The organism is Mesorhizobium sp. B2-4-3 (genome assembly GCF_006442815.1).
Taxonomy (GTDB): domain Bacteria; phylum Pseudomonadota; class Alphaproteobacteria; order Rhizobiales; family Rhizobiaceae; genus Mesorhizobium.
Genome location: NZ_VFVL01000019.1, coordinates 55,039 through 112,381, shown reverse-complemented (window position 1 = coordinate 112,381; position 57,343 = coordinate 55,039). Strand labels below are relative to the sequence as shown.

Genomic DNA, 57,343 nt, shown 5'->3' with positions numbered 1-57,343 from the left:
GTCAACCCGTTGCGGCCCTTTGCCGTCAACCCGTTGCGGCCCTTTGCCGTCAACCCGTTGCGGCCCTTTGCCGTCAACCCGTTGCGGCCCTTTGCCGTCAATGATGGGACCAACTAGCCTTGCCTCGGCGGCGCCCGGCGTTAAGTTCGGCCCGACCCGAACAAGGATGGAAATCATGACCAGCGACGCCCAGATCCAGACCGCCCTGCCCGCCTTCGCCTCCGGCAATGTCGCCGTCGTCACCGGCGGCGCCAGCGGCATCGGCCTTGCCGCGGCAAAACGGTTCGTGGCAATGGGCATGAAGGTGGTGCTTGCCGACATCGGTGGCATGCGCCTCGACCAGGCAAGAGAGGCGGTCGCGGCGATCGCCGGCGACGACGCCGTGCTCCCAATCCCCACCGACGTCTCCAGGGCGGAGGAGGTAGACCGGTTGGCGGACCTCGCCAACGGCGCCTTCGGTGCGGTGTCGGTGCTGATGAACAATGCCGGCGTCGGCAACAATCCGGGCAAGCCCTGGGAGAACCGCGACGCCTGGAAGCGGCTGCTCGACATCAATTTCTGGGGTGTCGTGCATGGCGTCGAGGCCTTCGCGCCGCGCATGCTCGCGGTGGGCAAGCCGGGCACGATCATCAACACCGGTTCCAAGCAAGGTATCACCACGCCGCCAGGCAACCTCGCCTACAATGTCTCCAAGGCCGGCGTGAAGACTTTTACCGAAGGACTGGCGCACGCGCTGCGCAACGAGCCGGGAGCCAAGGTGTCGGCGCATCTGTTGATCCCCGGCTTCACCTATACCGGCCTGACCGAAGGCGCGACGGAAAAACCCGCCGGCGCCTGGACCGGCGAACAGGTGATCGACTTCATGCTGACATCGCTGATGGACGACGACTTCTACATCCTGTGCCCCGACAACGAGGTGGCGAGGCCGACGGATGAAAAGCGCATGGCCTGGGCGATCGGCGACATCATCGAAAACCGCCCTGCCCTGTCGCGCTGGCATCCCAATCACAAGGACGCGTTCGCGGCCTTCATGAACCGCTGACGGTCCGATCACGCGGCGGCTTTCTTCTTGGAGCCGCTCTTGCCCGCGACGGCTTTCTTTGCAGCCGTCTGGGCGACCTTGCGATTGTCCTTGGTGCCGTTCTTTTCGGCCACGGCCTTGTTGGCCGCCGCTTCGGCGATTTTGCGGTCGTGCCGTTTTGCCGCCGCCTCGCATTTGGCGCGTATTTCCTCGACCTCGGTCTCCGTCAGGTGCTCGATGCCGATGAAATGATTGTGGGCGCGGCTGACGCGGATCAGCTCGTCGAGCTTAGCCTGGATCGCGGCGCCGTCGCGGTTCTGCGTGTTCTGGATCAGGAACACCATCAGGAAAGTGACAATGGTAGTACCGGTGTTGATGAAGAGTTGCCAGGTGTCCGAAAAGCCGAAGAGCGGGCCGGTTACCGCCCAGACCACCACGATCAACACGCAGACGGCGAAAGTCGGCGGCATGCCGGCGAGATGTGCCACCCAATTGGCAACCCTGGTGAATAGTTTCTCTATCATCTGGATCCCATAACAGGCGCGCATCGGCGCGGCGCGCACAGGAAAACAGACAGCCGCGGCTTCCGGTTCCAAGTCGTTGGATTTTCTCGCATGCGCGCGCCCACAATCGGCTACACGCAGAAAGCGCAGGAGCGTGAAAAAACACCTTATCCGTTTGTTTGCGATAGTGCCGGTGCAGGTCGAAAGCCTGTTCCTTCCGCTTCACGGCGGTTTACCTCCAGCCCCTTCCGCTGCGCCACCCCCGCATGGCGGAAGGGGCACTAAATATCAGAGCGCGGAGCATGACCACCGAAAAGCCCCGTCCTGTCACGCGCTACTTCTCCTCCAGATTGCTTGGCGGTGCCGCCTGTCTTGGTGCTCTGCTGACGTGCGCCCCGGCAAGCGCCGATCCCGCTACGGATCCGACGATCACCGGCAGCGTCGAACAGCACCGGACCACCAACGCGCTGGACAGCGATCGCGCCGTCACCGACTGGTACACGCTGCTGCGCGGCTCGATCGACCAGCAATGGGGCGATGCCGACGCCAACGCCAGGCTCCATGCCGATTTCGAGGCATCGCGCTACAACAGGGCCTCGATCGAGGACGACCGCTCGCTGGCGCTGTCGGCGCAGGCTTTCCGGCGCCTCGAGTCAGGGCTCGAGCTGCGCGGCACGCTCGGCTATCGCGTGCTCAGCACCGGCGACGATCTCGAGATCGGCCCGCTCATCATCGGCACCCGTGAACTGAAGCAGATCCTCAGCGCGCAGGGGCAGCTCGGCATCGATCTCGGCAACGCGACCTCGCTCACCATCGAGGCCACGGAAAGCATCGAGAGGGTCGGCGACACCCATTTCCAGGACGATCTCATCTCGCCGACCAAGCTGCACGCCGACCGCGTCCTTTCCCAAGTGGCGGCAAGGTTGACGCGGACCGTCGGCGAATACGCTTTCGGCGGATCGACATCGGCCCTGCTCGCCTCGGTCGAGCGCGTCGGCTTCCCGCCGATCCAGCTCTCCTTTTTCCAATACACCGCACAGGCGGAAGCGGCCTTCAAGGGCGAGGACGGTTCGAGTTTCGGCCTGGCGCTCGGCGCGCAATACCTGCGCGGCGCGGACGGCATCTACGAGCAGGTGTTGCCGGCGTGGCAGGCGAATTTCGTCAAGCCGCTGCCGAAGGGCTTCGAGTTGCGAGGTACCTGCTTCGGCCGCTACGAGACATCCGATACCGACGATCCGCTCGCCTCATGGCTGCGCCGCGCCGAGCTCGAGCTTGGCGTGAAGCTGCGTGAAAATCTCGCCGTCGGCACCGGCGTCTTTGCTCAGCTGAAGGACAATCTGCTGCTCGAGAATGTCGAGCGCAGCAAGGGCGTCTATGCCGAGGCGACCTGGAGCGCGACCAAGTCGCTGAACATCGTGTTCCGTGTCGATTACTCGCAGAAGGTGAAGACCATTCTCGACGAGCATGAAAGCACGGTCGACGCTTTCGTCGGCGTGCGCACGAACATTTAGATCTTCAGCAAAATTATTGCCGACCAGAAACCGTCCCGTGGTGCTCTGAAACGGCAGGCAGGAGGGTGTGCGAGACCCTCCTGCCCTTTGCGGATGCTAGCTGCTCGCGCTTCGGCTCAGTGCTTCTTCAGCGAGTAGTTGTTGCTGCCGACATTGACGCCGATCCCGCTGAGGATACCGGAAACGACATTGGTCTTGTTACCGTTCAGAATGCCCGAAACGACGTTGCCGTTGAGGATGTTGTTGCCGTTGAGCACACCATTCAGCGCGCCGAGATTGACGTTCGGCGACACGTTGATGAGGCTGCCCGAGCTACCGCCCCAGCCACCGGCATAGGCGCCGGCGGACGAGAAGGAAACAACAACAGCTGCGGTGAGTGCAAATACGAACTTCTTCATGACTACTCTCCTTTGTTGCTTGCGGTGTTTCCTTCAACTTCACCCCGATACTACCTCCGATCTGACTTGTACATTTTGTGGAAATACTTGCAACCGCAGAGTGGTGAATTTAATATATACACGTCGTTTTCCAATTTTTAACGCTAATGTTTTACGTTAAAAACCTTGGTTACGGACAATGGTAAATAGATCAGCGGACGAATAGATCAGGGAGCATCGTCTTCCCAACGATCGAGAAAGGCCTCGATCGGCATGGCCTGCATGTCGGGGATTGCGCCCGCCAGTTTCTCGGGCGGCCAGTCCCACCAGGCGAGGGCCTCGATGCGCGCTGCCACGGCGGCCGGGAACCGCCGGCGCAGCGGCTTGGCCGGAACGCCGGCGACGATCGTGTAAGGCGCGACGTCATGCGTCACCACGGCATTGGCGCCGATGACGGCGCCGTTGCCGATCGCGACGCCCGGCATGATGACCGCGCCGTGGCCGATCCAGACATCATGGCCGATGCTGACCGATTTTGCCTGGCGCCGCGCGCGGAATTCGGTGTCGACGCCTAGCCAGCGGAAATACTCGTTCGGCCGGTAGCTGACCTTGTGCTGCGTCAGCCGCTCGATCGGATGCTCGAGCGCGTTGATGCGGCTGTTCGCGGCGATCGAGCAGAACTTGCCGATCGTCGTGTAGATCGCCTCGCAATGGCGTTCGAAATAGGAAAAGTCGCCGACGCTCACTTCGCGCAGGATCACCCGCTCGCCGATCGAGGCATAGCGGCCGAGCTTGCACGCCTTCAGCTCCGCGGTCGGATGGATGCGCGGCTCGGGGTCCTTGAGAACGAGGTTTGCAGGGCGGTCCATGAAGCCGCTTTACGCCGGCGGGGACGGTCCCGCAAGCGCGGCCTGTCCCCGCTGGGGCGGTCGGGAAGCTATTGCGGCTTGCCCTTGGTCCAGACCACGTTCTGGCCGTAAAGCGGCACCGTCGTGACCGACATCTTCGCCGAGCCGTTCTGCACCTGGCGCGAATGCGACAGGTAAACCAGCGTCTCGTTCTTCTTGTCGTAGATGCGGTTCACCACCTGCTTCTTCCAGATCAGGCTGAGGCCCTGCTTGAACACCTCCTCGCCGCCCTCGCTCATGTCGATGTCGCCGATGGTGATCGGCCCGGTCTGGCGGCAGGAGATCGAGGAATCGGACGGATCCTCGAACCAGTTGCCCTTATGCAGCCGGTCGATGATGCTGCGGTCGAAATAGGCGACATGGCAGGTCACGCCGTCGACCTTCGGGTCCTTGATCGCGTCGATCATGATGTCGTTGCCGACCCAGTCGACACCGACTTTACCCACTTCGTCAGCCACGGCCGCGCCGGCGCTCAGGGCAAGACACGCGGCGAATAAGCCGATCAATTTTCGCAAGGAAGCCTCCTGGTTCCGGTTTGCCGATGTCAGGTGGGACAGCACCATGGATTTTGCAAGCTAGCCGGTCATGCTTTGCGCAAGGCCAGCATCTGCCGCAACACATTTGATTTTAAGACAAAGTGCTGGACGAGCGCGCCGGCGATGTGCAGCAGCACCGCATAAAGCAGCACATTCTTGCCGACGACATGCACGAGGCCCGCGCCGGGCACTTGCAGGAACCATGCCGCGGCGCCGGAAAGCGGCACGATGAAGATGAGCGCATAGATCACCAGATGCGTTGTCCTCGCAAGCAGCCGCAGCGCCGGATGCTCCGTGCCCGACACCGGCGGGACGCCGCGCGTCGAGCGCAGCCATAGCCGCCAGGCGGCAAGCACCAGCACAGCGAGGCCGAGCACGACATGCATATAGGCCAACGGCCAGTCGCCGGCGGCGGCTTCCTGGCCGCGGCGCAGCGCGCGCCACACATGCTCCATGCCGTCATGGGCGACGAACTGGACCAGGATGAGCGCCGCGATGCTCCAATGCAGCCATATCTGGGTCTTCGAATAGGACGATATCGGCGCACCGGCCATCGATTGCTCCATCACCAAAGTCTTGTGGAAGATAGTTGGTGGGCAAAGCCGTTCAAATTAAGGATCGGTAAGGCGCAGCACCCCGACCGGCCTGTCCGGCCGCTTGCGGCAACGCGACATCTTTGCGTGCCGGTCGCCGACCCGCTAAGACTGTCGCCGAACTTGGCTTCCAGCCAAAGCAATGGCGACGGACATTCACTGATGATGCGTTCAATCCTGGTCGGCATTCTCGTCCTGATGGCGGCGGGTATCGGCTGGCTGACATTCGACTGGTACCGGGGCCATTATGGCGGCGAGCCCTTCGGCGCGCCGTTCACGCTGGTCGACCAGAAAGGCGCGCCGATCACCGAAGCGGCGTTCAGGGGGCACCCGAGCGCCGTGTTCTTCGGCTTCACCCATTGCCCGGAAGTCTGCCCGACGACCCTGTTCGAGCTGGCCGGTTGGCTGAAGACGATGGGCGACAGCGGCAAGAACCTCAACGCCTATTTCGTCACCGTCGATCCGGAGCGCGACACGCCGGAGACGATGAACACCTATGTCAGCAACTTCTCCGACCGCATCACCGGCATCACCGGCGATCCGGACAAGGTGCATGCCATGGCCAAGGCCTTCGGCATCTACTGGAAGAAGGTCGACACCGGCGATGGCGACTACACGATGGACCACACGGCCTCGGTGCTGCTGCTCAATGCCAAGGGCGATTTCGCCGGCACCATCGCCTATGGCGAGAGCGCCGACACCGCTGTCGCCAAGCTGAAGCGGCTGGCAGCGGGTGGACAAACATGATCCCGAAAAGTGGGAACCGGTTTTCGGAAAAGATCATGTTCAAACAAGAGTCTTTCTGATGGGCCAGACCCGGCTCCATCTCACCGCCAACAAGGTCGAGGCCGACCGCATCTTCGCGGCGCTGGACATAGCGTTCGAGGACGACGGCCTGCCGATCGCCGTGCTGGAGCTTGACGAGGACAACGACGTCCACGAGGTGTCGCTCTATGCCGATGGCGACGTCGATCCCGTCGAGGCGCGTGTCAGGGATATCCTCGCCAGTCTCGGCCTGCCGGAGGCGATCGAGCGCGAGGTCCTTCCTGACGTGGACTGGGTGTCGCGCTCGCTGGAAGGCTTGAAGCCGGTCCGCGCCGGACGCTTCTTCGTCCACGGCTCGCACGATCGCGCCAAGCGCCGCAGCGGCGATCTCGCCATCGAGATCGAGGCCGGCCTTGCCTTCGGCACCGGCCACCACGGCACGACCGCCGGCTGCCTCGAAGTGCTGGAGCAGGTGGTGCTGCGCGAGCGGCCGCACAATGCGCTCGACCTCGGCACCGGCAGCGCCGTGCTCGCCATCGCGCTGGCCAAGCTCGCGCATATCCCGGTGCTGGCGACCGACATCGATCCGGTCGCCGTCCGCGTCGCCGCCGCCAATGCCCGCCTCAACCATGTCAAGGCGCTGGTCGAGACGGTGACGGCGCCCGGCTTCCACAATCCGATCTTCGCCAGGCGCGCGCCTTTCGACCTCATCGTCGCTAACATCCTGGCGCGGCCGCTGATGCGGCTTGCGCCCGAAATGGCCAGGCACATTAGGCTCGGCGGTTCGCTGGTGCTCTCCGGCATCCTCGACCGGCAGCGCGACGCTGTGATCTCGGCCTATGTCGGCCAGAGTTTCCGCCACGTGCGTACCTTGCATCGCGAAGGCTGGGTTACCATCCACCTCAAGCGCTAAGGCGGGCAAGATCCGTCCGATCTGGCCCTGCCGAAATCGATTCCGGTTTGCAGGGGCATGCGCTACGGTCGCGATAAGCCGTTTCGAGGGAGATGCCCACAATGTTCCAGACCTTTGATTCCGCTGGTGATCCGGCCGTCGGCAAGCCGCGCGTGGCGCTGCTGCGGCAATGGCTGGCCAAGAATGGCCTGGATGGCTTCCTTGTCCCCCGCGCGGATGAGCATCAGGGCGAATATGTCGCCGACCGCTCGGCCCGGCTGAAATGGCTGACCGGCTTTTCCGGTTCGGCCGGCGTCGCGATCGTGCTGCGCGACCGCGCCTTCATCTTCGTCGACGGCCGCTACACGCTGCAGGTGCGCAACGAGGTGAACCTTTCGATCTTCACCGTCGAAAGCCTCATCGACAATCCGCCGCCCAGCTGGATCAAGGACAATCTCGGCAAGGGCGCCAGGCTCGGCTTCGACCCCTGGCTGCATACGATCGGCGAGATCAAGGCGCTCAAGGCATCGGCCGAGCAGTCCGGCGCGACTTTGGTGCCGCTCGACATCAACCCCATCGACATCATCTGGAAAGACCAGCCGGAACCGCCGCGCGCACCCGTCGAGATCCACCCGCAGAACCTCGCCGGCGAGCTCGCCAAGGACAAGCTCAAGCGGCTGGCAGGCGCGATCGAAAAGGACGACGCCACCCATGCGGTGCTGACCGATCCTTCCTCGATCGCCTGGGCCTTCAACATCCGCGGCGGCGACGTGCCGCATACGCCGCTCGCCCTCGGCTTCGCCATCCTGGCTGCCGACGGCAAGCATCAGATCTTCATGGATCAGCGCAAATTCCCGCGGCAGGTCGCGGCCTATCTTACGCAGCTGGCCGACCTGCACGACCCGGGCGAGTTCGAAGCCGCAATCGCAGAGTTGGCCAAGGGCGGCGCAAAAATCGCGCTCGATCCTGTGCTGGCGGCGGACAAGCTGAGGATGCTGGTCGAGGACAATGGCGGCACCGTTGTCCTGGCCGCCGATCCCGCCCGCATTCCGCGTGCGACGAAAAACCAGGCCGAGATCGCCGGCAGCCGCGCCGCGCATCGCCGCGACGGCGCCGCGGTCGCCAGGCTGCTGTGCTGGCTCGACCGCCAGAAGCCCGGCACGCTGGACGAGATCTCCGTCGTCACCAAGCTCGAGGAGGTGCGCCGCCAGACCGGCGAGGAAACGCAGATGCCGCTGCGCGACGTCTCCTTCGACACGATTTCCGGCGCCGGCCCGAACGGCGCCATCATGCATTACCGCGTCTCGCGCGCCACCAGCCGCAAGCTTGAGGGCGGCGAGCTGTTCCTGCTCGATTCCGGCGGCCAGTATCAGGACGGCACCACCGACATCACCCGCACCGTGCCGATCGGCCAGCCGACCGAGGAGATGCGCGACCGCTTCACTCTCGTGCTGAAGGGCATGATCGGCATCTCGACGCTGCGTTTCCCCGCCGGCACGCGCGGCTCCGAAATCGACGCCGTTGCCCGCGTGGCGCTGTGGAAGCATGGCTGCGACTTCGCCCATGGAACCGGCCACGGCGTCGGTTCCTACCTTGCCGTGCATGAAGGACCGCAACGCATTGCCCGCACCGGCACCGAAAAGCTGCTGGCCGGCATGATGCTGTCCAACGAGCCGGGCTATTACAAGGAAGGCGCCTACGGCATCCGCATCGAGAACCTGATCCTGGTCACGCCGGCGGAGCAGATCGAAGGCGGCGACATCGCCATGCACGGCTTCGAGACGCTGACCCTGGCGCCGATCGACAAGCGGCTCATCCGCACCGACCTGCTGCACCGGGACGAATTGCAGTGGCTCGACCGCTATCATGCCCGGGTGCTGGCCGAGATCGGCCCGATGGTCGACGGCGAAACGCTGGCGTGGCTGGAGAAAGCCACCGCGCCGCTGCCGCACGACGCGAAGATTTGAGGCAAGCTTCTTTCTCCCCGTTCTACGGGGAGAAATGCCCGGCAGGGCAATGAGGGGCAGCGCCAACCAATGAGGATGGAAAGCTAACCCATAAACTGGCGCGCGATAATCAGCACCGCCGCGCCGGCCAAAAACATCGCCATCAGCCCGCAGCGCAGCGATACCAGCACGGTGACGATCAAAGCCGCCCATTCCGCCGGTCCGGCATGCAGCAGTTCCGGCGCGACGAGCGTCGTCAGCACCGCCGCCGGCACGGCGTTGAGCCCAGCCTCGACACGCGGATGGATGGTCTCGAAGCGCGAGATGACGAGATGGCCGCCGACACGCGTGAGATAGGTGGCGACGGCGCCTGCGAGGATGATCCAGAAGGTCGTGCTCATGGCCGTTTGCCCACGCCGCTATGGTGCGGCGGCAGGATCACCGCCAGGAGGACGCCGGCGACCGCGCCGATCGAGACATGCCAGGGCGAGCCGACGGTTCTGTAGGCGATGATCGAGGCGACGGCGCTGGCGGCGACGACGGGCGCCCAAAGCGGCCGCTTGCGGAAGCCGAGCACCAGGCCGAGGAAATAGATCGGCAGCAGGAAATCGATGCCCAGCGCATGCGTATCCGGGATCATCTTGCCGAACACCGCGCCCAATCCGCTTTCGATCACCCAAAACACATAGACCGGCAGGCCGAGCCCCAGATACCAGACGAAGCCGACGGGACGGCCGGACTCCGCCCTTGCCTCTGCGATGGCGAATTGCGGGTCGGTCAGGATGAAATAGCCGAGCGCCTGCTGCAGCAGCGGCCAATGCGCGATGCGCCTGCCGATGCCGGCCGAATAGAGCACGTGGCGGAAATTCACCGCGAAAATCGACAGCACGATCAGCCATGGCGCGACGTGCTGGCCGAACAGCTCGATGCCGACCATCTGGCTGGCGCCGCCATAGATCATCGCACTCATCAGGAAGGCTTCGAGCACGGAAAAACCATTGTCGACCGCCAGCGTGCCGAACAGCACCGCGAACGGCGCCGACGCGACGACCACCGGCATCGAAAGCCGCACGCCGTCCCAGAAATCGCTTCCAGTCCTGCTCTCAGAGATTGCTTCCGCTGCCATGCGCCGCTCCTAATGCATGTCGCCCAGACGTGTTCAGCGGTTCTGGGACAACGACATGCATCAACAAAAAGACTTAAAGCGCGTCGCCTGGATTCGTTCAGCGCGACGGGCTTTAAGAGCGGCCTCATTTAGGGAGCGTCGCCTCCAATGTCACACCAATTCGCTTGACCCAGCGATCAGCCGAACTGATCACCGGGTTGCGAAGCGTCGAAAGTCTAGCAGCTCAGCTGACGAAATAGCGCTGCCATTCGAAGTCGGTGATGTGCGAGGCTTGCCAGGCATCGAAGGCCGCCTGCTCGGCGCGGCGGCTTTCGGCGTAATTGTCGCGGAAAGCCTCGCCGAAAGCTTCGGCGCAAAAATCGGATGCGGCGAAGACTTCGATAGAAGCGTTCAGCGTGCGCGGCAGCTTCGGTTTGTCGAGATTGGCCAGATTGGATGTAACCGGCGCCTCGAGCGGCAGGTCCTTTTCGATGCCTTCGCAACCCGCCGCCAGGATCGCGGCGATCGACAGGTAAGGATTGACGTCGGCGCCAGGCGCCCGGTGCTCCAGCCGGCAGGCTGCGTCGTTCGGCGTGGTGATGGCGCGGATCGGCGCGGTGCGGTTTTCGAAACCCCAGGCGACGTCTTCCGGCGACCACGCGCCGCGGTCGAAGCGGCGATAGGAATTGACCGTCGGCCGGAAGAAAATATGCGTCTCCTGCATGCGGTTGAGCACCCCGGCGAGGAATTTTTCCGCGACCGGAGTCAGGCGGTTGGGGCCAGCCGCGAAGGCCGGCTTGCCGTCCCGCCACAGGCTGACATGGTGGTGCGCGCCGCAGGCGCTTTCCTTGCCCGGCGGCTGGAAGCGCGTCATGAAAGTCGCGACCAGCCCGCGCTCGGCGCAAAGCTCCCGCAGATGCAGCTTGGCCCGCATCGCGGCATCCGCCGCTTCCAGCGCGCTCTTCGGCGTCAGCGCATATTCATACATGCCGTAGCCATATTCGGTGACCAGCGAAGCGACGCCGATGCCGATGCTTTTCATGCGCGTGATGAACTCGGCGGCGAAATCCTGGTAGTCGCCGCTGCGCACCAGATCGTAGTTGATCAGCGAATGGCCCCACGGCTTCAGCTCGCGGTAGCGGCCGGTGCGCATCAGGTCGTGGTCGGCGTGGAAAATGCCGAACTCATATTCGAGCGCGAATTTCGGCTCGTAGCCGAGGGCTCTGGCGCGCTTCTCGACGCGCGCCAGCACACCGCGCGGATCATATGGACAGACCGAGCCGTCCAGCATGTAGGAGCGCGTGATGGCCGAGGCGAATTTCGCCTTCCAGCCATGCTGCACCACCGTGTCCGGATCGATGAGCCCCTTGATGTTTGGATAGCCGTTGTCCTCATTGGCGCTCGGCGAAGCGAAAGCGACGTCGCCCATCGGCTGGCCGTCGCCATGTGTGACGCAATAGAGGATGGCGTTGATCGATTCGCCATGGGTGGAGAGCTTCAGCGGCGCGATCTTGGAGCGCACGACGCCTGACGTGTCGACAGTATGCACCTCGACGAACTCGACGCCGCGCGATGCGAGCTCGGCCTGCAGCGCTTCGAGCTTCGGCGCATACTCCGCCACCCTGTCCTCAAATTCCACGTTCAACCCTCCACCAGGAAATAACGACGCTATCTGGCACTGTGCCGGAAAAGAAGCGACAGCAGCTCGTCAAGCTCGTGCCGTCCGCTGATGCCGCTCGGCCGGAACGCCATGCAGAGCACGATGACCACGCCGAGCGCCACGCCCGACAAGCCGAGCAGTTGCGGCATTTGGATGCCCGCGACGGTCACGCCGGATTCGATGCTGCGGATGAATTCCAGCCCGACCGAAAGCACGATGACGCCGGTCACCGCGCCCGTCACGGTCGCCATGCCGCCAAGGATCAGCATTGCCAGCGTGTTGAAGATCATCTGGAAATAGAACAGCTTCGGGCTGATCGTGCCGGCGAAATAGGCATAGAGCACGCCGGCGAGCCCGCAGATCAGCGCCGACAGCACCCATGACATGAGCCGCAGTTTTTTCGCGTCGATGCCGAGTGCCGCCGCTGCCTGCGGGCTTTGCGCGCTGGCTCGCAACTGCAGGCCCCAGCGACTGTCCTTGAAGAGCCGCGCCGCCACGATCGCCAGCACCGCGAAGACCAGCATCCAGGGCAGGCCGACGACTTTCGGAATGCCGAAGAAAGCCTGGTTGCCCTTGAACAGATCGGTCCAGTTGAGGAACACCGAGTGGACGATGATCAGCAGCGCCAGGCTGACAATGGTCGCAGCGACTCCCGACAGCCGGCTGATCACCTTGCCGCTGACCAGCGCCACGATGCCGACGACGACGAGCGCGATGAGCGCCGACGAAACCGGATCGAGCTCCAGCGTCGCAAAGCCGAAAGGCGCGTTGGGGATCGACAGCTTCTTCATGGCGAGCGGCGTCGACAGAATCGCCACCCCATAAGCGCCGAGCCCGACAAAGGCGCTGTGGCCGAGATTGGCGATGTTGGAATTGCCCATGAACACTTGCAGCCCGACCACCACGATCAGGTTCACGAAGGCGCCGAGCGCCAGGAAGGTGTAGTAGGTCGGCGCAAAATTCAGCACCAGGAGCCCGATCGCCAGCACCGGCAGTGCCGTCACCAGCCCGCCGATCAGCGAGCGGAGGACCGCGTTGCCGGGCTGCGCGGCGGCGGCCGGCGCCGCCATCTGTTCGACTGCCTGCGAGAGTTCGGAGCCCGTCACGTCAGATCTCCTTATCGCCGAGTTCGATGCGCTGTCCGAGCAGGCCCTCCGGCCGATAGACGAGCAACGCGACGATGATGGCGTAGGTGAGCGCATCCCTGAAGCCCGCATATTCCTGCGGCAGGGCAACGAGCAGGCCGACTTCGATGAAGCCGAGCAGCATGCCGCCCACCGCCGCGCCCGGCAGCGAGCCGAAGCCGCCGATCACGCAGGCGACGAACGCCTTCAGCACCAGGCCGAAGCCGAGATCGGGCGAGACGCTGCCGCGCCGCGCCAGGATGAAGACGGCGGCGATACCCGCCAGCGCGCCTGAAATCGCGAACGCCGTGGCGATCACCCTGTTTGCCTTGATCCCCATCAGCCGCACCGTGGCGAAGTCGCGCGAGGCGGCGCGGATGGCGAGGCCGAGCGTCGAGCGGTTGAGGAAGAGCACCAGGGCAAGGATGGTCAGGCCCGAGACGATCAGTTCCATCACTTGCAGCGACGACACGGCGAACGGGCCGAAGAACCACATCTGGTTCAAGCCGTTGAGGATCGAGACCGACTGCGGCTTGGGCGAGATCAAAAGCATGAAAAGGTTCTGCACCACGATCGACACGCCGAAGGCGGTGAGCAACCCGGTCGTGGTCGGCGCGTAGCGCACCGGACGGAAGGCGACGCGCTCGAACACGACCGCCGCGAGCGCCGCGATGCCGACGGCAAGCAGCACCGCCACGAAGGGCGAGGTCAGCCCGAGCGCGGCGGCCAGGAACACGCTGTAGGCCGAGACGCCGATGATCTCGCCATGGGCGAAATTCACCAGGCCCATGATCGAGAAGACGACAGCCAACCCGAGCGCCACCAGCGAATATTCCGCCCCGAAAGCGAGCGCGTTCAGAAGCTGCTGCAGAGCGTAGTCCATGTCGCCGCCTACCCACCGATATAGAGGTTGAACAGGTCGTGCTCGTCGGCGAACCTAGCCGGCGGTCCGTCATAGCGCAGCGTGCCCGCGCTCACGACATAGACTCGGTCGGCGAAGCGCAGCGCCTGCCTCGCGTTCTGTTCGACCACCAGCAGCGTCAGCCCTTGCGCCTTGAGCTCGCCGATGAAATCGAAGATGCGCACCACGATCTTCGGCGCCAGCCCCAGCGACGGCTCGTCGAGCAGCAAAAGCTTCGGCCGCGACATCAGCGACCGGGCGATCGCCAGCATCTGCTGCTCGCCGCCCGAAAGCGTGCCGGCCGCCTGGCCGTAGCGTTCGGAAAGCACCGGGAACAGCGCCAGGAACCGCTCGATGTCCTGGCGCACGCCGGCGGGGTCGCGCCTTGTCGCGGCCCCCAGCCGCAGGTTCTCGCCGACGCTCAGGTTGGAGAAGATGTGCCGGCCTTCCGGCGTCGAGGTCAGTCCGGCGCGGATGCGGTCCTCGGTGCGGACATGCGAGATGTCCTTGCCGTCGAGGACGATGCGGCCCGAAGCCGGCGTAACCAAGCCTGTCAGCGCGTTGATGGTCGAGCTCTTGCCGGCGCCGTTGGGCCCGAGCAGGGCGACAAGCTCGCCCTGCCCGACCTCGAGCGACAGCTCGCGCACCGCCGTGACGGCGCCGTAGCGCACGACGAGCTTCTCGACCTTCAGCACGTGTCCCTGCCCTGCTAGTTCAGCGCCGGAACGAAGGTCGGCGGGGCATCGGTGATCAGCACCCGCTTGCCGTCGGCAAAGCCCATTACCGGAACGGCCTTGACCGGATAGCCCTTCTTCTCGGCAAAGGAGATCGTTGGCGCCGTCGTGCCCGGATAGCCGCCCGGCGCGCGGATCGCATCGCGCAGGGCTGCGGGGTCGACGGTGCCGGCTTTCTTCGCCGCTTCATAGCTGATCTGCACCATGTCGGCGCCGAGCGCGTCGAAGATGCCGTTGATCTTGTAGCCGTCGGCCTTGCACTGGGCGAGGAACTTGTCGATCGGACCATCGACGCCGGTCGCGCCATGGGTCGCGAACATGACCTTCTCCAGCGACTTCGGATCGCCGACGGTGCCTTCCAGGGACTTGTCGTCGAAGGCATCGCAGCCGGCCACCCAGCCGTCATAGCCGTTGGCGCGCAGTTGCCGGATCAGGATGCCGACATCGGGCAGCACGGCACAGATATGGATGGCATCCGGCTTCTCCGGCAGCGTCTTGATGCTGGCGATCTGAGGCGACCAGTCGGTGGTGCCATAGGAATAGTTGAACTTGCCGACAACCTTGCCGCCGAGATGCTCGAATACCTCGCCGAACCACTCCGGCAGTTTCTCCGAATAGGAACCGGCATCTGGCGACACCATCAGCGCGACGGTCCGCGCGCCCTTGCCGTAAAGCGCGTTGGCGGTGGCCGAGGCGTTGATCGGATCGGGCACGGCGCCGGCAATGAAATTGTCGAGACCGGCCTGCTGCATCTCGAGCTGCGTGTTCGGCGCCGAGAACACGGTGGCGCCGTAAGGCTGCGCGGTCTGCGCCATAGGGATAAGCGCATCGGGAAACGGCACGCCGGTGATGATCTGCGCGCCGGCATCGAGGAATTTCTGGCCGAGCGAGACCGAAAGCTGCGGGTCAGAGCGGTTATCCTCGATCATCAGCTCGACCTTGGGATCGTTCGCGCCCGCCGCCTTGTTCAGTCTGTCGGCCATGCAGCGCGCGCCCTCGGCCTCACTATAGGGCGCGTAGGCGCCGGTCATGGCGACCGCAAGCCCGATCTTAAGATCGGCAGCACCCGCGTGCCCTGCCTGCAACAGCCCGGCGGTCAGCACCGCCGCTCCCAGCAAAATCTTTTCCATTCTACCCCTCCTTCCTCTCATGTGGTTGTTCTTCCCGGCCCCTCAGGCCGTCTCCGACTGCCCGACATAGACCTCGATGACGCGCGGATCGCGCCACACTTCTTCCGTCTCGCCCGAAGCGATCACCTGCCCCTGGTCCATCACGCAAAGCCGGTCGCAGAGCCGGTTGATGAAGCGCAGGTCGTGGTCGATGACGATGGTCGCGCAGCCGACGTCGCGGCGGATGCCTTCGATCGCGATCGCCAGCGTCTCTGACTCGGCCTCGTTGAGGCCGGCCGCCGGTTCGTCGAGCAGCAAGAGCGACGGCCCCAGCGCCAGCGCGCGGGCAATCTCGAGTCGGCGCTGGCTGCCATAAGGAAGCGTGCCGGCCGGGCTGTCGGCGAAGCCCGCCAGCTCATATTGCTGCAGCAGCTGGTCGACGCCGATCCGAGCGGCGGCGGCGGGGCGCACGGCGCGGCAGGTGATATGCGCGACCTCGACGTTCTGGCGTACAGTCAAATCCTTGAACAGCCTGATGGTCTGGAAGGTGCGCCCGACCCCAGCCCACGCGCAATGCTCCGGGTCTCGCCCGGTGATCTCCTCGCCCGCCAGGCGCACGTTGCCGCTGTCCGGCTTGAGCACGCCCGAGATGACGTTGACGAGCGTCGACTTGCCGGCGCCGTTCGGACCGATAAGGCCCAGGATCTCGCCGGCCTCGCAGGTCAGCGAAGCGTTGCGCAGAGCCTGCACGCCTCCGAATGTCTTGCTGACCGCCTCAACCGACAGCATCGGTCATCTCTCCCATTGCCGGCCGCTGGCTGTTCTCCTGTCGGCCGTCAAAAGGATGCTAGTCCCCTGACTTTTCCAGAACAAGTATTTTTTTCCATTTTAGAAAAATTCTTGAAGACTCGGCCCGTCGATCAGGTGCCTGCTCCCGGCGGCAGCCCGTCGCGCGGCACGGTGTTCGACATCAGCATGATGACGGGCTCATCGCCGAGCGCCATATAGGCGTGCTGCATCTCGCCGTCGAACAGGATGCTGTCGCCAGGCTGCAGCACGGTCGGGTCGTAGTGGAGCGTGTGCAGTTGCAGGCTGCCGCTCAGCACATGGATGAACTCTTCGCCCGAATGGCTGCGCCAGCCGCCGTTTTCCTCGAAGCTTCTGGCGCGCAGCGTGACGCGCCAGAAAATATTGGTCTTGTCGCGGAAATCGCTGCACAAGACTTCGAATTCCATCGCGTTGCCTTCATGCAGGATGCCGCTGCCGGCGCGCGTGATTGATCGGCGCGCCTGCGGTCCGGGCTTCGGGCTGAACAGGAAGGAGGCCACCGGCACGTGCAGCACGCCGGCGATCATCAGCGCGATGTCGACGGTCAGCCTGGCCTTGCCGTTCTCCAGCTTCGACAGCTGCGAAACGGAAAGGCCGGAGCGCTCGCTGAGATCGCGCAAGGTGATGTTCTGCTGCTTGCGCGCGTCGCGGATCTTGCTGCCCACATTGCCTTGCATCGTCCACGCCCTTGGCAGTCGTGTTTCCAATTCGACAAGCTCTAGAGCAATTCCAGGAAAAGTGTGAGCGGTTTTCCGCCCGGAATTGCGTAAAAACAATGAGATAGAGCGGTTCGCCATTTCCGTGAAACGGTGAACCGTTCTAGCGTTCCGCTATTTGAGCGTCCAGCCTTTAGACGGTTACGGCTGATTGCGGCCATAGTGACATCGCGACGGTGGAAAAGGCATTTTCGAGAAGGCGGCAGATGCGTTCGAAAGTTTCCGGATCGGCAAGCAGGTCGTTGCGCACCTCGAGGTAGAGGCAGGGCCGACCCTGCTGCAGTCCATGCCGGTTCAGCGTGTAGCCGACGGCCTGGCGCCAGTCGTAAGGTTCGTTGTCGCCAATCCCGAAGCCTGCTTCCGTGCCCTGGGTCCTGAGCGTTTTCAACACCGAGGTGACGAAGGGCGACTGCTCCCGCCACAACACGCCGATATCGACATTGCGCTTCACCCCGCCCATCACCGGCGTGAAGGAGTGCACCGAGATCAGCGCCAAGCGGCCTGCGGCGGCATCGATGATCGCCCGCTCGATCGGCGCCCAGGCGACGAGCTTACGCAGCCTCGCATCCGCGGCATCGACCGCCAGATTGCCGGGCACCGGGATGCCGCCGAGATCCGGCCGCATGAAATCCCACTCATCCGCGGGCCGGTTGTAGTCGAGGAACAGCCGCGAATAGCGCGCGATCACGGCCGGCGCCCGCAGCGTTTGCGAGAGCCGCCGCGTCAGCGCATCGACACCGATGTCAATCGCGAAATGCGTGCCGAGATAGGGCTCTGCCAGGCCAAGATCGCGCCACGGCGCCGGCACGACGTTGCCGGCATGCTCGGCGATCAGAAGATAGGGGCTGGCCGCATCCGGCAGCAGCCGTTCCACGCCGGCGGCGGCAAGCGCCGCGACGGCCGCATCGCCAAGCTTTTCAAGGTCCCGCACGGCCGGATGCCGTTGGCGATCAGGCGATGACGGAGCAGACATGGTATGCCTTCGCCGCCGTCGCCTCGATCAGGCCGGCGCGTCCGTTGGTGCGCCCGAGACCGGAATTCTTGATGCCGCCCCAGGGCAGATAGAGGTCGGCATGGTCGCAGCGGTTGAGATAGACCGTGCCGGCCTCGACCTCGTCGAGCAGCGCCACGCCGCGCTCGACATCGTGCGTCCAGATCGAGGCGCTCAGGCCGTAGTCGCTGTCGTTCATCAGCCGGATCGCTTCTTCGTCCCCGCCGACCGCCTGGACGCAGGCCACCGGACCGAACAGTTCGTCGCGCATGATCTGCATGCCATGGTCGACGCCGGCAAGCACTTCGGGCGCGACATAGGCGGCCCCGAGGCTTGCCGCCTTGAGCGCGCCATCCCGCGGCATCAGGCGCTTCGCCCCTGCCCGCACCGCGTTGTCGGTGAGGCCGCGAATGGTGTCGGCCGCAACCGCACGCACCACCGGACCGACCATCGGCTTTTCGCCGATCGGATGGCCAATGCTCCATTTCGCTGTCTCGGCGACCAGCGCCTCGACGAAACGGTCATGGATCGAGCGATCGACATAGATGCGTTCGACCGAGCAACAGGACTGACCGGCATTGGAATAGCTGCCTTCGGCGATCAGCGGAACCGCCGCTTCGAGGTCGGCGTCGGAGCGCACATAGGTCGGATCCTTGCCGCCGAGCTCGAGATGCACCTGGGTGAAAGTGCCGGCGGCGGCCGCATGCACGCGGCGGCCGCCATTGACCGAGCCGATGAAATTGACGGCGTTGAAGACGCCGGAGGCGATCAGCCGCTCGGCGTCAGGATGGTTTAGATGCAGGCTTTGGAACACACCTTCCGGCCCGCCGGCCGCGCGAAAAGCCTCCTCGGCAAGCTCCGCGATCAGCGGCGTCTGCGGCGAATGCTTGAAGATCACCACATTGCCCGCGGCAAGCGGCGAGGTGACCAGATAGCCGAGCATGGCGGTCGGATAGTTCCAGGCGCAGATCGACAGATGCAGGCCGCCGGCCATCGGCCTGGCGTAGCGGCGGATGTTCTCATCCGACGGATAGGCCATGTCGGCCAGCGTCTCGGGCGCGGCGCCGGCAAGCAGCTCGCCGATCAGCGCCAAGCGCGGCGTTTCGTCGGCCTGCCACAGCGGCCTGCCGATCTGCCACGCCACCGCATCGGCGAGCGGCGCGGCGCGCGCCTTCATCTCCTCGCCGAAGCGCAGAAGGATCGCCAGCCGCTCTGCCAGCGGCGTCCGCCGCCAAGCCGGCAGCGCCGCGCGGGCCCGGGCGACGGCCGCCTCGATCGCGGCCCCGTCGGCATGGGCGCGCGTGGCGTAGACCGCGCCGTCGACAGGAGAGGTCACCGAGAAGGTCCGCGCGCCGGAATGCAGGTTCATGGTCTTGGACTCCACCCAAAAGAAAGCCGTCAATCATGGCACGATATCGCGATTTTCCATTTTGGCAAATTTTTTCGAATACGGCTTGATGGATTTTTTACCCGCCCCTATTGTCGAACGATCGCGCCCTGGCGCAGAGATAGCGTCGCGCCGTGCAGCAAGAACCGAGGGGAGATGAATGGTCGTCTATGATTTCACGGGCCGGCATGCGGTCGTCACCGGGGCCGGCGGCGGGATGGGCGAAGCGATCGCGCTGGCGCTGCTCGATGCCGGGGCCTCCGTCACCGCCATCGACATCAAGCCGCGTCCGGCCTCGCTTGCCTCGCATGACGACCGGCGGCTCACCTTCGCTCAGGGCGATTTGACCGACGCGGTCTTTGTCGAGCGCACCATCGGTGCGGCGGGCCGCGAGCGCGGTGGCATCGACTATCTCGCCAATGTCGCCGGCGTGCTGTGGTTCGGTCGCGACAAATCGGCCCTCGAAATGGATCTCGATGTCTGGGATCAGGTCTTCAACATCAACTTGAAATCCTTCGTGCACACCGCACGCGCGGTCGTTCCGCAGATGCGTGCCGGCGGCCGCGGAGGCGCGATGGTGCATTTCTCGACCATTCAATGGTATCGCGGCGACCCGAAGCCCCAGGATGCCTACCAGGCCTCGAAGGCAGGCGTCTGCGCGCTGTCAAAGTCGCTCGCCATGCAGCTTGCCGGCGACGGCATCCGCTCCAACGCGATCTGCCCTGGCATGGCGCTGACGCCGCTGCAGGCGCGCTGGGACACCGAGGAAAAACGCGCTGCCGTGGCGAACTATACCCCGCTCGGCCGCATCGGCACGCCGCAGGACATGGCCAACGCCGCGCTCTTCCTGCTCTCCGACGCCGCGAGCTACATCACCGGCGTCGAGCTCGCCGTCGACGGCGGCCTGCTGATGCGGATGTGAGCGGCTGGCCGGACCCGGACTATCTCCACCTGAGCTTAGGCCGCGACGGCCGTGCCCTGGATCGCCCTGCCCCAGTCGAGCAGCGGCTTGGCGCCAAGCGTGAAGCCGACGAGATCGTCGACCAGCGCCGGCGAGTGGATCGTCGCCGGGTCGATGTCGTGCCGGACGACGAAGTGCCGGTTGCGCACCGCCTGGGCGAGATCCTCGTCGCCGACATCCTCGAAACCGCGCGGCGCGCGCTTCAGGCGGTCTTCCGCATCGAGTGCTAGGCCGGCCTTCTTGAGCGACGAGACCATGCCGCGGAACGCGGCCGGCTTGGTCACGATCGCCTTGCGCATCGCCTGCAGCAGTTCCGGCGCCGGCTGCCACCAGGCCACACCGGCAAAGCAGCGATCGAGCCCGATATGCACGTAGAAGACGCCCTGCTCCATCTTGGTGCCGTCGGGCGACAGGATCGCCGAAAGATGCCGGTTGTAGGGCCGCTTGTCCTTGGAAAAGCGCACGTCGCGATTGATGCGGAACAGCGACCTCTTGCGGTCGCCGCGCAGACCGAGCTTGGCCGCTTCGAAACGCTCCGTGAGCGTCTCGACCAGATCGCAGAACGGCCCGTGCAGCTCGCTGTCGTAAAGGTCGCGGTTTTCCTGGAACCACTCGCGGCTCTGGTGGAAGTCGAGCGCCTTCAGGAACGGAATTGCCTTCAGCCCGAACCCCTTGAACGCGCCAGTCATCAGCCGTCCCTGCCGATGCGCTGCAGCCAGGTGTCCTCGTCGATCACCTCGATGCCGAGGTCGCTTGCAACTTTCAGCTTCGAGCCGGCGCCCGGACCCGCCACCACCAGGTCGGTCTTGGCGGAAACCGAGCCCGCCACCTTGGCGCCGAGCCGCTCCGCCATCGCCTTGGCTTCGGATCGCGTCATCTTTTCCAGCGAGCCGGTGAACACCACCGTCTTGCCGGAGACTTCGCTACCGGCCGAGATTTCCATGACGTAGGGTTTTGGGTGAACCTGCGCCAGCAAGGCATCCAGCACATCGTCATTGCGCTCATTGCCGAAGAAGTCGCGCAACGCGTTGATCACCGTGTCACCGATGCCGTTGATCGACGGGAAGATGGTGTGCGGGTCTTCCGCCTTCGCCGTCTCCTTGCCGACGCGGATCAATTCCTCGATGGTCGAGAACTGGCGGGCAAGCACGGCCGCGGTCGTCTCGCCGATATGGCGGATGCCGAGCGCGAAGATGAAACGGTCGAGTTCCGGCTCGCGGCGCGCGTCGATGGCCGAAAACAGCTTGTCGAGACCTTCATAGTTGCGCTCCTCGACGCTGCGCACATTCTTGCGCGCCTTGCCCGAGGCTTCCTCGCGCAGCCTCGCCTGCTCCTCGCGCCGCTCGGCCAGCGCCTTGGTGACGGCCGGGCGGCGATCCTTCAGCGTGAAGATGTCGGCCGCCGTCTTCACCAGCCCCGAATTGAAGAAGAGGTCGATGTTTTCCGCGCCCAGGCCCTCGATGTCGAGCGCGCCCCGCGACACGAAGTGGCGCAGCCTTTCCACGGCCTGCGCGGCGCAGATCAGCTCGCCGGTGCAGCGCCGCCGCGAATCCTCCTTGCCCGTCTTCTCGTTGATTTCGCGCGTCGCCGGCGAGCCGCAGACCGGGCAGGTATGCGGGAATTCATAAGGCACCGCGCCGGCCGGCCGCTTGTCGACGACGACGCTGACGATCTGCGGGATGACGTCCCCTGCCCGCTGGATGACCACCGTGTCGCCGATGCGCACGTCGATGCCGTCGCGGATCGGCTGGCCGTTGCTGTCGAAACCTTTGATGTAGTCTTCGTTGTGCAGCGTGACGTTCTCGACCACCACGCCGCCGACCGTGACTGGCGCCAGCCGCGCCACCGGCGCCAGCGTGCCGGTGCGGCCGACCTGGATGTCGATCTTCTCGACCGTCGTCATCGCCTGCTCGGCCGGGAATTTGTGGGCGACCGCCCAGCGCGGCTCGCCGGTGACGAAGCCCCAGCGGCGTTGGAGCTCCAGTTGGTCGACCTTGTAGACGACGCCGTCGATATCGTAGCCGAGCGAGGAGCGCTGCTCCTCGATCCGGTGATACTGTGCGATCAGATCCTCGATCGACTTTGCCCGCACCATCAGCGGACTGACCTTGAAGCCCCATTCCTTGAACTTCTGCACGGAATCGAACTGCGTCGGCGCGGGTTCCGCCGTCGTATAGCCCCATGCGTAGGCGAAGAATTTGAGGTTGCGGCTGGCGGTGACCGATGGGTCCTTCTGGCGCAGCGATCCGGCAGCCGTGTTGCGCGGATTGACGTAATCCTGGCCGCCGACCGCCGCCGAACGCTGCTTCAAAGCTTCGAATTCGGCATAGGTCATGTAGACTTCGCCGCGGATTTCGATGATTTCCGGCCAGCCCGACCCCTTCAGCGCCTTCGGAATGTCGGCAATCGTCTTCAGATTGGCGGTGATGTCTTCGCCAACCGTGCCGTCGCCGCGCGTCGCGCCCTGCACGAACACGCCGTTCTCATAGCGCAACGAAGCCGACAGCCCGTCGATCTTTGGCTCGGCGGTGAAGGCGATGTCGAGATCCTTGTCGCGATCGAAGAAACGCCGGCCGCGTTCGATGAAATCGGCGACGTCCTGGTCCGTGTAGGCCTTGGCGAGACTGAGCATCGGCACCGCGTGGCGAACCTTGGCGAAGCCTTCCGCAGGCGCGGCGCCGACCCGTAGCGACGGCGAATCATCGCGCACGAGATCGGGGAAGCGCTCCTCGATGGCGAGGTTGCGCCGGCGCAGCGCATCATACTCGGCGTCGGTGATCGTCGGCGCATCCTCGGCGTGATAACGCCGGTCATGCTCGGCAATCTCCGCCGCGAGTTGCTTCAGCTCATCCGCGGCCTCACTCTCGGTCAGCGAATCGACGGGCTTTTCCGACATGCATCAGTCCCTGGATTGTGGCGCGCCACTATAAATCAGGATTTGGCTGCAGGGAGTCGGCTTGCGCAAAAATCATTCCTGAACAGCAACATGCAGCCATCTGCTGACTCTGCTTTCAAGGCCGGAGAATCAAGCACCAAGGATGTGTTGAGATTCAGGTCAGGCCGAGTCGAGAATGGTGGTCTCCGAGAACCGGAGCGGAGCGTACTTGAAGTACGTGAGCACCGGAAGCGCAGGAAACCGCCGTTCGCAGACCGGCCTCACCTGCATATCGACACATCCTAAGCGGCGGCCGTGTTCTCGCGCAGCAACCGCTCCGCCGCCGCGCGGGCCTCGTCGGTGATGGTGGCGCCGGCCAGCATGCGCGCGATTTCTTCCTGGCGCGCGGCGCGGTCCATTTCGACAATACCGGTGGCGACACGCTCCTTGCCGCCGGATTTCGAGATCAGGAAATGCGTGGCCGCGCGTGCCGCGACCTGAGGCGCATGCGTGACCGAAAGCACCTGCACCCGCTTCGACAGCCGCGCCAGCCGCTGGCCGATGGCGTCGGCCACCGCGCCGCCGACGCCGGTGTCGATCTCGTCGAAGACAAGGGTCGGCGCCGAGCCGCGATCGGCAAGCGCCACCTTCAGCGCCAGCAGGAAGCGCGAGAGCTCGCCGCCCGAGGCGACCTTCATCATCGGCCCCGGCCGTGTGCCTGGATTGGTCCGCACCCAGAATTCGACCTGGTCGATGCCTTCTTCCATGCGGCTTTCGGCATCGCTTCCCATCTCGACGATGAACTCGGCCCGTTCGAGCTTGAGCGCCGGCAGTTCCGCCATTACCGCCTTGGTCAGTCCCCCAGCCGCTGCATGGCGCAACGAGGAAAGCTGCGCCGCGGAAATGTCGTAGGCCTCGCGCGCCGCGGCGGCCTGCTTGGCCAACGCGTGCAGCCGCTCCTCGCCTGCATCGAGGTCGTCAAGATCGGCCACCATCGTGTCGCGCAGCTGCGCCAGATCGTCGACCCCGACACTGTGCTTGCGGGAGGCGGCGCGCAGCGCAAACAGACGCTCTTCCGCCTTCTCCAGGCGCTGCGGATCATATTCGGTGGCGCGAAGCGCTGCTTCCACGCCGGACTGCGCCGCATCGAGCGAGATCATCGCCTCGTCCAGCGATTTCACCACGTCGTCGAGCAGGCCGGGCGCTTCGACCGACTTGCGCTGCAGCCGACGCAGCAGGCTGGCAAGCTGCGGCAAGGGCGAGGATGGCCCCGACAGCGCATCCTGAGCGTCATGGATTTCGGTGGCGATCTTTTCGACGCGCATCATCGTCGCGCGCAACTCGGCGAGATCGCTCTCTTCCCCAGGCTGCGGGTCGAGTTTTGCGAGCTCGGCGACGGAAGCGCGCAGATAATCTGCCTCGCGCGCCGCCGCCTCGACCTTGGCGCGATGCCGGGAAAGCTCCTGCTCGCAGTTTCGCCAGTACCGCCAGGCTTCGCCCGTGCCGCGCACGGCGCCCAGATGGCCGCCGAAACTGTCCAGCAATTCGCGATGCGCGCCGGGATCGACCAGCGCCCGTTCGTCATGCTGGCCATGGATCTCGACCAGCGCGCGGCCGACATCGCGCATCAGGGTGACGCTGGAGGGCTGGTCGTTGACGAAGACGCGGGTGCGGCCATCGGCCGTCTGCACGCGGCGCAGGATGATGTCGCCATCGTCCTCGATGTCGTTTTCGGCGAGCAACGCGCGTGCCGGATGGTTGCGCGGCACGTCGAACACGGCGATGACCTGGCCTTGCGCGGCGCCATGGCGCACGAGCGAGGCATCGCCGCGCGCGCCAAGCGCCAGCGACAATGCGTCGAGCAGGATGGATTTGCCGGCGCCCGTTTCGCCGGTCAGCACCGAAAGCCCAGGCAGGAAGTCGATGTCCAGCTTCTCGATCAGGACGATATCGCGGATCGACAGTCTGGACAGCATCGCAAGCTTCAGGCGCCGGTGATCAGCTTCCCGGCCTTGGAAATCCACGATCCGGCATTTTCGCGCGGTTCAAGCCCGTTGCTCTGCAGGAGCTTGTAGGAATCCTTGTACCACGAGCTGTCCGGATAGTTGTGGCCGAGCACCGCCGCGGCCGTCTGCGCTTCCGAGGTCAGGCCCATCGCATAGTAGGACTCGGTCAAGCGCGCGAGCGCCTCCTCGACATGGCGGGTGCTGGAATAGTTTTCGACCACGGTGCGGAATCGCTTCACGGCGGCGATGTATTCGCGGCGCTCGAGATAGTAGCGGCCGATTTGCATCTCCTTGCCGGCGAGCTGGTCGCTTGCGAAACGGATCTTGTCCTTGGCGTCGCCGACATATTCGGAATTCGGCCAGCGCGTCACCAGATCCTGCATGGTCTGGATGGTCTGGCGCGCTTCCTTCTGGTCCTGGGTGACGTCCTTGATCTGCCGGTAATAGCAGAGCCCGATGATGTACTGCGCGTAGGCCGCGTCGTCTGTCGAGGGATAGAGGGTCAGGTAGCGCTTGGCCGAGCCTATCGCCTCGTCGTAGTTGCCGGCGCGATAATCGGCGAAAGCGCCCATCACCATCGATTTGCGGGCGAATTCGGAATAGGGATGCTGGCGGTCGACCGCGTCGAACTTCTTGCTCGCCTCATCGAGGCGGCCGGCATTCATATTGGCCAGGCCCTGGTTGTAGAGAACGTCGGCCGGTTCCGTCTGGTCGACATAGGTCGCCAGGTTGACGTCCTTCTCGGAGGACATGCAGGCCGACAGCACGAGCGCGGGAGCAATCACCGACAGCGCCAGCAAAACACCCCGACGCGGCGTTACCGATTGACCAACTCGCGAAAAAAACATGTTTGGATTCCGCCCCTTCGGCGTCGTTTCGGTCCGGGCCGAAGCCTTAAACCATTATCCCCTTGCCCGGCAACGCTATGTCCGGCCAATCGCACATTTTTGTGGCAAGCCGGCGCCATGGCCAAAGCCGCGCATTTTAGCAGCCCTGTGATGCAGCCATGCAACACAAACCAGACCACAAAGCCAGAAAACGGTTAAAAATCAGATCACCCAGGGTGCGTAGACCGGCCGGCTGACGGCGATCATCTCGGCGACGCGGCCGCGCTCGCGGCGCCGCGTTTCGACGATCTCGAAGGCCGTGTGGTCGGAAAGCAGCCGGCGTAGCGCCGAGGCGTTCATCCGGTGGCCGCCGCGATAGGAGCGGAAGCAGCCGATGAAGCGCGCGCCGGCCAGCGCCAGGTCGCCCATCGCATCGAGCGTCTTGTGGCGGGCGAATTCATTGGGATAGCGTAACCCGCCGACATTGATGACGCGGTTGTCGTCGCCGATGACCAGCGAGTTTTCCAGCGAGGAGCCAAGCGCGTAACCGGCGGCCCAAAGCCTCTCGACGTCCTTCATGAAGCCGAAGGTCCGCGCCCGCGCGATGTCGCGGCGGAAGATGTCGGGATTGATGTCGGAAGCGAATTGCTGGCGGCCGATCGCCGGGCTCTCGAAATCGATCTCGACCTCGAACCGCGTGCCGTCATAGGGGCGGAACTCCGCCCAGGACGCACCGGCTTCCACCCGCACCGGCTTGACGACGCGGATGTAGCGACGCTTCACCGGCAGCGTCTCGATGCCGGCCTGGTCGATGGCTTCGACGAAGGCCATGGCGCTGCCGTCGAGGATAGGGACTTCCGAACCGTCGATCTCGATGATGAGGTTGTCGATGCCAAGACCGAACACGGTGGCCATCAGATGCTCGACGGTGCCGATATGCTTGCCGGCCGGATCGCCAAGCATGGTGCAGAGATCCGTGGCGCCGACTTCGGCGACCAGGGCGCGGAACTCCCGGGCTTCGCCGCCGTTCGAAAGATGGAAGACGATGCCCGTGTCGGCATCGGCCGGCAGGAAATGAACGGTGACGGTTTTGCCGCTATGAACGCCGATGCCAGCCAGCGTCGCGCGCGATCTCAATGTCGTCTGATAGTCGTGCAAGAGTAACCCCATACGCCCAAAATGCCTGCGTCCGCTCCAACGGCCTTGGGTATCTTGCAGCCAGTTGGATGGTCTGGCGCTCGCACAAAGGCGGCAAAATAAGCAAGAGCATGCGGCTCTGGTATGATCGGCAGGCAGGGCTACGCCCCGAATCCCTGCAAACCGACTTTAGTCCGTGGCGAAGATAATGACCCGCTTTGGAGACTCCAAATCACGGTTTCTTTCCCCCTGTAACTACGGGATCATGTCAGAAACAGCTCATAACACGCTGTTTTTAATGCATTTTGTAAAAGCAACAGGCAGACGATCTCTCGTCTGCCTGTTAACAACCGTCATATATTGTCGACGATCGGCGGTTCGCCGTGTCAACGATCGGCGGTTCGCCGTATCGTCAGTTGGCCTGGCGGCGCAGGAAAGCCGGGATTTCCAGCTGGTCGTCTTCCTGGACCGTGCGGGCCTGCGGCGTCAGCCGGCCCTGATCGTCGAGCTGGCCGCGGCGCGGCGCGTAGAGCGCAGGATCCTGGCTGGCGAGGCGGCGCATCTCCGGCGCGGCCTGGCGCAGCTTCGGCTCGCGCGGCTGCGCCGGCTGGAGCCGGGCCGGCTCTTCCTCGCGGCGGGTCAGGCCGTTGGTCAGCCGCTTGATCAGTCCCATCGGACCGCTGTTCTCATGGTCCGCCGGCCGGGTCTTGGCTTCGACTTCAGCCCTTACCACCGGCGGAAAGTCCTCCACGCGCGGCATGCGCTGCGGGGCCGCGGCCATCGGCTGCGACATCTCGCGCTGCGGCGCGGGCTGCTGCATGACCTGCTGCGGCACCACCGGCTGCGGCTGCGGCTGGGCCGGCGGGGCCTGGAAGATCTTGCTCTGCGGCCGGAAGTCGTCGACCGGCATGGCACGCGGCTGCGCCATGGCGGCGGCGTTCGCCTCGGCAAGCTGGATCGCCTCGGCGACTGGATCGGCCGCGCGCGGCTCGTAGGCCTGCGGCTGAACCGGCGCGGGACGGATTTCAGCGGCCAGAGCCGCCGCCGGGCGGGCGGCCGGCTTCTGCGGCGCGCGGATCGAGATCGGCGCAGCCGCGATTTCGGCCGCCGATTTGTCGATGCCGGTGGCGACGACCGACACGCGGATCACGCCTTCCAGCTCCTCGTCGAAGGTGGCGCCCAGGATGATGTTGGCGTCCTGGTCGACCTCCTCGCGGATGCGGGTCGCTGCTTCATCCACCTCGAACAGGGTGAGGTCGCGGCCGCCGGTGATCGAGATCAGCAGGCCCTTGGCGCCCTTCATCGAGGTCTCGTCGAGCAGCGGATTGGCGATCGCGGCTTCCGCGGCGGCCATCGCGCGGCCCTCGCCCGAAGCCTCGCCCGTGCCCATCATCGCCTTGCCCATCTCGCGCATCACCGAACGGACGTCGGCGAAGTCGAGATTGATCAGGCCTTCCTTGACCATCAGGTCGGTGATGCAGGCGACGCCCGAATAGAGCACCTGGTCGGCCATGGCGAAAGCATCGGCGAAGGTGGTCTTGTCATTGGCCAGCCGGAACAGGTTCTGGTTGGGGATGACAATCAGGGTGTCGACGCATTTCTGCAGCTCCTCGATGCCCATGTCGGCCGTCTTCATGCGGCGCTGGCCCTCGAAATGGAACGGCTTGGTGACGACGCCGACGGTGAGGATGCCTTTCTCGCGCGCCGCGCGGGCAACGACCGGAGCGGCGCCCGTGCCGGTGCCGCCGCCCATGCCGGCGGTGACGAAGCACATATGGGTGTTGGAGAGATGATCGATGATCTCATCGATGCACTCTTCCGCCGCCGCGCGGCCGACTTCCGGCTGCGAGCCGGCGCCGAGGCCTTCGGTGACATGCGCGCCGAGCTGGATCAGCCGCTCGGCCTTCGACATGGTCAACGCCTGCGCGTCGGTGTTGGCCACCACGAACTCGACGCCGCGCAGGCCGGCTGTGATCATGTTGTTCACGGCATTGCCGCCGCCGCCGCCGACACCGAACACGGTGATGCGGGGCTTGAGCTCGGTGATGTCCGGCTTCTGCAGATTGATGGTCATTGTCTCCGTCCTTTGCCTTTCCCGCCGCCTCGCCGCTGCGGCCGCCTATGGGGCTGTCCCCGTCAAATTAAAAACTGTCTCTCAACCACTGACTCATGCGATGCAGTTTTCCGCCCGTTCCGGTCATCCTGAAACCGGAAAGTCCTTTCGCCGAATGGCTCTCGAAGCTCGCCATCTGCGGATAGATCATCAGTCCGACCGGGGTCGAGAACGCCGGCCCCTTGGCCGCTTCAGGCAGGCCCGCGACGCCCAGCGGACGGCCGATGCGCACATTGCGCCCGAGGATGCGGCGCGCCGCTTCCGGCAGGCCGGAGAGCTGGCTGGCGCCGCCGGTGAGCACGACGCGCTTGCCGACGGCATTGCCGTAGCCGGACTTGTTCAGCCGGTCACGCAGAAGCTCCAATGTCTCGTCGATGCGGGCGCGGATGATGCGCGTCATCACCGAGCGCGGAATCTGCAGCGGCACATCGCCCTCCTCGCCGATCGGCTGGATCGAGACGAGGTCGCGGTCGTCGGCGCTGCCGGGCAGCGCCGAGCCATGCATGACCTTCAGCCGCTCCGCCGCATCGAGCGAGGTCGACAGGCCCTTCGCCATGTCGAGCGTCACATGGTTGCCGCCGATGGCGATGGCGTCGCCATGGACGAACTTGCCTTCCGAGAACACCGAGATGGTCGTCGTGCCGCCGCCCATATCGATGCAGGCGGCGCCCATTTCGAGCTCGTCGTCGACCAGCGAGGCAAGCCCGCTGGCATAGGGCGTTGCCACCATGCGCTCGACCGACAGGTGCGAGCGGTTGATGCAAAGCTCAAGGTTGCGCATCGGCGCGGCATCGCCGGTCAAGACATGCATGTCGACGCCAAGCGCATCGCCCACCATGCCGCGCGGGTCGCGCATGCCGCGCTCGCCATCGAGCGAGAAACCGACGGGCAGCGAATGGATCACCTCGCGCTCGGCCCGCAGCGCCTGCTTGGCGCCGGCGGCGAGCACGCGCTTGATGTCGACGTCCTCGACCTGGTGACCGCCGAGATTGATCGTCGCCGAGAAGGCTTCGCTCTTCAGCCGGCCGGCCGTCATGTTGACGATGAGGGAATCGACCGTGAGCCCGGCCATGCGCTCGGCCGCATCGACGGCAAGCCGGATGGCATGCTCGGCGCGATCGAGATCCACCACCACGCCGGACTTCACGCCTTGCGACTTCTGGTGGCCGATGCCGATCACCTGGATGCGATGCGAACGTCCGCGCAAGAGCTTGCCGTCCTCGTTCGGCTTGAGCTTCGCCACGACGCAGCAAACCTTGCTGGAGCCGACATCGAGCACCGTGAGCGTGCCCGACCGGCGCGAAGAAGCGTCACCGCCGCCGCCAAGCCAGCTCATATCTTTCTCTCCACCTTGCGCTTGGCCAGGTTCTTCGGCTTTTCGCTGAGCGCGGCTTCGCGCTGCGTCGCCGCTTCCGGCGAAAGCTCCACGACCAGCCGGTCGGGGAGCCGCATGTCGACGGCGGCGATGTCGCGCGTCAGCAGCCCGTTGTCATGGTCGATCTTGACGAGCTCGGCGATCGCCTGGTCCTCGTCGTCTTCCGGCAGCTTGATCGTGATGCCGTTCTCAAGCCTCAGGTCCCAGCGGCGCTCGCCGACACGGATGTAACCTTTGACCCGCGCCGCCAGCGCGGGGTAGCGCTCGATCTTGGCGAGAAAGGCCGGCGCCATGGCCGGCGCGCCCGTGCCGATGATCAGCGGGAGCAGCGCCTGCTTGCCACCCGAGAACGGCGCGATCATCTCGCCCGACCGTTCGATGACCGAAACCGAATTGCCCTGCTGCCAGAGCGCGAAGGGCTCGCGTTCCTCGATGCGCACTTCAAGCGTATGCGGGTAGATTTTGCGTACCGCCGCAGCCTCGACCCAGGGCAGCGTCGCGATGCGCTCGCGCGCCGCTTCGGCATCGAAGCCGATCAGCGAGGTCCAGCCGTCGAGGCCGAGCCGGTCCAGCACATCGATCTCGGACGTCTGGCGATTGCCGACCACCTTGATCTGATCGACGGCAAAACCGGTGCGGGCCGTGATGCCCTGCACGATGCTGTCGGTGTAGCCGCCAAGATAGGCGCCATAGGCGCTGCTGGATGCGATCAACGCAGCGGAAAGGATCGCCGCCGAAAAGCGCGGCGCCTCATACTCGCCGCCGCATAGGCGCGCCAGCACGCGCATCGGCCGGCGGAGCTGACGCGGCAATACGAAACGGTCGAATGACAGCGACATGCCGAACAGCGCGGAACCAGCAGCGCCACCGCCATTACCCTGTCCCCACCTCAACGCAGACACGAAGCGTCCTCCACCATCCAACTCAACAAATCGCCGAACGAGTGTCCCGCTTGCGCGGCGATTTCAGGCACCAGAGACGTCGGCGTCATGCCCGGCTGAGTGTTGACCTCGAGCCAGACAACCTCGCCGTTTTCGGAGTGACGGTCGTCGTAACGGAAGTCCGATCGGGAAACGCCCCGGCAACCAATGGCAAGATGAGCCTTGAGGGCCAGTGTCTGTATTTTTTGGTAAATATTCGGTGAAATTTTAGCAGGGATTTCGTGTTTTGATCCGCCGGGAACGTATTTTGAATCGTAGTCGTAGAAGGAATGCCCAGTCGGAATGATCTCGCAGACGCCGAGCGCCACGTCGCCCATCACCGCGCAGGTCAATTCGCGCCCATGGATGTAGCGCTCGACCATGACGGTCTCGCCATACTGCCACTCGGTCGAGCCGATCACCTGAGGCGGATGCGACTGCCCCTCATGCACGATGACCACGCCGAAGCTCGATCCCTCATTGACCGGCTTGACCACATAAGGCGGCCTCATCGGATGCTTGTTCTGGACGGCGAAGCGATTGACCACCTTGGATTCCGCGACCGGAACGCCGGACGCCTTGGCAACCTTCTTGGCCTGCTCCTTGTTCATGGCCAGCGCCGAAGCGAGCACACCCGAATGGGTGTAGGGAATTCCGAGATATTCGAGAATTCCCTGAATGGTACCGTCCTCGCCGAACGGACCGTGCAGCGCGTTGAAGGCGACATCAGGCTTGAGCTCGGCAAGCACAGACCCGACATCGCGCGAAACATCGACACGGGTGACCTGATAACCTTCATTCTCGAGCTCATCCGCACACGCCTTCCCCGAGGACAGAGACACGGGCCGCTCCGAGGAGAATCCACCCAGAAGGACAGCCACATGCTTGTTCTTCATTCCCGTCATCCCCTCTCACGCCGGGCCTGCAACCGATATTCCCGCACCGCATTCCCGAGCATTGAGTCCGAGTCTTCCGGCAGGTTGCCCCAGACGGAAAACGCGACTGAACGCGTCGGACGACTCAAATCAGGAAACGCTTTAGGGCAGAGAATCAGAGAGTTGATTCGCTGGCAAGTGCCTATGATTCCGAGAGATTCACTTTCCGCGAAAACTGCCGCAAAAAGTGAATTGTGAGTCTTTAAGGCAACGGTTTTGCGGCCATTTCAGACGATGGAAGTTCAAGTATCACATGAACTTCAGTCCAAGCTAGAGGAGCTGCCCGAGGAACTCCTGCACCGCGTGATCCGGCCGGAAATTGCCAAGGCGCTTGATCTCCCAGTGCAGCCGGATGCCGGAGTTCTCGAGCACCCGCGCCCGCACCGTCTCGCCGAGATATTCGAGGTCGTACCCCGTCGCCGTGCCGGTGTTGATCATGAAGTTGCAATGCATCGGCGACATCTGCGCGCCGCCGATCATCAGCCCGCGGCAGCCCGCCTTGTCGATTTCCTTCCAGGCCGAGGTGCCTTCCGGATTCTTGAAGGTCGAGCCGCCGGTTTTCTCGCGGATCGGCTGCACCGTCTCGCGGTGGTTCTGCACGGCATCCATCGCCGCTTTGATCGCCGCCTTGTCCTCGGCAAAGCCTTCGAAGATCGCCGAGGTGAAGATCAGGCCGGCGGGCGCGGACGAATGGCGATAGGCATAGCCCATATCGGCATTGCTGAGCGTATGGAGATTGCCCTTGCGGTCTAGCGCCCTCACCTCGACGACCCGCTCGCGCGTCTCGACGCCGTTGGCGCCGGCATTCATGCGCAGCGCGCCGCCTACGGCGCCGGGAATGCCGTGGTAGAAATGGAAGCCGCCGATGCCGGCCTCATAGGCAACCGCCGCGAGGCGCTTGTCGGGCGTAGCAGCGCCTGCCTTGATCGTGGTCGGCCCGGTGGCCTCGGCCTCGCCGAAACCCTTGGCCGAGAGCCTGACGACGAAGCCGGGAATGCCGCCGTCGCGCACCAGGAGGTTCGAGCCGACGCCGACCACCATGACCGGCACCTCTTCCGGCACCGCGCGCAGGAAGGCCGCCAGGTCTTCCTCGTCGGCCGGCTGGAACAGCGCCTCGGCCAGGCCGCCGGCCCGGAACCAGGTGATCTTGTCCATCTCCGCGTTCGGCGTGATACGGCCGCGCAGGCCGGAAAGCTTGTGGCCGAGCTTGTCGATCAGGTCCTGGCCGCGCATCATGAGGGCGTCCCACCCAGTTCCTTGGGCAGCGCATAGGCCCATTGCGTGATGTTGCCGGCGCCGAGGAAGACGACGAAGTCGCCGGGCTTGGCAAGCGCGCGGATGGCTGGCGCGATTGCCGCCGCGCCATCGACATAGCGCGCGTCGCGATGGCCGCCCGAGCGGATGCGCGACACCAGCGCGTCGGAGGTCACGCCTTCGATGGGTTCCTCGCCGGCCGCATAGACCGGCGCCACCATCACCGTGTCGGCGTCGTTGAAGCAGACCGAGAATTCCTCGAAGAGATCATGCAGGCGGGTGAAGCGATGCGGCTGCGCGATGGCGATGACACGTCCCTTGGTGGCGCTGCGCGCGGCCTTCAGCACCGCCGCGATCTCGACCGGATGGTGGCCGTAGTCGTCGAAAACCTCGACGCCGTTCCACGAGCCGGTATGGGTGAAGCGCCGCTTGACGCCGGCGAAGGACGACAGGCCCTTCTTGATCGCCTCGGCCGAGAGACCAAGCTCATGCGCCACCGCGATCGCCGCCGTCGCGTTGGCGACGTTATGCAGGCCCGGCATCGGCAGGCGCAGGTCCTTTATCGAAGTCGTGCCCCGCCCCTTGCGATCGCGGATCACGACATCGAATTCGGAGATCGCGCCCTGCATGCGGTGGTTGGTGAAGCGCACATCGGCCTGCGCGTTCTCGCCATAGGTGATGACGCGCCGGTCCTCGATGCGGCCGACCAGCGCCTGCACTTCCGGATGGTCGGTGCACATCACGCCGAAGCCGTAGAACGGCACGTTCTCGACGAACTGGCGGAATGCCTCGCGCACCTTGTCGAAGCTGCCATAGTGGTCGAGGTGCTCGGGATCAATGTTGGTGACGACGGCGATGTCGGCCGGCAGTTTTAGGAAGGTGCCGTCGCTCTCGTCGGCTTCGACCACCATCCACTCACCATCGCCCATGCGCGCATTGGTGCCATAGGCGTTGATGATGCCGCCATTGATGACGGTCGGGTCGAGCCCGCCCGATTCGAGCAGCGTCGCCACCATCGAGGTCGTCGTCGTCTTGCCATGCGTGCCGCCGATGGCGACCGCCTGGCGGAAGCGCATCAGCTCGGCCAGCATCTCGGCGCGACGCACGATCGGCAGCAGCTTCTCGCGCGCGGCTTTCAGTTCCGGGTTGGACTTCTTGATCGCGGTCGAAACGACCACGACTTCGGCGTCGCCGAGATTCTCGGCCTTGTGGCCGACGAAGCATTCGATGCCCTTGTCGCGCAGCCGCTGCACATTGGCGCCGTCGGCCTGGTCGGACCCTTGCACCTTGTAGCCGAGATTGTGCAGCACTTCGGCGATGCCGCTCATGCCGATGCCGCCGATGCCGATGAAATGCACAAGGCCGATCGTCTGCGGCATCTTCATGCGCGCGTCCTCCTGTAGTCCGAAACCGTTTTGCCGGACGCAATAGCCTCTGTCAGATCGGCGAGCAACCGCGCCGCGTTCGGTTTCCCGGCCGAGCGGGCGGCGGCGGCCATGGTCGCCAGCCGGTTCGGGTCCTTGATCAGCCCACCGACCAGCTCGGCGATCCGCTCCGCCGACAGCGTCGATTGCGGGTGAAGCTCGGCGCCGCCGGCGGCGGCAAGGGCCGCGGCATTCGCCGCCTGGTCGTGGTCGAGCGCGTGCGGATAAGGCACCAGCAGAGCCGGCCGGCCGATGACGGCGATTTCCGAAACGGTCGAGGCGCCCGAGCGCGACATCACCAGATGCGCCGCCGCCATGCGCGCCGCCATGTCGGTGAAGAAAGGCGAAACCTGCGCGTCGACGCCGAGTTCGGCATAGGCGGCCTTCACCCGCGCCACATCCTCGGCGCGCGCCTGCTGGGTGATCGCCAGCCGCTTGCGCTGGTCTTGCGGCAAAAGCGCGATCGCCGCTGGAACCGCATCGGAAAAGAACTGCGCGCCCTGGCTGCCGCCGAACACCAGGAAACGGAACGGCTCGCCCTCGTTCGGTACCACGTAAGGCGTTTTCGCTGCCTCGAGGACCTGCGGCCTGACCGGATTGCCGGTGGTCACCGTCTTTGCGCCGTCAGCGCTGGCGCCCTCCGGCAGGAAGCCGCCGGCAATCGCATCCACGCGGCTGGCAAGCGCCTTGTTGGCGCGGCCCATGACGGCGTTCTGCTCATGGATCAGCGTCGGCACTCTTCGCCTTGTCGCCGCATAGAGCGGCGGCAGCGTCGGATAGCCGCCGAAGCCGACGACCGCTTCCGGCTTGATCCTGGCGATTACCCGGCCGGCCTCCCGCACGCCCTGCCAGATCTTCCAGAAGGCCGAGAGCATGGCGACCGGGTTCTTCGAACCCAGCGTGGCCGAGGGGATCGTGTGAATGTCGGTTGCCGGGAAATGGCGGGAATAGCGCTCGGCGCGATGGTCGGTGGCGAGATGCACCTTCCAGCCGCGTTCGATCAGCTCATGCGCCAGCGCTTCGGCCGGAAACAGATGTCCGCCCGTTCCGCCGGCTGCAAGCAGGATGACACCCTTCGCCATCCTGCCTCATTCCGCCGGCATTGCGCGCTGCGAGAGGACGAAGCCCATCTGCTTGCGCTTTTCCGGACGCTTGCGCGTCAATGCGAGCACCATGCCCATCGAGACGGCGATGGCGATCTGCGAGGAGCCGCCATAGGAGATGAAGGGCAGCGTCATGCCCTTGGCCGGCATCAGCTGCAAGTTCACGCACATGTTGATGGCCGATTGCAGGCCGAAGACGGTGACGAGGCCGCCGACCGCATAGCGGGTGAAATCGTCCTGCTCCTTGAGCGCAATGCTCAAGCCGCGCAGCACGATGAAGGCGAAGATCGACATGATGAAGAAGCACATGATGAGGCCGAACTCCTCGCCCGCGACCGAGAAGACGAAGTCAGCGTGGCTGTCGGGGATGACCCGCTTCACCGTGCCCTCGCCCGGGCCGACGCCGAACCAGCCGCCATTGATCAGCGCCTCGCGGCCCATATCGACCTGGAAGGTGTCGCCTTCGCCGGTCATGAACTTGTCGATGCGCGCGGCGACGTGCGGAAAAACCGTATAGGCCGCGAACACGCCGCCGACGCCGGCAGCGCCCAGCGCTACGATCCAGAACCAGGGCAAGCCGGCCATGAAGAACATCACGCCCCAGGTGCCCAGCACCAGCATGGTCTGGCCGAGATCGGGCTGCGCCACCAGAAGCGAGATGACCAGCGCAAGCAAAAGCATGGCGAACAGATTGCCGGGAATGTCGGGCTGACGCCTGTGCTCCGCAAAGAGCCAGGCGCAGATGATGACGAAGGCCGGTTTCAGGAATTCGGACGGCTGGATCGAAAGGCCGGCGAGCGACACCCAGCGCCGCGCCCCCTTTACCTCGACGCCGATGTAGAGCACTGCCACCATCAGCACCAGCATGATGCAGATCATCACCAGCGACATGCGCCTTATCTGCCGCGCCTCCAGGAAAGAGACCGCCAGCATCACGATAAGCGCCGGGATGGTGAAGATGATCTGGCGCGTGGCGAAGTGGAAGCTGTCGAGGCCGATGCGCTCGGCCACCGCCGGGCTTGCGGCGAAGGACAGCACGATACCCAGTCCCATCAGCGACAGGAATGCCGCCAGGAACCAGCGATCGATCGTCCACCACCAGGTGGCGACAGGACTTTTGTCGAGACGGCTTTGCATCAACGTGGCCCTCCGATGGGTTTCACACCATCAATAGCAGTCGCAGCTTGCCTGAAGGCTTCGCCGCGAACCTCGAAATTCTTGAACTGGTCGAAACTGGCGCAGGCCGGCGAAAGCAGCACCACGGCCTCGCCGCCGGTGTCCTTTGCCGCGTCGTTGGCGGCATGCTCAACCGCCGCCGCAAGCGTTCCCGATATCTCGTAAGGCACCGCCTCGCCGAGCGTCGCCGCAAAGGCGGGCGCCGCCTCGCCGATCAGATAGGCCTTGGCGATGCGCGGGAAGAAGCCGCGCAGCGGCTCGATGCCGCCTTCCTTGGGCAGGCCGCCGGCGATCCAGTAGATACGGTTGGCGAAGCTCGACAGCGCGGGCGCTGCCGCATCGGCATTGGTCGCCTTGGAATCGTTGACGAACAGCACATGGTCCTTGCGGCCGACCTGCTCCATGCGGTGCGCCAGCCCGGGGAAGCTTTCGAGCCCGGCCTGGATCTCGCCGAGATCGAGCCCGACCTTCAGGCAGGCGACGACGGCGGCCAGCGCGTTCTGCGCATTGTGCTGGCCGCGCAGCGAGCCGATGCCTTCGAGGAAGGCGACGCGGCTGTAGCGGCCGTGCACGGCTTCCATCAGATTGGTGCCGTCGGCGAAATAGCCGTCGGTCAAAGGCAGGCGCTTGGAAATGCGGATGACCTGCCGGCCGGCGCGCTCCAGGCGGTCGGCGATCTGGGCGCACCAGGAATCGTCGACGCCGACGATCGCCGTGTCTGAGCCGGCAACCAGCCGCTCCTTGATCGAGGCGTAATGCGCCATCGTGCCGTGCCGGTCGAGATGGTCCGGCGTCAGGTTGAGCAGGATGCCGGCGGTCGGATTGATCGAGGGCGCGAGATCGATTTGGTAGGACGAGCACTCGACCACATAATGCCGTGCCGGCTCGGGCGGATCGAGCGTCATGATCGCTCGGCCGATATTGCCGCCCATCTGCGTGTCGCGGCCTGCCGACTTCACGATATGCGCCGTCAGAGCCGTCGTCGTGGACTTGCCGTTGGTGCCGGTGATCGCGATGAAGGGTGCAGCCGGCGCGCGGCTGATGCGCTCGCGGCAGAACAGCTCGATATCGCCGATCACCTCGACGCCGGCGCCGCGCGCCAGCTCCACCGTCCAATGCGGCTTCGGATGCGTCAGCGGCACCCCTGGCGACAACACGAAGGCGGCGAAAAGCGGCCAGTCGGCGGCGCGCAGATCTCCGGTCGTAATCCCCGCGGCCGCTGCCTTGGCGACGCTGTCTGGATTGTCGTCCCAGGCCAGCACCTCGGCGCCGCCGGCGATCAGCGCATGCGCGGTGGCGATCCCCGAGCCGCCAAGCCCGAAGAGCGAAACGCGTTTGCCGGAAAAGGAAGCGGCGGGGATCAAGCGGCGAGTCCTATCTGAGCTTGAGGGTGGAAAGGCCGACCAGCGCCAGGATGACGGCAATGATCCAGAAGCGTATCACCACCTGGCTTTCGGTCCAGCCGAGCTTTTCGAAATGGTGATGGATCGGCGCCATCAGGAAGACCCGCTTGCCGGTCATCTTGAAATAGCCGACCTGGATGATGACCGACAGGATCTCGACCACGAACAGGCCGCCGACGATGACCAGCACGATCTCGTGCTTGGTGGCGACCGCGATGGTGCCGATCAGCCCACCCATCGCCAGCGAGCCGGTGTCGCCCATGAAGATCGCGGCCGGCGGCGCGTTGAACCAGAGGAAGCCGAGGCCGGCGCCGATCACCGCGCCGAGCACGACGGCGAGTTCGCCGGTGCCGGGCACGAAATGGATCTGCAGGTATTCGGCGAAGACCGCGTTGCCCGACAGGTAGGCGATGACGCCGAAGGACGCCGCCGCGATCATGATCGGCACGATCGCCAGGCCGTCGAGGCCGTCGGTCAGGTTCACCGCATTGCCGGCGCCGACGATGACGAAGCAGGAGAACGGGATGAAGAACCAGCCGAGGTTGACGAGGAATTCCTTGGCGAAGGGGAAGGTCAGCGACGACGAGAACGGGGCCTGGCCATTGTGCATGATCACCCACGCGGCGATGGCCGCGATGACGAACTCGATCGCCAGGCGCGCCTTGCCGGAGAAGCCCAGATGCGACTGCTTGGTGACCTTGAGATAGTCGTCGTAAAAGCCGATCGAGCCGAAGCCGACGGTGACCAGCAACACGACCCAGACATAGATGCTGGAAAGGTTTGCCCATAAAAGCGACGAGCCGATGATGCCGGACAGGATCATCAGCCCGCCCATGGTCGGCGTTCCGGCCTTCTTGAAATGGGTCTGCGGGCCGTCGGCGCGGATCGGCTGGCCCTTGCCTTGCCGCAGGCGCAGCGAATTGATGATCGTCGGCCCGAAGATGAAGACGATCAGCGCCGACGTGATCAGCGCGCCGCCGGTGCGAAAAGTGATGTAGCGGAAGACGTTGAAGAACGAGATCTTGTCCGCGAAATCGACGAGCAGTGTGAACATGGTCTTTCCGTCCCCCGGAATCCGACCTAGGTCGGCTTAATGTTTGTGGCTTCCGCCGGAAATTTGCCGAGCAATGCCTCGACCAGCTTTGAAAACCCGATGCCTTTCGACGATTTGACCATCACCACGTCGCCGGGCCTGAGTGTGGAGATCACGATTGGCTTCAGTTCTTCCGCTCCCGATCGATACTCGGTTGCGATGTCTGACGGCAGGACGTCAGCCAGCGCCCGCATCTCCGGACCGCCGAGAAAGACGTTGTGCGTGCCCGTGCCGACGATCAGCCCGGCAAGCGCCGCGTGGAGCTTCGCCGAATGGCTGCCGAGCTCCAGCATGTCGCCGAGCACGGCGATACGCCGGCCCTCACCCGAAACCGGCGTGGCGTTGAGCAGCGCCATGGCCGCCGCCATCGACGCCGGATTGGCGTTGTAGCTCTCGTCGATCAGCGTGATCGGCCCGTTGGGATGATGCAGGACATGGCGTCGGCCCCGCCCGCGCTCGGCCGACAGATCGGCCAGCGCAGCCGCGACCTTGTCGACATCGGCACCGACCAGTTGCGCGGCGCCGAGCACGGCCAGCACGTTCTGCACGATATGGCGGCCAGGCGCCCCGACACGGGCGGTCAGGTCCTTCTTGCCGATCTTGACGGCGATGTCGGAATGGTCGGCATGAAGCTCGCAGCCGACAAGGCGGAACGCCGAACGGGGATTTTCGCCGAAGCCGAAGACATGCTCGACCCCCGCCTCTTTCGCCATTTTCCCGAGCAGCTTCCAGCGTGGATCGTCGCGGTTGAGCAGCGCGGCGCCGCCGGGCTCGATCCCCTCGAAAATCTCGGCCTTGGCCGTGGCGATCTCGTCGAGATTCTTGAAGAAGCCGAGATGGGCGGCGGCAATGATCGTCACGATAGCGACATGCGGCCTGACCATCTTGACCAGCGGCCTGATCTCGCCCGGATGGTTCATGCCGATCTCGAAAACCGCATAGTCGCAGTCCTGCGGCATGCGCGCCAGCGTCAGCGGCACGCCCCAATGGTTGTTAAACGACTGCGCCGAGGCGTGCACCTTGCCGACCGCCGACAGCACATGGCGCAGCGCTTCCTTGGTGGTCGTCTTGCCGGCCGAGCCGGTGACCGCGATGATCCTGGCCTTCGAGCGGGCGCGGGCGGCCACACCGAGCTTCTCGAGAGCCGCAAGCACGTCCTGCACGACGATCATCGGCGCCGTCAGCCGACCGAGCGAGGGCAGCTTGCCCTCGGCGACGACCAGCACGGCCGCTCCGGCCTTGACCGCCGCTGTCGCGAAATCATGGCCGTCCATCGCCTCGCCCTTGATGGCGAAGAAGGCGTCTCCGGGCGCAAGGCTACGGCTGTCGATCGAAATGCCGCTGATGCCCTCCGGCAGCGAGCCGATCGGCCTGCCGCCCATGGCTTCGACCAGTGCTTCCGATGTCCACAGCAACCTCATGCGGCGCGCTCCTTGAGCGCCTCGCGCACTTCCTCATGGTCGGAGAAGTGGAAGGTTTCGGAGCCGACGGTCTGGCCTTCCTCATGTCCCTTGCCGGCGACGATGAGCGTGTCGCCGGCGCGAAGCATCGCGACCGCCTCGTGGATCGCCTTGCGGCGATCGCCGATCTCGATGGCGCCGGGTGCCGCGGCGAGGATCGCCACGCGGATGGTTTCGGGCACTTCGGTGCGCGGGTTGTCGTCTGTGACGATAACGATATCGGCGAGCCGTGTCGCGATCTCGCCCATGATCGGCCTTTTTCCCCGGTCGCGGTCGCCGCCGCAGCCGAACACCACGACGACGCGGCCTGTGGTGAAAGGTCGGACCGAGGTCAGCACATTCTCCAGCGCATCCGGCTTGTGGGCATAGTCGACATAAACCGGAGCGCCGGCCGCGGTGGTGCCGACGAGGTCGAGCCGGCCCGGCGCGCCCTTCAATTTCTCCAATGCCGCCAAGGCTTTGCCCGCGGGCGTTCCAGTTGCAATGGCAAGGCCGGCCGAGACCAGCGCGTTGGCGATCTGGAAATCGCCGGCCAATGGCAGGTCGACCTCGTGCAGCACGCCGTCCGCCACGATTTCGGCGCGCTGGCGATGGCGCTCATGCTCGACCCGCTTCAGCGTCAGGAAATCGCCATGGCGGCCGACGGTCAGCACCTTCAGGCCCGCCGCCTTCGCGGCCTTGATCGTGGGCTCCGACCATGGGTCGTCGGCAAAGACGATCGCGGGCGCGCCCTTCGGCAGCAACGTATCGAACAGGCGCAGCTTGGCGCGGTGATAATCCTCGACCGTCGGATGATAATCCATGTGGTCGCGGCCAAGATTGGTGAAAGCGCCGGCCGCGAGCTTCACGCCGTCGAGGCGGCGCTGGTCGAGACCATGGCTCGAGGCTTCCATCGAGGCGTGGGTGACGCCTGCATCCGCCAGTTCCTTGAGCAATCGGTGCAGCGCCACCGGATCGGGCGTCGTCAGCGAGCCATATTCGTTGCGGCCGGGCGCCACGACACCGGTCGTGCCGATCGAAGCGGCGGCAAAACCCGCCTGCTCCCAGATCTGGCGGGTGAAGGCGGCGACGGATGTCTTGCCGGCGGTGCCGGTGACGGCAACCATGGTCTGCGGCTGGCGTCCGAAGAAGCGCGCCGCGCTGAGCGCCAGCGCCAGGCGCGGATCATCGACGGCAAGGACCGGGATCGACAGGCCGGAGACGGTCGCGCCCCTGCCGGTGACGATCGCCGCGGCGCCTCGGGCCGCGGCATCGGCCGCATAGGTCGAGCCATCGGCCTTGCTGCCGGCAAGCGCGAAGAAGACGACGCCGGTCTTGACCGAGCGGGAATCGGAGGAAAGTCCGGTCACCTCCAGATCGGGGGAAGCTGTTCCCTCGACAGGCAGGATGCCGGCTAGATCTTTTAGATGCATTGAGTCCCGTTCACCGCAACAAAATAGCGCGCAGTTGCCGGCGCGCCCCAAGAATCACTGATAGGAAACCAGCGTTGCACCATTTTCATGGCTGAAATCTGGCTTCACGCCAAGCATGGCGGCCGCGCGTCTGATGATGTTGCCGGCCATGACCCCAGCATTGTTGGCGGCGACGTCGGTCATCCCGGGCTTTTCAGGATGCGGGGCGTCGGCGATCGTGAACACCAGAAATTGCGGATCGTCCATCGGGAAGGCGGCGACGAAGGTGTTGAAATTCAAGTCCTTGGAGTAGCGGCCGTTGATGACCTTCTCGGCCGTTCCGGTCTTGCCGCCAACGCGGTAACCGGGGACCCTGGCATTTCTGGCCGAGCCCTTCTCGGCGTTCAGCGTATAGAGATAGCGCATGCCTTCGACCGTCTTGTCGCTGACCACTTTCTTGGCCACCGCCATTGCATCCTGCTCGCTGCGAACCAGGAATGTCGGCTCGATCAGATAGCCCTGCATCAGCGCCGCGCAGCCGACGGCGGCCTGCAGCGGCGTCGTCGACACGCCATGGCCGAAGGCGATGGTGAACGAATTGACCTGTTTCCAGACCTTGGGTTCGGTTGGGCGGGCGACTTCCGGCAGTTCGGTCTGCATCCTGTCCAGAATGCCGAGGCGGTGCAGGAATTCGCGGTGCCCCTCGATGCCGACCAGTTCGGCCTCCCTGGCCGACCCGATATTGGACGAATAGAGGAACACTTCCGGCAAGGACAGCACCCGGTTCTTGCCATGGAAATCGTGGATGGCCTGATGACCCACCCGGATCGGATGCGACGCGTCGAAACGGCTGTTCATCGTCGCCTTGCCGGAATCGAGCGTCATGGCCGAGGTGAAGCTCTTGAAGGTCGAGCCCATCTCGTAGAGGCCCGCCGACATGCGGTTCAGCCGGTCTTTTTCCTGCGCATTGTAAGGATTGTTCGGGTCGAAGTCCGGCACCGAGGCCATGGCCATCACTTCGCCCGTCTTGATGTTCAGCACGACGGCGCCGGCGCCCAATGCGCGATAGCGCTCCAGGCCGGCGGCGATCTCGTCGCGCACCACATGCTGGACGCGCAGATCGATCGAAAGCTTGACCGGCTTGAGATCCTTGGCCACGGCCAGGCCCGACGCCTGCAGGTCGCTCAGCCCCTGCTCGTCGATATACTTCTCCATGCCGGAGATGCCCTGGTTGTCGATGTTGGTGAGGCCGACGATGTAGGACGAGGTCTCACCGCTCGGATAGAAGCGGCGCTTTTCGGTGCGGAAGCCGAGGCCGGGAACGCCGAGCGCCATGATGTCGGACTGCTGCTTCGGCGTCAGCTGCCGCTGCAGCCAGACGAAGCCGGCGCCGCTCTTGAGCTTGCGATAGGTCTGCTCGTAATCGATCTCGGGCAGCACCGTCGAGAGTTTCTCGATCGCCTCGTCGGCGTCGACGATGCGGCGCGGCTCGGCAAACAGCGACGCCGTCTTGATGTCGGTCGCCAGCACCTCGCCATTGCGATCCACGATATCCGGACGCGATGCCGTGACCCGGTTCTCCGGGCCGCCCGAAAGATCGGGATTCTGCATGCCGAGATAGACGAGCCTGCCGGCAATGGTCGAATAGATGGTGAAGAACACCGCCATCGTCATGACGATGCGCGTCCTTGCCTTGCCGCCAGTCGCCTTGCGTGCCGCATCGACGACGATCGAGCCATCCTCTGCCTGCTTCTTCCGGCGCTTCAGCAGATCGCCGATCCTTGGAAGCCCGCCGATCATTGAACGGTGCTCCCGGTAACCACCGGATCCTTGCCTTCAGATGGCTCCTTCCCCGAATTGTCGGCCAAGCCGCCAAGCCGCTGCGAGGAGAGATCCTCGATGGTCAGGGGTTTCACAGGGATGTCGTCGAGGCTGCCGATCTGGTGCGCGTTGACCGGTTCGAGCCCGAGCTGGCTCTTGTAGACATCGGCAAGCTTCTGCAGCCGCGACGGCTGGGTGAGCAGGCTCCAGTCCGCCTTGAGGAGATCGATCGTCTCTTCCTCGTAGTGGATTTGAGCCTGGATCTTCTGCACAGCCGCCTGTTGCTCTTCGGCTTCGCGCTTCGTCTTGTAGGTCAGGGCGGCGGCCGAGACCATGACGGCGATCAGGACTATGTCGCTGGTACGAAACACGTGCTCACCTCTCTCCCGGCCGCTCGACGGCGGGAAGCTTTGGAAGGCCGAAAATCGAAAAGTCGCCGGCGCGCGCCGGGGCATCGGTGCGTATCGCCGCGCGCAGCCTGGCCGAGCGCGCGCGCGGATTGGCCTCCGTCTCGGCCTCTCCCGGCGTCACGCCGCCGCCGGCCTTGCGGAAGGTGGCAATGCGCACGGGCGCGTCAGGCATATGCCGCGAGCCGCTGGCTGCTTCGGAACGGTCGGCGATGAAGCGCTTGACGATGCGGTCTTCAAGCGAATGGAACGTCACCACGGCAAGCCGTCCGCCGGGTTTCAGCGCCCGCTCGGCGGCCAGCAGCGCTCTTGCCAGTTCACCAAGCTCGTCGTTGACGAAGATGCGCAGCGCCTGGAAGACGCGCGTGGCCGGATGGATCTTGTCCTTCGGCCCTCTTCCGATATGCGTTTCGATGGCGTCGGCGAGATCGAGCGTGCGCTCGAAAGGCTTCTTGTCGCGCCGGCTTTCGATCATGCGCGCGATGCGGCCGGCATGGCGCTCCTCGCCGAGAAAGCCGAAGATGCGCGCAAGGTCGCCGACCTTGAAGGTGTTGACGACATCGGCGGCGGAGAGACCCGCCTGGGCCATGCGCATGTCGAGCGGCCCGTCGGCGCGAAAGGAAAAGCCGCGCTCCGCCTGGTCGAGCTGCATGGAGGAAACACCGATGTCGAGCACCACGCCGTCGGCGCTATCGACATGCTCGTCCAGCGTCGAGAACGGCGCCTGGACAAGCCTCAGCCTGCCGCCGGCCTGTCGTTCGAGCGCCCTGCCCGCCGCGATTGCGTCCGGGTCGCGGTCGATGGCAACGACAGAAGCGCCGCGATCGAGGATGGCGCTGGTATAGCCGCCGGCGCCGAATGTCCCGTCGACGATCGTCTCGCCGGCCTTCGGCGCAAGCGCGTCGAGCACCTCGGCAAGGAGGACCGGAATGTGACGGGCCAGTCCGCCAACGGCGTGAGGGTCATCGCCGTGGCCAGCCATCATTCCGATCGCTCCCCGGCCTTCGTCCCCTGCCGAAGCTGCAAAAGCCTGGCCCGCGCCTGCGCCCCATAGGCGGCAAGCCGTCCCGGCTCCCAGACTTGAAAGAAATTGCCGCGGCCGACAAAGGCCACCTCGTTCGAGATGCCCGTATGCTCGCGGATGAAATCGGTCATGGTGATGCGGCCGTCCTGGTCCAGCTTTAGAAATGTCCCGTCGCCATGGCAGAAGAACGACATGTCGTCCGCCGTCTGCAGGAACGGGTCCTCCAGCGCGATCCGCTGCTCGTAGCGGTCGAGCAGGTCGAGCCCACCGACATCCATCGCCGGCAGGTCCAGGCAACGCAGCGCGTAAAGCTCGGAATAGCCGCGTTTCTGCACCACGGCGCGGAAATGCGCCGGAACGGACACCCGCCCCTTCGCATCGATCCTGCTCACCGTGTTTGACAGAAACCGGTCCAATAAACTCTACAGCCGCTGGCGCCGCTGCACCCCTCATGTTGTTCTCCGCGCCCTCGCCGCGCTTGCGGCAAATCGCTTCATTCACCGGGGCGAAAATCGACAAACGCGCAGCCGCCGCGGCTGCCCGATTGGCGTACGCTTCACCCTGACGCGGAACGAAAGCTTGATGCGAATGGGATATCATGGGGTATTATGGGCGTCAACGGGAATAGGTATCACAAACACGCGCACTACAACCACAAAGCGCAGGCTGAAGGCACGTCTCGTCTTTATCGTCTATTAAGCCTAACGAAGCGTTTAGAGCCCTCTGGCCCAAAAAGACGCGGCTTGATGCGCACGGCCGGTGCGCATAGCGTCCGTCGAGGTTTTCTGCCTCAACCAAGGATCGAACTGATGTCCGACACTGCGAAGTCACGCGCCGCGACACTTGCCCATCTGCGCAGCGCCGATTTCGCCAAGGGCGATCCCATCCCCTTGCCGCTGACCATGGCCTCGATCTTCCACGCGCCGGGCGACGCGACGGGCTTCGATCAATATGGCCGCTTCAGCAACCCGACCTGGCATGCGGTCGAGCATGCGCTTGGCCATCTGGAAGATGCGCAATGCGTTGCCTTCCCGTCGGGAATGGCCGCGATTTCAGCTGCTTTTTTCGCGCTCCTCAAATCGGGCGACCGCATCCTCTTGCCGTCGGACGGCTATCACACGACGCGGGCCTTGGCCGAGCGTTTCCTGAAACCGCTCGGCGTCGCCTATGATGTGAGGCCGACGGCAAGCATGCTCGATGGCGGCTTCGCCGGGTACCGGGCGGTCTTCGTCGAAAGTCCGTCGAACCCGCGACTGGACGTTTGCGACATCACCGCCGTCGCCAAGGCCGTCCATGTGCAAGGGGGGACCTTGATCGTCGACAACACGACGATGACGCCCTTCGGACAGCGCCCGCTTGATCTTGGCGCCGACATCGTGGTCTCTGCCGACACCAAGGCGATCAACGGCCATTCGGATGTGCTCTTTGGCCATGTCGCCAGCCGCGATCCGGACATTGTCGCCAGGGTGAAGGATTGGCGCGAGACGGCCGGCGGCATCCCCGGTCCGTTCGAGGCCTGGCTCGTGCATCGCGGCCTCGAAACGCTGGACGTGCGCTTCGACCGCATGTGCTCGTCGGCCGAAACGATCGCGCGCCGCCTGAAGGACCATCGCGCCGTCAGCGGCCTGCGCTTTCCGGGACTCGAAGGCGATGCCTCGCACAATCTGGCGCGTGCCCAGATGGAGCGCTTCGGCTTCCTGATTTCCTTTGAACTCGCCTCCGAAGAACAGGCAGAGGCGTTCATCGACGGCTGTCGGCTTATCGAAGCGGCAACGTCCTTCGGCGGCGTGCACACATCGGCGGAGCGGCGCTCGAAACGCGGCGACGCCGTGCCGCCGGGCTTCGTTCGCCTGGCCATCGGCTGCGAGCCGGTCGAGGAACTCTGGCAGGCGATCGAGGCCTCCCTGGACAAGATTGCAAGCTGAGCAGACCTGTCACGGGTTCACATCATCCGCTTCGATCTTGCGCCGACCGTCTAATACGCGGACGATCCCGATCGCATTGTGACCGACCCGGTACAAGGTAAGGTATTCGCCAACGCCCAGATGGCGGATACCGGGCGCGATATCGTCGCGCGGAGCACCTGAAAAAGGATGCAGGCTGAGCAAGCTCCACCTCCTCTCTATGTCATCCACGAAACGAACCGCGGCATTGGGACTATGGCTGGCGATGTAGTCGCCGATATCTTCGAGAACGCTGGACGTGCGCTTCGACCGCATGTGCTCGTCGGCCGAAACGATCGCGCGCCGCCTGAAGGACCATCGCGCCGTCAGCGGCCTGCGCTTTCCGGGACTCGAAGGCGATGCCTCGCACAATCTGGCGCGTGCCCAGATGGAGCGCTTCGGCTTCCTGATTTCCTTTGAACTCGCCTCCGAAGAACAGGCAGAGGCGTTCATCGACGGCTGTCGGCTTATCGAAGCGGCAACGTCCTTCGGCGGCGTGCACACATCGGCGGAGCGGCGCTCGAAACGCGGCGACGCCGTGCCGCCGGGCTTCGTTCGCCTGGCCATCGGCTGCGAGCCGGTCGAGGAACTCTGGCAGGCGATCGAGGCCTCCCTGGACAAGATTGCAAGCTGAGCAGACCTGTCACGGGTTCACATCATCCGCTTCGATCTTGCGCCGACCGTCTAATACGCGGACGATCCCGATCGCATTGTGACCGACCCGGTACAAGGTAAGGTATTCGCCAACGCCCAGATGGCGGATACCGGGCGCGATATCGTCGCGCGGAGCACCTGAAAAAGGATGCAGGCTGAGCAAGCTCCACCTCCTCTCTATGTCATCCACGAAACGAACCGCGGCATTGGGACTATGGCTGGCGATGTAGTCGCCGATATCTTCGAGATCGACCGCCGCTTGAGGAAGCAGCCGATATCTCACTCTTCGAAGCCTTTGGCTTCAGCCATCTTACGATATTTGGCACGCGCTCGTTCGATGACCGACGGACCGTCGAGGGCCGGTCCGCTGTCGATGCCCTCCTGCACCAGCTTGCGCAACTCCTCGACGCTGTAGCCGAACAGATCGCGCCGCTCCTTCCATTGCCTGAGCGCATCGCGGATCACCTCGCTGGCCGAGGCGTATTCGCCAGCCGCGACGACATCGTCGACCGCCGCCGCCAGTTCCGGCGAAAGCGTGATACTGCGTTTATCGACCTGGCCCATGATGCACTCCTGCTCTTCCCCCAATGGTACGATTTAATCGCACCACCTTCAAGGATACGTTTGACCACGCTGCGGAGGCTGTCTTGCAGAATGCATGAATCAGAAGATTCGCCTGTCGGCGTAACCTCCTGATCCCGTTCAGCTATCGCTACGAAAAATGCCAGCTGGCCTGTAAGCCGGGTTCTGTATGGCCCTCGCCTCGCGGCGAGAACGTGGCGGCCATTCATCTTGGGCGCATGTTGCCATGCGCCTCACGCAACCTACCCGGACGGTGGGCCGGAAACAGCCCTCGAAGGTTTCCCCTCGCACCGCCCCTATTCGGTTTTGCTCCCGGTGGGGTTTGCCCTGCCGCTCCTGTCGCCAGTCGCGCGGTGGGCTCTTACCCCACCCTTTCACCCTTGCCGTGGCCGAAGCCGCGGCGGTTTGCTTTCTGTGGCACTTTCCCTGGGGTCGCCCCCGCCGGCCGTTAGCCGGCACCGTGTCTCCATGGAGCCCGGACTTTCCTCACCCGCAACCTTTCGGTTCTCGCGGGTGCGGCCGCCCAGCCAGCTGGCAAGCGCGTATAAAGGGATTCCCGCCCGAAAACGCAAACGAAAAAGCGCCCGGATGCGCGGCGGGTTGGGACAACGACGTGCATGAAGCAGACACGCATTGCCCAAATCCACTTCGATAGGCCGGCTTAAGCCGGCGAGCCCAGCGCCGCCATCTGCACCTTCACCTTGCTGCAATAGGCGGCCGAAACCGGATTCATCCGCCTGGCGCCGTGACCGGCATTGTATTTCAGGATTGTGCCGCAGGTGGTGCCGCCGCCGAGACCCTGCGCCATCGCAAGATACTTCATGCCGTATTTGATATTGGTGTCGGGATCGAACAGTCCCTTGGTCGAACCGGTATAACCCATCATGCGCGCCGTGGCCGGCTTGATCTGCATGAGGCCGATCTCGCCGGCGCTGCCGACCATGTTCGGCCTGTAGTTGCTTTCGATCTTGATGACGGCTTTGGCCAGCGACACCGGCACGCCGTAGCTTGCGGCATAGCGGGCAACGATCGCCGAATATTGGCCGCCGCCGGCCGCGGCGGGCGCCGCCAGGCCGATCTTGCCGGTGTTGATAGAAGCGGTCGTGGTGAGATCGATCGCCTTTCTGCCGCGTTTGGCACGCTTAGCCGTCGATTTCGCCGCCCTGGTCGCGGCGGCCTTCTGCACCTTGGCCGGAGCTCTCTTGATCTTTGGCGCTTTGCTCGCTGGGGCAGCCTTAGTCGTGGGGGCGACGGCAAGGCCGTTGTCTGGCCTAAGGCTTAAGGGGGAACTGTTTGCCGGACTGAAGGCAAAGCTTATTACTCCGGCAGCAACAGCTGCCGCTACAACGGTCAATTTTTGCATGTAGTCCTGTTCTGTTAGAACCGCGCGAAGAACTTCGCGCAGTTGTGTCAATTCAATATCGGAGCATCCGGGAGGCTAGACGTCCAACGACTTGCGGGAGAGGCATTTGGCGGTGGAATTGGCGGCAATGAAGGCGGCGCAATTCACTTTAAATAACAGTTTGTAATTTACGAGACCTGCCGCGACTATCTGGTCGCAGCGGCCTTTGCGGAAGCCAGGAGCCTCTGCAGCGTACGGATCGTCGAATTGTCCGCCACTCCGTCCACCAGCCGCCGCCGGAAATGCCGCTGGAACGCCGCCACCGCGATTTCCGTCTGCCGGTCGTAAATACCCGACATCTCGACGCCATAGCCATAGAGCGCCAGCATCGACTGCAGCGCCTCGACATCGGCGCCGGTATCGCCGGCCTTGAGTGCGGCGCCGGGCTTCATAGGCGCCGCCGGCACGAGGTGGCCGACGCCCGCCACGAACAGCGCCTTCCACGGAAATTTCTCACCAGGGTCGACCTTGCGGCCCGGGGCCACGTCCGAATGCGCGAGCACCCTTGCCGCGGGGATCGAATAACGGCTCACGATGCCCATGCACAACTCGATCACTGCATCGATCTGTCGCTTCGGGAAGGCCTTGTAGCCCAGCGAATGCCCGGGGTTGACGATCTCGATGCCGACCGAACAGGAGTTGATGTCGGTGCACCCGAGCCAGGAACTCTTGCCGGCATGCCACGCCCGGTCGCTCTCGCGTACCATCTGGACGATGCGGCCGTCCTCATGGACGAGATAATGCGAGGACACTTCGCTCGCCGGATCGCACAGCCACGCCTCGGCGCCGGCCCCGCTTGCCATGCCGGTATAATGCAGCACGATCATGTCGGGTCGAAGCGTCTCGCGGCGCGGACCGAAATTCGGCGACACCCGGACCTCGGCGCCAGGCTGGTCGGGCAGGAACCCGCTCATACGTGTCTGAGGCCCCGCTCGATCATCTCATAGGCGGCGTTGATCGCCGCGACCCTGGTCGTGGCGATCTTGATGAATTCCTGCGGCAAGCCGCGTGCGATCAGCCTGTCGGGATGATTGTCCGAGATGAGCTTGCGGTAGCGTTTCCTGATCTCCTCGAACGGCTTGCCGCGCTCGATGCCCAGAACGACATAAGGGTCGGCGGCGCCGAGATTGACGTGCCGCGACAGGATCGCTTCGTAATGCGCCTCGTCGATCCGGAAGATCTCCGCGATGCGATGCAGGAACTGGCCCTCATGCTCATGAATCAGGCCATCCGCCTTGGCGATATGGAACAGGCCGTCGAGGATATCTTCCAGCATCATGCAGTTGGCATGGCCGGACCCGCAGAGTTGCGCCATGCGCTGGGCATAGATCTCGAAGCCGGCGACGTCCTGCTTGGCGATGTCGTAAAGCCGCGCCACGTTGCGTGTCTCGCTCGGCGGCACTTCGAAGATTTCCTGGAAGGCGCGCACCTCATCCTGGGTGACGATGCCGTCGGCCTTGGCCATCTTGGCCGAGAGCGCGATCATGGCCACGGAGAAGGCCACGCGCCGGCGCAGGTCCGGATCGCCCGAAAACACGGTGCGCACGGCTTCGACGACATCCGCGACGCCCGAGGACGTCGACGACGAAACGCGAGCGATGAAGTCGCCAAGACGGTCCCAAATCGACATGCCGGCTTCATAGTGCGAACCGGGCGGTTCTATCAAGCCGGGACGATGCCGCAGGCGACCCGCGCTGCGCGGGATCGAGGGCGAAAAAGGAAGGCTGGCAAGGCCAGCCTTCCTCGATACTGTCTGTCAGGCTCTTACTGCGCGGGCGCGGCAGGAGCCGGATTTGTTGCCGGAGCCGGTTCAGCAGGCTTCGGAGCGTCGGGCGAAGCCGGCTTCATGGGCTGCTCGTTGGCCGGCGGATTGGTGCTTTGCGTGGTGGTATTGTCGGTGCCGGTGCCACTGTCGCTGCAAGCCGCGACCCCCAGCAGGGCGAGCGCCGAAATAGACGCCAGAATGAGCTTCTTCATGGTATCTCTCCTTCAACAGACGCTCACATTTCGGTGAGCGGTCGCCAGGGAAATGCATCAGCAGGCCCGCCGGTTTCGTAACGTTGCATTTCCATGTGTAACATCAACTTGCGATTGCTGGCGCCGAAATCCCGAACTAACAGAACATACGCTCGAAGATATGATGGATAAGCAAAATGCCGGCAGCCGCGGGAACTGGGAAATGGGACTTCTGGATCGACCGCGGCGGCACCTTCACCGACGTCATCGGCCGTGACCCGCAAGGCCGGCTGCACCCTCGAAAACTTCTGTCCGAAAATCCCGAGGCCTACGCGGACGCCGCCATCCAGGGCATCCGCGACCTGTTGGGGTTGAAGGCCGGCGCCGCCATTTCCGCCGACGCGATCGGCGACGTCAAAATGGGCACGACCGTTGCCACCAATGCGCTGCTCGAGCGCAAGGGCGACCGCGTCCTGCTGCTCATCACCAAGGGTTTTCGCGACGCCTTGCGCATCGCCTACCAGGCGAGGCCGGACATCTTCGCCAAGGAGATCATCCTGCCGGAGCAGCTTTACGAGCGCGTCATCGAGATCGACGAGCGCGTGCGCGCCGACGGCTGCGTCGAGCGCTTGCTCGACATCGCGGCCTGCCGCCCGGCGATCGAGCAGGCCAAGGCCGACGGCATCGACGCGGTCGCCGTCGTCTTCATGCATGCCTGGAAATATCCGGATCACGAAAAGGCCGTGGCAAAAGTCTGCCGCAAGATCGGCTTCAGCCAGATATCGGTCTCTCACGAGGTCTCGCCGCTCATCAAGCTGGTCGGCCGCGGCGACACCACCGTGGTCGACGCCTATCTGTCGCCGATCCTGTCGCGCTATGTGCAACGGGTGGCCGGCGAGCTCGGCGCCGGACCGCGCCTGATGTTCATGATGTCGTCGGGCGGCCTTACCGCCGCCGACCTGTTCCAGGGCAAGGACGCGCTGCTTTCGGGACCGGCCGGCGGGGTCGTCGGCATGGTCGAGACGGCGAAGCTCGCCGGCTTCGAAAAGGTCATCGGCTTCGACATGGGGGGCACCTCGACCGACGTCGCACATTATGACGGCGAATACGAACGCGCCTTCGACACCGAGGTCGCCGGCGTGCGCATCCGCGCGCCGATGATGCGCATCCACACGGTCGCCGCCGGAGGCGGCTCGATCCTGCACTATGAAGCGGGCCGCTTCCGCGTCGGCCCGGATTCCGCCGGCGCCAATCCCGGCCCCGCCGCCTATCGGCGCGGCGGTCCGCTTGCCGTCACCGACGCCAACGTCATGCTCGGCAAATTGCAGCCCGATTTCTTCCCGGCGATCTTTGGCGCGGCCCAGGACCAGCCGCTCGATGTCGGCACGGTTGGCGAAAAATTCGCCGCGCTTGCCGCCGAAATCGGCGACGACCGGACGCCTGAGGCGGCGGCCGAAGGTTTCGTCACCATCGCCGTCGAGAACATGGCCAACGCCATCAAGAAGATCTCGGTGCAGCGCGGCTACGACGTCACCGAGTATCTCCTCAACTGCTTCGGCGGCGCCGGCGGCCAGCATGCCTGCCTGGTCGCCGATGCGCTCGGCATGGAGGCCGTGCTCATCCATCCCTTCTCCGGCTTGCTTTCAGCTTACGGCATCGGCCTCTCGTCGGTCTTCGCCTCGCGCCAGCAGGCGCTGCTGGAGCCGCTCGCGGACGCATCCAGGCCGGCGATCGAAAATCTCATAGCCGCCCTGCGCGGGGTTGTGGTCGCTGAACTTGTGTCTCAGGGCATCGCCGAGAGCGGGATTACCGCCAGGCCGATCCTCCAGATCCGCTACGACGGCACCGACACGGCTCTGCCGGTGAATTTCGAGCACGGCTCGATCTTGCGGGCGAAGGACGATTTCGAGGCCGCGCACAAGGCGCAGTTCGGGTTCGTCTATGAAAACAAGCCGATGATTATCGAGGCTGTAGGGGTGGAGGGCAGCGATGCCGGCGGCGCGGGCCGCGCCGAAACCGAAGCGGAGTTGCAGGATCTTGCCGTTGTTCCTTCCGAGAAGCGGAAAATATTCACCGAAGGCGAATGGCGCGAGGCCGGCGTCTTCCGTCGCGAAGCCCTTGGGCAGGGCAACAAGGTTGCCGGCCCAGCCCTGATCATCGAACCCAACCAGACCAGTGTTGTTGAACCGGGCTGGCAGGCCGAGATCACCGCCAAGGACCATATTCTCCTGCGCCGAACGAGCAAGAAACGACGGCAGGCCGCACTCGGCACCGAGGCCGATCCGGTGATGCTTGAGGTCTTCAACAACCTCTTCATGTCGATCGCGGAGCAGATGGGCGTGACGCTGCAGAACACCGCCTATTCGGTCAACATCAAGGAACGGCTCGATTTTTCCTGCGCCGTGTTCGACCGCCATGGCGCGCTGGTCGCCAATGCGCCGCACATGCCGGTGCATCTCGGCTCCATGGACCGCTCGGTCGAAACCGTCATCCGCCTGAATTCGGGCGACATCCATCCCGGCGACGTCTTCGCCCTCAACGCGCCCTACAATGGCGGAACGCATTTGCCCGACATCACCGTGGTGACGCCTGTCTTCGACGATGCGCGCAAGGAGATACTGTTCTGGGCTGCCTCGCGCGGCCATCACGCCGATGTCGGCGGCACCGCGCCCGGCTCGATGACGCCGCTTGCGACAACGGTCGATGAGGAAGGCGTGCTGTTCGACAATTTCCGCATCGTCGATCGCGGCCGCTTCCGCGAGAGGGAGCTGGAGACGCTGCTGACCGACCACCCCTACCCCGCGCGCAATCCGGCCCAGAACATCGCCGACCTGAAGGCACAGATCGCCGCCAACGAAAAAGGCGTGGCGGAGCTGCGCAAGATGGTCGCGCATTTCGGGCTCGACGTCGTCGAGGCCTATATGGGCCATGTCCAGGACAATGCCGCCGAGAGCGTGCGCCGCGTGATCGAGCGGCTTCCCGACAGCGCGGCATATGAATACCCCACCGACACCGGCCAGGTGATCAAGGTGCAGATCACCGTCGACCGGCAAAAGCGCGAGGCGACGGTCGATTTCACCGGCACCTCGCCTGTCATGAAGAACAATTTCAACGCGCCGGAGCCCGTGGCCCGCGCCGCGGTGCTTTATGCCTTCCGCGTCATGGTCGAGGACATGATCCCGATGAATGCCGGCTGCCTGAGGCCGATCAACATCGTCATCCCCGACGGCTCGATGCTGAAGCCCACCTACCCGGCCGCCGTCGTCGCCGGCAATGTCGAGACCTCGCAGCATGTCACCAATGCGCTGTTCGGCGCGATGGGCGCGATCGCCAACGCGCAAGGCACGATGAACAACCTCACCTTCGGCAACAAGAAATACCAGTATTACGAGACGATCTGCTCCGGCTCGCCGGCCGGCCGGATGAATTCAGGCCGCGGCTTCGCCGGCACCTCCGGCGTGCACACCCACATGACCAATTCGCGCCTCACCGACCCCGAGGTGCTCGAACTGCGCTTTCCCGTCGTATTGGAGGACTTCCACATCCGCGAAGGCTCGGGCGGCAAGGGCAAGTGGAACGCCGGCGACGGCACCAGGCGCACCATCCGCTTCCTCGCAAAGATGGAATGCGCGATCCTGTCCTCCCACCGCAATCGGCCGCCCCAGGGCCTCGACGGCGGCGGCGACGGCGAGGCGGGCTCGACCAAGGTCAGGCGCAATGACGGCTCGGTCGACGTGCTGAAAGCCTGCGACCAGACCACGCTCGATGCCGGCGAGGCCGTCATCGTCACCACGCCGACACCTGGAGCCTTCGGCAAAGCGTGAGATGTGCGTCAACAGGCTGTCACCTGCCTGTCATGCCGCTGCGCTACCCGCTTGCGCCAACGCAAACGGGGAATCACCTTGCCATGTCGGATGTTTCCGGAGAACTCGTTTATCGCCGAGGCAAGGAAGTCGGAAAGGCCGTCTACCAGAACCGCGTATTGTCGAAGGACGGCATTTCCGAGCGGTTGTTCGCCTTCCTGTTCTCCGGCCTCGTCTATCCGCAGATCTGGGAAGACCCGGATGTCGACATGGAGGCCATGCAGCTCGGCGCCGGCCACCGCATCGTCACAATCGCCTCGGGCGGCTGCAACATCCTGGCCTACCTGACCCGCTCGCCGGCCAGGATCGATGCCGTCGATCTCAATGCCGCGCACATCGCGCTGAACCGCATGAAGCTGGAGGCGGTGCGCCACCTGCCGTCGCAGGGCGATCTCTTCCGCTTCTTCGGCGCCGCCGGCACCAGCCACAATTCCGACGCCTATGATCGCTTCATCGCGCCGCATCTCGATGCGGTCAGCCGCCATTACTGGGAGCGCCGCAACTGGCGCGGGCGCCGCCGCATCTCGGTCTTCGACCGCAACTTCTACCAGACCGGCCTGCTCGGCCTCTTCATCGCCATGGGCCATCGCGTCGGCAAGCTGTTCGGTGTCGACCCGGCCGGCATCATGAA

53 protein-coding genes, 1 other RNA gene and 1 pseudogene (1 of these 55 cut by a window edge) are annotated in these 57,343 nt (G+C 64.5%); 10 read left to right on the top strand and 45 right to left on the bottom strand.

Going from position 1 to position 57,343, the window contains the following annotated elements:
• Positions 1-175: 175 nt before the first annotated feature.
• Complete coding sequence (locus tag FJ956_RS18730; RefSeq protein WP_140674650.1) at positions 176-1,042, top strand: SDR family NAD(P)-dependent oxidoreductase; 867 nt, start codon at positions 176-178, stop codon at positions 1,040-1,042.
• 8 nt (positions 1,043-1,050) lie between these two features.
• On the opposite strand, the gene FJ956_RS18725 is transcribed toward FJ956_RS18730, so the two are convergent.
• Positions 1,051-1,545, bottom strand: coding sequence for a low affinity iron permease family protein (locus tag FJ956_RS18725; protein ID WP_181170131.1), 495 nt, complete (start codon positions 1,543-1,545; stop codon positions 1,051-1,053).
• A 281-nt stretch (positions 1,546-1,826) separates the two neighbouring features.
• On the opposite strand from FJ956_RS18725, the gene FJ956_RS18720 reads away from it, so the two are divergent.
• Entirely contained in the window at positions 1,827-3,035 is a 1,209-nt protein-coding gene (locus FJ956_RS18720; RefSeq protein WP_140674653.1) for a hypothetical protein, read from the top strand.
• A 116-nt stretch (positions 3,036-3,151) separates the two neighbouring features.
• Here the strand turns inward: FJ956_RS18720 and FJ956_RS18715 are convergent, their stop codons facing one another.
• The 4 genes from FJ956_RS18715 to FJ956_RS18700 form a co-directional block, all read right to left on the bottom strand.
• Entirely contained in the window at positions 3,152-3,433 is a 282-nt protein-coding gene (locus tag FJ956_RS18715) for a hypothetical protein (protein ID WP_140674656.1), read from the bottom strand.
• Between the two features lie 206 nt (positions 3,434-3,639).
• On the bottom strand, positions 3,640-4,281 hold the full coding sequence (locus FJ956_RS18710) for a DapH/DapD/GlmU-related protein (protein WP_140674659.1): 642 nt from the start codon (positions 4,279-4,281) through the stop codon (positions 3,640-3,642).
• A 68-nt stretch (positions 4,282-4,349) separates the two neighbouring features.
• Positions 4,350-4,835: a CreA family protein gene (locus FJ956_RS18705; RefSeq protein ID WP_140674662.1), complete on the bottom strand. Its 486-nt coding sequence runs from the start codon at positions 4,833-4,835 to the stop codon at positions 4,350-4,352.
• Positions 4,836-4,903: 68 nt separating this feature from the next.
• On the bottom strand, positions 4,904-5,410 hold the full coding sequence (locus tag FJ956_RS18700) for a cytochrome b/b6 domain-containing protein (protein WP_181170132.1): 507 nt from the start codon (positions 5,408-5,410) through the stop codon (positions 4,904-4,906).
• Positions 5,411-5,611: 201 nt separating this feature from the next.
• Here FJ956_RS18700 and FJ956_RS18695 point away from each other — a divergent pair, with 201 nt between their 5' ends.
• The 3 genes from FJ956_RS18695 to FJ956_RS18685 all read left to right on the top strand — a co-directional run bounded on the left by FJ956_RS18695 (position 5,612) and on the right by FJ956_RS18685 (position 9,073).
• Positions 5,612-6,196, top strand: a complete 585-nt coding sequence (locus FJ956_RS18695; RefSeq protein WP_140674668.1) for an SCO family protein — start codon at positions 5,612-5,614, stop codon at positions 6,194-6,196.
• Positions 6,197-6,254: 58 nt separating this feature from the next.
• A complete protein-coding gene (locus FJ956_RS18690; protein WP_140674671.1) occupies positions 6,255-7,127 on the top strand; it encodes a 50S ribosomal protein L11 methyltransferase in 873 nt (290 codons plus the stop codon).
• A 101-nt stretch (positions 7,128-7,228) separates the two neighbouring features.
• A complete protein-coding gene (locus FJ956_RS18685) occupies positions 7,229-9,073 on the top strand; it encodes an aminopeptidase P family protein (protein WP_140674674.1) in 1,845 nt (614 codons plus the stop codon).
• A gap of 83 nt (positions 9,074-9,156) precedes the next feature.
• Here FJ956_RS18685 and FJ956_RS18680 read toward each other — a convergent pair whose 3' ends face one another.
• From FJ956_RS18680 to FJ956_RS18630, 11 genes are all read right to left on the bottom strand, one after another.
• Complete coding sequence (locus FJ956_RS18680) at positions 9,157-9,453, bottom strand: AzlD family protein (RefSeq protein ID WP_140674677.1); 297 nt, start codon at positions 9,451-9,453, stop codon at positions 9,157-9,159.
• Positions 9,450-10,178, bottom strand: a complete 729-nt coding sequence (locus FJ956_RS18675; RefSeq protein WP_140674680.1) for an AzlC family ABC transporter permease — start codon at positions 10,176-10,178, stop codon at positions 9,450-9,452. The genes FJ956_RS18680 and FJ956_RS18675 overlap by 4 nt, the downstream gene beginning before the upstream one ends.
• A gap of 223 nt (positions 10,179-10,401) precedes the next feature.
• Positions 10,402-11,796 carry a glutamine synthetase family protein gene (locus FJ956_RS18670; protein WP_140674683.1) on the bottom strand — a complete coding sequence of 465 codons (1,395 nt, stop codon included), beginning with the start codon at positions 11,794-11,796 and terminating at the stop codon, positions 10,402-10,404.
• A gap of 29 nt (positions 11,797-11,825) precedes the next feature.
• Positions 11,826-12,923 carry a branched-chain amino acid ABC transporter permease gene (locus FJ956_RS18665; RefSeq protein ID WP_246672014.1) on the bottom strand — a complete coding sequence of 366 codons (1,098 nt, stop codon included), beginning with the start codon at positions 12,921-12,923 and terminating at the stop codon, positions 11,826-11,828.
• Position 12,924: 1 nt separating this feature from the next.
• On the bottom strand, positions 12,925-13,824 hold the full coding sequence (locus FJ956_RS18660; protein WP_140674688.1) for a branched-chain amino acid ABC transporter permease: 900 nt from the start codon (positions 13,822-13,824) through the stop codon (positions 12,925-12,927).
• Positions 13,825-13,832: 8 nt separating this feature from the next.
• The gene (locus FJ956_RS18655) at positions 13,833-14,537 is read right to left on the bottom strand and encodes an ABC transporter ATP-binding protein (protein WP_140674691.1); all 705 of its coding nucleotides are present in this window, start codon (positions 14,535-14,537) and stop codon (positions 13,833-13,835) included.
• A gap of 14 nt (positions 14,538-14,551) precedes the next feature.
• Positions 14,552-15,706 carry an ABC transporter substrate-binding protein gene (locus FJ956_RS18650; RefSeq protein WP_181170133.1) on the bottom strand — a complete coding sequence of 385 codons (1,155 nt, stop codon included), beginning with the start codon at positions 15,704-15,706 and terminating at the stop codon, positions 14,552-14,554.
• Positions 15,707-15,748: 42 nt separating this feature from the next.
• Complete coding sequence (locus tag FJ956_RS18645) at positions 15,749-16,474, bottom strand: ABC transporter ATP-binding protein (RefSeq protein WP_140674697.1); 726 nt, start codon at positions 16,472-16,474, stop codon at positions 15,749-15,751.
• Between the two features lie 131 nt (positions 16,475-16,605).
• On the bottom strand, positions 16,606-17,190 hold the full coding sequence (locus tag FJ956_RS18640; protein ID WP_140674700.1) for an XRE family transcriptional regulator: 585 nt from the start codon (positions 17,188-17,190) through the stop codon (positions 16,606-16,608).
• A gap of 172 nt (positions 17,191-17,362) precedes the next feature.
• Complete coding sequence (locus FJ956_RS18635) at positions 17,363-18,160, bottom strand: N-formylglutamate amidohydrolase (RefSeq protein ID WP_181170134.1); 798 nt, start codon at positions 18,158-18,160, stop codon at positions 17,363-17,365.
• 19 nt (positions 18,161-18,179) lie between these two features.
• Positions 18,180-19,589, bottom strand: coding sequence for an aldehyde dehydrogenase family protein (locus tag FJ956_RS18630; RefSeq protein ID WP_140674706.1), 1,410 nt, complete (start codon positions 19,587-19,589; stop codon positions 18,180-18,182).
• A gap of 178 nt (positions 19,590-19,767) precedes the next feature.
• Here FJ956_RS18630 and FJ956_RS18625 point away from each other — a divergent pair, with 178 nt between their 5' ends.
• Entirely contained in the window at positions 19,768-20,529 is a 762-nt protein-coding gene (locus FJ956_RS18625) for an SDR family oxidoreductase (RefSeq protein WP_140674709.1), read from the top strand.
• A gap of 35 nt (positions 20,530-20,564) precedes the next feature.
• On the opposite strand, the gene FJ956_RS18620 is transcribed toward FJ956_RS18625, so the two are convergent.
• The 21 genes from FJ956_RS18620 to mraZ form a co-directional block, all read right to left on the bottom strand.
• On the bottom strand, positions 20,565-21,257 hold the full coding sequence (locus tag FJ956_RS18620; protein ID WP_140674712.1) for a TIGR02453 family protein: 693 nt from the start codon (positions 21,255-21,257) through the stop codon (positions 20,565-20,567).
• Positions 21,257-23,464: an NAD-dependent DNA ligase LigA gene (ligA, locus tag FJ956_RS18615; protein WP_140674715.1), complete on the bottom strand. Its 2,208-nt coding sequence runs from the start codon at positions 23,462-23,464 to the stop codon at positions 21,257-21,259. The genes FJ956_RS18620 and ligA overlap by 1 nt, the downstream gene beginning before the upstream one ends.
• A gap of 281 nt (positions 23,465-23,745) precedes the next feature.
• A complete protein-coding gene (recN, locus tag FJ956_RS18610; RefSeq protein WP_140674718.1) occupies positions 23,746-25,419 on the bottom strand; it encodes a DNA repair protein RecN in 1,674 nt (557 codons plus the stop codon).
• 8 nt (positions 25,420-25,427) lie between these two features.
• Positions 25,428-26,297, bottom strand: a complete 870-nt coding sequence (locus tag FJ956_RS18605; RefSeq protein ID WP_140674721.1) for an outer membrane protein assembly factor BamD — start codon at positions 26,295-26,297, stop codon at positions 25,428-25,430.
• Between the two features lie 201 nt (positions 26,298-26,498).
• Positions 26,499-27,446, bottom strand: coding sequence for a UDP-3-O-acyl-N-acetylglucosamine deacetylase (gene lpxC, locus FJ956_RS18600; RefSeq protein WP_140674724.1), 948 nt, complete (start codon positions 27,444-27,446; stop codon positions 26,499-26,501).
• A gap of 379 nt (positions 27,447-27,825) precedes the next feature.
• A complete protein-coding gene (ftsZ, locus tag FJ956_RS18595) occupies positions 27,826-29,487 on the bottom strand; it encodes a cell division protein FtsZ (protein WP_140674727.1) in 1,662 nt (553 codons plus the stop codon).
• A gap of 67 nt (positions 29,488-29,554) precedes the next feature.
• Entirely contained in the window at positions 29,555-30,862 is a 1,308-nt protein-coding gene (gene ftsA, locus FJ956_RS18590; RefSeq protein ID WP_140674730.1) for a cell division protein FtsA, read from the bottom strand.
• Positions 30,859-31,803 (bottom strand): cell division protein FtsQ/DivIB, encoded by a 945-nt coding sequence (locus FJ956_RS18585; RefSeq protein WP_140674733.1) that lies wholly within the window; start codon positions 31,801-31,803, stop codon positions 30,859-30,861. Before FJ956_RS18585 ends, ftsA begins: the two co-directional genes overlap by 4 nt.
• A complete protein-coding gene (locus tag FJ956_RS18580; protein ID WP_140674736.1) occupies positions 31,791-32,717 on the bottom strand; it encodes a D-alanine--D-alanine ligase in 927 nt (308 codons plus the stop codon). Before FJ956_RS18580 ends, FJ956_RS18585 begins: the two co-directional genes overlap by 13 nt.
• A gap of 309 nt (positions 32,718-33,026) precedes the next feature.
• Complete coding sequence (gene murB, locus FJ956_RS18575; RefSeq protein WP_140674739.1) at positions 33,027-33,992, bottom strand: UDP-N-acetylmuramate dehydrogenase; 966 nt, start codon at positions 33,990-33,992, stop codon at positions 33,027-33,029.
• Positions 33,989-35,395, bottom strand: coding sequence for a UDP-N-acetylmuramate--L-alanine ligase (gene murC / locus FJ956_RS18570; RefSeq protein WP_140674742.1), 1,407 nt, complete (start codon positions 35,393-35,395; stop codon positions 33,989-33,991). Before murC ends, murB begins: the two co-directional genes overlap by 4 nt.
• Entirely contained in the window at positions 35,392-36,516 is a 1,125-nt protein-coding gene (murG, locus tag FJ956_RS18565; protein WP_140674745.1) for an undecaprenyldiphospho-muramoylpentapeptide beta-N-acetylglucosaminyltransferase, read from the bottom strand. Before murG ends, murC begins: the two co-directional genes overlap by 4 nt.
• Positions 36,517-36,522: 6 nt before the next feature.
• Entirely contained in the window at positions 36,523-37,674 is a 1,152-nt protein-coding gene (gene ftsW, locus FJ956_RS18560; RefSeq protein WP_140674748.1) for a putative lipid II flippase FtsW, read from the bottom strand.
• Entirely contained in the window at positions 37,674-39,077 is a 1,404-nt protein-coding gene (gene murD, locus FJ956_RS18555; RefSeq protein WP_140674751.1) for a UDP-N-acetylmuramoyl-L-alanine--D-glutamate ligase, read from the bottom strand. The genes ftsW and murD overlap by 1 nt, the downstream gene beginning before the upstream one ends.
• Positions 39,078-39,087: 10 nt before the next feature.
• A complete protein-coding gene (gene mraY, locus FJ956_RS18550) occupies positions 39,088-40,170 on the bottom strand; it encodes a phospho-N-acetylmuramoyl-pentapeptide-transferase (RefSeq protein ID WP_027168712.1) in 1,083 nt (360 codons plus the stop codon).
• Between the two features lie 26 nt (positions 40,171-40,196).
• Positions 40,197-41,630, bottom strand: a complete 1,434-nt coding sequence (locus FJ956_RS18545) for a UDP-N-acetylmuramoylalanyl-D-glutamyl-2,6-diaminopimelate--D-alanyl-D-alanine ligase (protein ID WP_140674754.1) — start codon at positions 41,628-41,630, stop codon at positions 40,197-40,199.
• Entirely contained in the window at positions 41,627-43,081 is a 1,455-nt protein-coding gene (locus FJ956_RS18540) for a UDP-N-acetylmuramoyl-L-alanyl-D-glutamate--2,6-diaminopimelate ligase (protein ID WP_140674757.1), read from the bottom strand. The genes FJ956_RS18545 and FJ956_RS18540 overlap by 4 nt, the downstream gene beginning before the upstream one ends.
• A 54-nt stretch (positions 43,082-43,135) precedes the next feature.
• Positions 43,136-44,860 (bottom strand): penicillin-binding protein 2, encoded by a 1,725-nt coding sequence (locus tag FJ956_RS18535; protein WP_140674760.1) that lies wholly within the window; start codon positions 44,858-44,860, stop codon positions 43,136-43,138.
• Entirely contained in the window at positions 44,857-45,252 is a 396-nt protein-coding gene (locus tag FJ956_RS18530) for a hypothetical protein (protein ID WP_140674763.1), read from the bottom strand. The genes FJ956_RS18535 and FJ956_RS18530 overlap by 4 nt, the downstream gene beginning before the upstream one ends.
• 4 nt (positions 45,253-45,256) lie before the next feature.
• Entirely contained in the window at positions 45,257-46,273 is a 1,017-nt protein-coding gene (gene rsmH / locus FJ956_RS18525; RefSeq protein WP_140674766.1) for a 16S rRNA (cytosine(1402)-N(4))-methyltransferase RsmH, read from the bottom strand.
• Positions 46,270-46,728, bottom strand: coding sequence for a division/cell wall cluster transcriptional repressor MraZ (gene mraZ / locus FJ956_RS18520; RefSeq protein WP_140674769.1), 459 nt, complete (start codon positions 46,726-46,728; stop codon positions 46,270-46,272). The genes rsmH and mraZ overlap by 4 nt, the downstream gene beginning before the upstream one ends.
• Positions 46,729-47,121: 393 nt before the next feature.
• On the opposite strand from mraZ, the gene FJ956_RS18515 reads away from it, so the two are divergent.
• Entirely contained in the window at positions 47,122-48,237 is a 1,116-nt protein-coding gene (locus tag FJ956_RS18515) for a cystathionine gamma-lyase (protein WP_140674772.1), read from the top strand.
• 9 nt (positions 48,238-48,246) lie between these two features.
• Here the strand turns inward: FJ956_RS18515 and FJ956_RS18510 are convergent, their stop codons facing one another.
• Positions 48,247-48,531, bottom strand: coding sequence for a type II toxin-antitoxin system RelE/ParE family toxin (locus FJ956_RS18510; protein WP_140674775.1), 285 nt, complete (start codon positions 48,529-48,531; stop codon positions 48,247-48,249).
• On the opposite strand from FJ956_RS18510, the pseudogene FJ956_RS18505 reads away from it, so the two are divergent.
• Positions 48,506-48,889 (top strand): annotated as a pseudogene (locus FJ956_RS18505) (PLP-dependent transferase); the annotation flags it as partial. The gene FJ956_RS18510 and the pseudogene FJ956_RS18505 overlap by 26 nt on opposite strands.
• 9 nt (positions 48,890-48,898) lie before the next feature.
• Here FJ956_RS18505 and FJ956_RS18500 read toward each other — a convergent pair.
• The 7 genes from FJ956_RS18500 to FJ956_RS18470 form a co-directional block, all read right to left on the bottom strand.
• Entirely contained in the window at positions 48,899-49,192 is a 294-nt protein-coding gene (locus FJ956_RS18500) for a type II toxin-antitoxin system RelE/ParE family toxin (RefSeq protein WP_140674778.1), read from the bottom strand.
• Positions 49,189-49,473, bottom strand: a complete 285-nt coding sequence (locus FJ956_RS18495; protein WP_140674781.1) for a type II toxin-antitoxin system ParD family antitoxin — start codon at positions 49,471-49,473, stop codon at positions 49,189-49,191. Before FJ956_RS18495 ends, FJ956_RS18500 begins: the two co-directional genes overlap by 4 nt.
• A gap of 156 nt (positions 49,474-49,629) precedes the next feature.
• Positions 49,630-50,026, bottom strand: an RNA gene (gene rnpB / locus FJ956_RS18490) — RNase P RNA component class A.
• 126 nt (positions 50,027-50,152) lie between these two features.
• Positions 50,153-50,854: a lytic transglycosylase domain-containing protein gene (locus FJ956_RS18485; RefSeq protein ID WP_140674784.1), complete on the bottom strand. Its 702-nt coding sequence runs from the start codon at positions 50,852-50,854 to the stop codon at positions 50,153-50,155.
• A 185-nt stretch (positions 50,855-51,039) separates the two neighbouring features.
• Positions 51,040-51,807: an N-acetylmuramoyl-L-alanine amidase gene (locus FJ956_RS18480; protein WP_140674787.1), complete on the bottom strand. Its 768-nt coding sequence runs from the start codon at positions 51,805-51,807 to the stop codon at positions 51,040-51,042.
• Entirely contained in the window at positions 51,804-52,523 is a 720-nt protein-coding gene (locus FJ956_RS18475; RefSeq protein WP_140674791.1) for a DnaJ family molecular chaperone, read from the bottom strand. Before FJ956_RS18475 ends, FJ956_RS18480 begins: the two co-directional genes overlap by 4 nt.
• A gap of 134 nt (positions 52,524-52,657) precedes the next feature.
• Positions 52,658-52,870, bottom strand: coding sequence for a hypothetical protein (locus tag FJ956_RS18470; protein WP_140674795.1), 213 nt, complete (start codon positions 52,868-52,870; stop codon positions 52,658-52,660).
• A 176-nt stretch (positions 52,871-53,046) separates the two neighbouring features.
• On the opposite strand from FJ956_RS18470, the gene FJ956_RS18465 reads away from it, so the two are divergent.
• Positions 53,047-56,673 carry a hydantoinase B/oxoprolinase family protein gene (locus FJ956_RS18465; protein WP_140674797.1) on the top strand — a complete coding sequence of 1,209 codons (3,627 nt, stop codon included), beginning with the start codon at positions 53,047-53,049 and terminating at the stop codon, positions 56,671-56,673.
• A gap of 32 nt (positions 56,674-56,705) precedes the next feature.
• Positions 56,706-57,343 carry the beginning of a DUF3419 family protein gene (locus tag FJ956_RS18460; RefSeq protein ID WP_140674800.1) on the top strand. It continues 661 nt past the right edge of the window, so the window shows 638 of its 1,299 coding nt (coding positions 1-638); its start codon is at positions 56,706-56,708; the stop codon falls past the right edge of the window.

Bases quoted from the DNA above. Each gene is read 5' to 3' on its own strand.
- FJ956_RS18465 (WP_140674797.1), top strand. From the start codon at position 53,047: ATGCCGGCAGCCGCGGGAACTGGGAAATGGGACTTCTGGATCGACCGC.
- FJ956_RS18470 (WP_140674795.1), bottom strand. From the start codon at position 52,870: ATGAAGAAGCTCATTCTGGCGTCTATTTCGGCGCTCGCCCTGCTGGGG.
- FJ956_RS18700 (WP_181170132.1), bottom strand. From the start codon at position 5,410: ATGGCCGGTGCGCCGATATCGTCCTATTCGAAGACCCAGATATGGCTG.
- FJ956_RS18660 (WP_140674688.1), bottom strand. From the start codon at position 13,824: ATGGACTACGCTCTGCAGCAGCTTCTGAACGCGCTCGCTTTCGGGGCG.
- FJ956_RS18485 (WP_140674784.1), bottom strand. From the start codon at position 50,854: ATGCAAAAATTGACCGTTGTAGCGGCAGCTGTTGCTGCCGGAGTAATA.
- lpxC (WP_140674724.1), bottom strand. From the start codon at position 27,446: ATGGGGTTACTCTTGCACGACTATCAGACGACATTGAGATCGCGCGCG.
- FJ956_RS18510 (WP_140674775.1), bottom strand. From the start codon at position 48,531: ATGCGGTCGAAGCGCACGTCCAGCGTTCTCGAAGATATCGGCGACTAC.
- rsmH (WP_140674766.1), bottom strand. From the start codon at position 46,273: ATGATGGCTGGCCACGGCGATGACCCTCACGCCGTTGGCGGACTGGCC.
- FJ956_RS18715 (WP_140674656.1), bottom strand. From the start codon at position 3,433: ATGAAGAAGTTCGTATTTGCACTCACCGCAGCTGTTGTTGTTTCCTTC.
- FJ956_RS18625 (WP_140674709.1), top strand. From the start codon at position 19,768: ATGGTCGTCTATGATTTCACGGGCCGGCATGCGGTCGTCACCGGGGCC.
- murG (WP_140674745.1), bottom strand. From the start codon at position 36,516: ATGGCGAAGGGTGTCATCCTGCTTGCAGCCGGCGGAACGGGCGGACAT.
- murC (WP_140674742.1), bottom strand. From the start codon at position 35,395: ATGAAGATGCCGCAGACGATCGGCCTTGTGCATTTCATCGGCATCGGC.
- FJ956_RS18620 (WP_140674712.1), bottom strand. From the start codon at position 21,257: ATGACTGGCGCGTTCAAGGGGTTCGGGCTGAAGGCAATTCCGTTCCTG.
- murB (WP_140674739.1), bottom strand. From the start codon at position 33,992: ATGATGCGCGGCCAGGACCTGATCGACAAGCTCGGCCACAAGCTTTCC.
- FJ956_RS18730 (WP_140674650.1), top strand. From the start codon at position 176: ATGACCAGCGACGCCCAGATCCAGACCGCCCTGCCCGCCTTCGCCTCC.
- FJ956_RS18535 (WP_140674760.1), bottom strand. From the start codon at position 44,860: ATGATCGGCGGGCTTCCAAGGATCGGCGATCTGCTGAAGCGCCGGAAG.
- FJ956_RS18650 (WP_181170133.1), bottom strand. From the start codon at position 15,706: ATGGAAAAGATTTTGCTGGGAGCGGCGGTGCTGACCGCCGGGCTGTTG.
- FJ956_RS18710 (WP_140674659.1), bottom strand. From the start codon at position 4,281: ATGGACCGCCCTGCAAACCTCGTTCTCAAGGACCCCGAGCCGCGCATC.
- FJ956_RS18725 (WP_181170131.1), bottom strand. From the start codon at position 1,545: ATGATAGAGAAACTATTCACCAGGGTTGCCAATTGGGTGGCACATCTC.
- FJ956_RS18605 (WP_140674721.1), bottom strand. From the start codon at position 26,297: ATGTTTTTTTCGCGAGTTGGTCAATCGGTAACGCCGCGTCGGGGTGTT.
- recN (WP_140674718.1), bottom strand. From the start codon at position 25,419: ATGCTGTCCAGACTGTCGATCCGCGATATCGTCCTGATCGAGAAGCTG.
- FJ956_RS18695 (WP_140674668.1), top strand. From the start codon at position 5,612: ATGATGCGTTCAATCCTGGTCGGCATTCTCGTCCTGATGGCGGCGGGT.
- FJ956_RS18475 (WP_140674791.1), bottom strand. From the start codon at position 52,523: ATGTCGATTTGGGACCGTCTTGGCGACTTCATCGCTCGCGTTTCGTCG.
- ligA (WP_140674715.1), bottom strand. From the start codon at position 23,464: ATGTCGGAAAAGCCCGTCGATTCGCTGACCGAGAGTGAGGCCGCGGAT.
- FJ956_RS18480 (WP_140674787.1), bottom strand. From the start codon at position 51,807: ATGAGCGGGTTCCTGCCCGACCAGCCTGGCGCCGAGGTCCGGGTGTCG.
- FJ956_RS18680 (WP_140674677.1), bottom strand. From the start codon at position 9,453: ATGAGCACGACCTTCTGGATCATCCTCGCAGGCGCCGTCGCCACCTAT.
- FJ956_RS18545 (WP_140674754.1), bottom strand. From the start codon at position 41,630: ATGAGGTTGCTGTGGACATCGGAAGCACTGGTCGAAGCCATGGGCGGC.
- ftsA (WP_140674730.1), bottom strand. From the start codon at position 30,862: ATGAGCTGGCTTGGCGGCGGCGGTGACGCTTCTTCGCGCCGGTCGGGC.
- mraY (WP_027168712.1), bottom strand. From the start codon at position 40,170: ATGTTCACACTGCTCGTCGATTTCGCGGACAAGATCTCGTTCTTCAAC.
- FJ956_RS18720 (WP_140674653.1), top strand. From the start codon at position 1,827: ATGACCACCGAAAAGCCCCGTCCTGTCACGCGCTACTTCTCCTCCAGA.
- FJ956_RS18540 (WP_140674757.1), bottom strand. From the start codon at position 43,081: ATGCATCTAAAAGATCTAGCCGGCATCCTGCCTGTCGAGGGAACAGCT.
- FJ956_RS18630 (WP_140674706.1), bottom strand. From the start codon at position 19,589: ATGAACCTGCATTCCGGCGCGCGGACCTTCTCGGTGACCTCTCCTGTC.
- FJ956_RS18690 (WP_140674671.1), top strand. From the start codon at position 6,255: ATGGGCCAGACCCGGCTCCATCTCACCGCCAACAAGGTCGAGGCCGAC.
- ftsW (WP_140674748.1), bottom strand. From the start codon at position 37,674: ATGCAAAGCCGTCTCGACAAAAGTCCTGTCGCCACCTGGTGGTGGACG.
- FJ956_RS18495 (WP_140674781.1), bottom strand. From the start codon at position 49,473: ATGGGCCAGGTCGATAAACGCAGTATCACGCTTTCGCCGGAACTGGCG.
- FJ956_RS18675 (WP_140674680.1), bottom strand. From the start codon at position 10,178: ATGGCAGCGGAAGCAATCTCTGAGAGCAGGACTGGAAGCGATTTCTGG.
- FJ956_RS18580 (WP_140674736.1), bottom strand. From the start codon at position 32,717: ATGAAGAACAAGCATGTGGCTGTCCTTCTGGGTGGATTCTCCTCGGAG.
- FJ956_RS18685 (WP_140674674.1), top strand. From the start codon at position 7,229: ATGTTCCAGACCTTTGATTCCGCTGGTGATCCGGCCGTCGGCAAGCCG.
- FJ956_RS18640 (WP_140674700.1), bottom strand. From the start codon at position 17,190: ATGCAAGGCAATGTGGGCAGCAAGATCCGCGACGCGCGCAAGCAGCAG.
- FJ956_RS18645 (WP_140674697.1), bottom strand. From the start codon at position 16,474: ATGCTGTCGGTTGAGGCGGTCAGCAAGACATTCGGAGGCGTGCAGGCT.
- ftsZ (WP_140674727.1), bottom strand. From the start codon at position 29,487: ATGACCATCAATCTGCAGAAGCCGGACATCACCGAGCTCAAGCCCCGC.
- FJ956_RS18515 (WP_140674772.1), top strand. From the start codon at position 47,122: ATGTCCGACACTGCGAAGTCACGCGCCGCGACACTTGCCCATCTGCGC.